Origin of the sequence: Nocardia sp. XZ_19_385, from assembly GCF_015355755.1 — a bacterium.
GTDB lineage: Bacteria > Actinomycetota > Actinomycetes > Mycobacteriales > Mycobacteriaceae > Nocardia.
Genome location: NZ_JACVEE010000006.1, coordinates 56,099 through 111,179 on the forward strand (window position 1 = coordinate 56,099; position 55,081 = coordinate 111,179).

The window sequence follows — 55,081 nt, forward strand, 5'->3', positions numbered from 1 at the left end:
TCGCGACGGTACCCGCCGCCGGTTCGGACTGGTGGTTCCCGCGCATTACGACGACCCGGTCTCGGCTGCCGCCTCGCTCTACGACATCCCTGTCGAGGCATACCGACAACTAGAGATCAGGCGGTGATCGAGTGACCCAGGCTGGATGATGCCCCAGCTCGCTCATGAGTTGTGTCGCGACTGCTGTCGCGTGGCCGGCGAAGGCATCGCGGTCGGTGCCGAGGCTGCCTTCCGTCCACTCCACGAACAGCGAAATCATCGCGCCGAAAAGTGCCGAAAAGTGCATGCGGACACTGGGATCGTCGGGTGAGCCGACAATGCGGTCTCCGAGTGCGGCCAGCGCGATAGCCGGAATGGTCTCTCGCACATAGCCACGTAGTCGCGCATCCGCCACCGGCTCTACCAACAGGATGCGGCAGATGCGCGGATCGGCCTCCATCAGGCGGGCGGCGGCCTCGAACACCGCGTGCAGGTCACCGGATGCCACCGCGGGCGCGACGGCTTTCTCCAAGCGGGACAGCGCCGCCCGGTACACCGCCTGCAGCAGCGCGTCCGTGTCGGCGAAACTCTCGTAGAAGAACTTCTGACTCAGCTCCGCCGCACGGCAGACCGAGCGCATACCCAGAGCTGAAACACCTTGCGTGCCAACCACTTCGAATCCGACAGCGATAAGACGCGCGCGCCGTTCCGCAGTGCGGTCCGCCGCGGTCTGTCCGCCGTAACTCCTTGACACGGCATCACTTTACAAGAACCATCATCTATCGGGAAGCATGTGCTTCCGGATAGAGGGTAATGATGTTCACCGACGAGCAGTTCCAAGCGTCACTGCGACAATCGCGCCTGGTGCAACCGATCCCGACAGTGCTGACCAACCGCGCCGAGCCGGTCGAAGTCCTCGATGAATCCGCGCTGACCGCGATGACGCAGAGGTGGTTCGACGACTACGAGCAGAAGATCGAGTTCTATGCCGCCCATGGCTTCGACATCGCCTGGACTCTCGACTGGGCGAAGAAGTATTGGTGGAGCTGGCAGACCCGGGACATGAGCCACAACCACGAGCTCTACACCCCCGATCTGCGCTACAAGGATGTGACGACACTCGGCGCGACCATGGTCGGCCTCGACGAATTCGTGGCCTACAACTTCGCGTTCTTCGACGCCATCCCCGACTGGCGCTACGACCCGATACCCGGGCAGTGCTACCTCGACCTGACATCGGACGGTGAGGTCAGGATGGTCGTGCGCTACTACGGAAGTGGTCACCTCGTCGGGCCGCTGAAGCTTCATCCCTACGGAACCGGTGCGCCCGCGATTCCGGGCAACGGCGCGTTCATCCAATGCACCGCCGTGGATCGGTATCACTTCAACGCCGAACACCTGATGTACGAAGGCGAAACGCTCTACGACCTACTCGACGGCGTTCAACTGGCCGGGCTCCTACCCGGCCCCTCCACCACGTCCTTCAGATGGCTGATGCGCGGCGCAGGGCTCGCAACCCGGACCATCGCCCGACTCCGCCCTCCACCTGCCGGGCATCGCTCGACAGCCATCCGATAGCGGCTTGGGTGGCCGGTACGAGCCGAGGCCATCGCCGTCTACCTGCGAAACTGACTGCCTCGTAAGCCATCTCGCTGCCTGCGCTCGCCGCGCATCGAATCCACTACCCTGCGGCAAGACTGGATACAACGTATCCTTCTACGAAACAGTAGATGGAGTCCCATGACCGAGGTGTTCCCGGAGCCTGCGGACGCTCCCGCCGCCCCAGCCGGCTCGATTGACATAGTCGTGTCCGACGGCCGCCCGCCTCGCGTCGTCGATCTGACGAAATCCGCGCCGCTGGGTTGGTGGCCCGCTATCGCTGTTGGCCTCGTCGCCTTCATCGATCGGCTCGAGATCAACTTGATCGCCGGCGCGCTACCCGCGATCCAGGACCACTTCGGGTTCGGCGACACCGCCGCGGGGGCGATACCGACCGCCGCAAGTATCGCGGGCGCCGTGCTCCTGCTGCCCGCCGGACGGCTCGCCGACCGCGCGCCACGCGTGGTCACCATCTCGATCGTCGTGCTCGTGTGGTCTCTGTGCTCGGTGTTGAGCGGGCTGGCAACCACATTCATGCTGTTTTTCCTCGTGCGCGTGCTGATCGGCGCCGCCGGACAGCTCTACAACCCGCCCGCCTCCAGCCTGCTCGCCGACTACTACCCGGCCCGCAGCCGCGGCAAGGCATACGGATTCGAGCGCGCCGGCTACTACCTGGGCTTGCCGGCGGGCGTTATTCTCGGCGGCGCGCTCGCCGAGGCGTTCGGTTGGCGCATGGTGTTCTTCGTCGCGGCGGTTCCCGGGCTGTTGGTCGCCGCGCTGGTACTCACCGTCCGGGAACCGTTGCGCGGCTTGGGCGATCGCCTCGACCGTCTCCGCACCGGCGAACCGGCGACAACCCTTACTCCCCCGCGTCCCACCTCACTGCTCCGCGAAGCGGGGGAACTGCTGAGAATCAGAACACTGGCCGGAGTCATCATCGGACAAGCCCTGCTCGCCCTCGGGATCGGGGGCGTGTTCTATTGGCTCCCGACACTGCTCGAACGCACCGAAAACCTCGGCTACGACACCGCTTCCGGTCTCGCGGGCGCGGTCGGCGGTACCGGCGTAGTCGTGGGCATCGTCGCGGGCAGCAGACTCGGCGACCGCGCCCACGCTATCCGGGGCGGCCGACGGATCACCGTCGCCACCGCCTTCCTGCTCACCGGCGCCCTCGCACTCTCGGGCGCTCTGCTCGTCCCGGGTGTTCCCGCGCGAGTCACCCTGATCGCTCTGGCCTGCGCCGGATTTGCCGGTGCCATACCGAATCTCACCGCGGTCTCGGCCGACGTGGTTCCCGCCGGCCGCCGTGGCATGGGATTCGCGCTGCTCACCTTCCTGGTGACCGTCGGTGGCGCGCTCGGACCATTCGTCGTCGGCCTCACCTCCGACCTGGTCGGTGCCACCAGCTACGGTGGCGAACCGCTGGTCCCGGCCATGTTCACCCTGGTGCCGGCGATCTTCGTGTCCGTCGTGGCCCTGCTCAGAATCAGCGATCGATACGAGATCGACGCCCGCGCCGCCGGTTGAGGCAGTTTCCTGGGGATGCTGCTCGAGAGGCACGGAGGCTAGGGGTGGTGAGAATGACCGTGCATCACCGCCGAGGTCATTCGATCGGCAGCTCGGATGAGGGTCGGCCTGCCCGCTTGGGGTGGACGGCCAGGTGCGCGTCGAGGGTCGCGATAGCGGTGTCGGCGGGCAGACCGGCCGGGTCGGTCAGCATGCGCACCGACAACCCCTCGACCAGCGCGGACAGCAGGCACGCCTCGAGTGCGGAATCAACCTCGGACGCGTATTCGCCGGATTCGATACCGGATTCGATGGCCGCGATCAGTTGCGCCTGGGTGCGCTGTTGATAGGCCGACTCGATCGCGGCGAGCTCGTCGGTAACGACGGCACGCGCGAGGAACGCGATCCATACCTTCACCAACCGCGCCCGCACCGCGTCGACCGGCAGCCAATCCACCATGACTTGCCGCAGTGCCGTTGCCACGCCGTGCTCGAAGCTCACCTGCGCCGCGCGGTCGTCGAGCAGCTGTTCGACGTGCCTGAATGCGGCGATCAGCAATTCGTCCTTGGTGCGGAAGTAGTACTGCACCTTCGCCGGGGACACCCCGACTTGTGCGGCGACCTCACGCACGCTCACCGCTTCCATTCCCCGGGTCGCGGCGAGTTCGAGAACGCCGTCCAACAGCTCGGCGCGCCGCAGCGCGTGCGCGTTGGCCATCATGCACTGACCTCCAGCTAGGGACTATCGCGGCGGCGGTGATCGGTGGTTCCGCCCGGGTGGCCTATCGCTGCACCGGTCCATACGACTGTACAGTACGATCGTAAGGACTATTTGGAGAGGTAGCAGATGAACTCAGGATTCAAGGCCGTGATCATGGGCGGCATTACCCTCGTTATCGGTTTCGTGCTGTGGCGATTCACCGGCGATGTCGAAACGCCGGTCGTCACGCTGACCAAGCTGGGCATCGTGCTGATGGTCCTGGGTGGACTGGAGGTCGTCTACGGACTCTTCAAATCGGTTGCCGGCAAATCCGTCACGTAGGTTCACCTGGCTTGCGGGCAGGGCCTGTCACCACGTACGGCACAACCGCGCCGGAGGCCCGGCCGTCCGGTTCGAGGATCCACCCCATTCGCTTCGTAGCTTGCCGGACGATCGATGTATCGAGAATTTCACCGGACGGCATATGGCCTTCCAGCCACTCCTGGAACGGCAGAATCTCGCTGATCGACTCGAGCCAGGTGGTGACAACGAAGTTCGCGCGTCCAGCCACGGACATACACGTGCGTACGCGCGGCTCCGACATCAGCTGATCGAGCAGGCGCGGGCGGTCCACAGCGGGAGCGCGGCACCAGAAGCTGACCGTAACCGGCCACCGGGTATACGACTGTGCGATCTCGCATCGGAACGACAGCGCCCGCGAACGCAGCAAGGCGCCCAACTGCCGGCGCACGGTGGAGTCCGGCCGGTCGATCTGTTCGGCGATCGTCTTCGCGCTGGCCCTGCCGTCCCGCACCAGCGCCTCGGCGATCGTGAGCAGGCTCGGTGTCAGAGCCCGCAGACCCGGGGTTCCGGCCTCGACCGAACCGGCCTCGAGGCGCCGTAGCCGCTGGATTTGTTTCGGTTCCAGTGCGTTCAGCCGCCAGCGGCTGGCCTCCAGGTGGGACCGGGTGATGACATGGTTGGTGACCCTGGTTCCGCTCATCGTGGCGAGGTCGCCGAGCAGTAGTTGGCTGAAGTCATCCAATGAGGTGGCGATGACGGTGAGCAGCAAGCCGCCACGCACCTGATGGCTGATGTGCACGGCTCTGCGTTCATCGGCCAGCAGTCGGCTCAGGTGATCGAGTGTTGTTGCGGGCGCGTCGATTTCGATCAGCCCCACCACGTGGTTCGGCATGGTCGCGGGGTGCGGGTAGGCAGTGATCCAGGCCAGACCCGCTTCGGTCAGCCTGGCCCATCTTTTCGCAAGCGTCGCCGGAGTGCTGCCCATGATCGCGGCCATATCCGACCAACTGCCGCGCGGGCAGATCTGCAGAGCGTGAATGAGCGCCAGATCGTCTTCATCGAGAGCTTCGTGCACGAATCTGTGCCCTGGAGGGGTTCCCATAATCGAATTCTAGAGATTCCACCGATTCTGCGGTTCCGGTCCGAGACTGTTCCAACTTCGCCTCGACGCACTCGGATGAATCGGATACCCCTATGAATTTGCTCGAAGACGCCCGAGACATGCGGGACACCCTGGTCGCTCTCCGGCATGACCTGCACCGTGAGCCGGAGACCGGTCTGCATGTCCCCCGGACCCAGGAGAAAGTTCTCGAGGGCCTGCAAGGGCTGCCCCTGGAGATCAGCACCGGGTCCTCGACCACCTCTGTCACCGCGGTTTTGCGCGGCGGCGCGAAAGCCGGACAGTCGCCGACGATCCTGCTGCGTGCCGACATGGATGCCTTGCCCGTCGCTGAACACACCGGGCTCGAATTCGCTTCGCGGAACGGGTCGATGCACGCGTGCGGACACGACATGCACACCGCGGCCCTCGTGGGTGCCGCGCGGCTGCTCGCACACCATCGCGACCACCTCGCCGGCGATGTGGTCTTCATGTTCCAGCCCGGCGAGGAGGGGTGGAACGGTGCTCGCGTGATGCTCGAGGAAGGCGTTCTCGAGGCCTCCGGCCGCCGCGCCGACTCCGCGTACGCGATGCACGTGATGTCCAACCGCGTCCCGTCGGGGTTGTTCGTCAGTCGCAAGGGAACGATCATGTCGGCGTCGCATCATCTCGATGTCACCGTGATCGGGCAGGGCGGTCATGGCTCCGCACCGGACACCGCACGGGATCCGATCGTGGCGACGGCGGAGATGATCATCTCGTTGCAGACGGCGGTGACCCGCGAATTCGACATCTTCGACCCGGTCGTGGTGACAGTTGGTGTGATTCGCGGTGGGGTCGCCCGCAACGTGATCCCCGATACAGCCGGATTCTCCGCCACCGTCCGGTGTTTCACCCCGGCAGCGGCAGCGCGACTGGAGGCGGTGATTCCCCGCGTGCTGAAAGGCGTCGCCCTCGCGCGCGGCGTCGAAGTCGATATCGACTTCCACAACGAGTACCCGCCGACGATCAACAACGCCGCCGAGGTCGAGTTCGGCAGCCAGGTCATTCGCGAATTGCTCGGCGAGGAGCGGTATTTCGAGCCGGATCGCCCCAGCAACGGTTCCGAGGACTTCTCACAGGTACTCGAGGAAGTACCCGGTGCGTTCTTCGGGTTGGGGGCGTGCCCCCCGGACCTCGACGCCGACGCGGTCCCGCAGAATCATTCGCCGCGCGCGATGTTCTCCGACCACGTGCTTCCCGAAGCCGCCGCCGTCTACGCCGCCCTGGCGATCGAACGCGCGCGGGTGACGCTGTGACGTCGGAAGCCGAATTGACCGGCAACCAACCCGAGACATCGGCTCCGGATGCACGCCCGGGCTCGCGAAAGTCACTCATCGCCGTCGGTGCGGGAAACGCGATCGAATGGTTCGACGTCAGCTGTTATGCGAGTTTCGCGGCGTTCTTCGCTCCCCTGTTCTTCGACGGCCAGGACAAAGTGTCCAGTCTGCTCAGTACATTCGGGGTGTTCGCCGTCGGCTTCATCGCACGGCCCATCGGGGGTGTGGTCCTGGGGCGGTTGGCCGACCGCAGGGGACGATCGTTCGCGATGTTACTGGCGATCGGTCTGTCCTCCTTCGGGAGTCTGGTGATCGGGCTCGCCCCGGTGCGCGAATCGATCGGTGTCTTGGCCGCAGTGCTGCTGGTCAGCGCCCGTTTGATGCAGGGATTCGCCCATGGCGGCGAAATGCCTGCGTCGCAGACCTATATCGCCGAGGTCGCGCCCGCGCACAGGCGCGGGATGTGGTCGAGCCTGACCTATATCTCGGGAACTTTCGGGGTCATCTCCGCAGCGCTGCTCGGAGCAGTACTCACCACGGTCCTCAGTGCGGATCAGATGTCGGCCTTCGGCTGGCGTATCCCCTTCCTGCTCGGTGCGCTCCTGGGTGGAGTCGCGTTCTATCTGCGCACCAATCTCGAAGAGCCCGAGGCTTTTACGAGCCGAGCGGGGACCGTTGAGCCCGGAACTCAGGTTTCGCTGGCCCGCAACCTCTACCAGCACCGCCGCACTCTCGCCGTCGTTGTCGCCCTGACCGCCGGCGCCACCGCCGCCTACTACTCGTGGGGCGTTTCCACTCCCGCCTACGCCATCAGCGCCTACGGGGTGCCCGCAGCCGGGGCGATGTGGGCAGGTGCGCTGGCCAAGGTGGTGTTCCTGGTCGCATTACCGCTGTGGGGCCTGTACTCCGACAACGTCGGACGTAAACCCGCACTCGTCAAAGCCACTGTGGCGCTGATACTGCTCCTGTTCCCGCTGGCATGGATCCTGCAAGGCGGCCAGTCGTGGCAGTTGTTCCTCACCATGGGTATCGCGCTCGTTTTCATCGCGGCCGCGAACTCGATCGGGCCCGCTCTGTTCGCCGAGATGCTCCCAACGGACGTCCGCGCAGTGGGGATCGGGCTTCCTATGTCGCTGGGGGTCGCGATCTTCGGTGGTACCGCACCGTTCCTGCAAACCCTCGCGACGTCCCATGGAGCGCCGGAACTGTTCACCGGATACACCGTGCTACTGCTCTGCGTTTCGTTGGCCACCTTGGTGTTCTTCGTCCGAGAAACCAAGGGCCGCGACCTATCCGTTTGAAAGCCCCGCTGCGATGATCGTGCGAACCGAAGGTATGGGGCATTGCGCAATATGGGCCCGGGCTCGAAATGTATTGGGGTTCTTTCGCATTCGGCCGGTAAACCGATGGGTGAGTTATTTCACTATCGAGGCCGGCTCTCGTTTAGAAGTTGATCTTTCGCGCAACATTCAAGGCACGGTGGTCAGTTCGTGATCTACCGAACGGGAAGGGGTTTCACCATGCCGCGACCATTCAGTCCGCACCATCCCACGTCCGGTAGCAAGTCAACCAGAAACGGAATGGAAGCGTAACTGTGAAAAGTCCCGTCCTGTATTCGGCAGCGCTTGGAGCGATTCTCGGTGCGGTGTTCAGCGGCGTCTTCTGGTGGCTGATCGTCGGTGGAGCCGGAACGACATCGCTCACCTGCGCAACGATTGACCCGCAAATGACCGAGACGGTCGACGTCGCGACGGCGTACGAGCCCTGGACAGTCTCCATCGGGCTTGTTGTTGTCGGGGCGGTCGTCGGGTCGGTTGTCGGACTGTTTGTGAGAGCAACGAGTCACCATCCAGCGAAGGCGTCGTAGCTACGCCTGACAATCGATGACGTATTTGCTCCACAAACCGAAGCCTTGCACCGTGTCATGTTCGTAAACAAAGCTTTAGACCGCGTTCGGATTGCCCGGCACCGCTGCCTCCATTCGACCGTTTGCAGCCTCATGAACGTCATACGCGGCCTCGACCGCGGCACGTGTGGAACCCTTACCGATGCCTTCTGCCGTCAGTTGTCCTGGTCGGGCGGAGATCAGAACTACTCCATGTTCCGAAGACACCGTGATTCCCCCTGCGGCCCCCGGCATACCGCGCCACGGGAAATGGTCGCACCGGTCCTGCCCGAGCCCGGTGCTGTAGGTCTCGACCATTCCGGTCGCTAATGCTTGATGTTCGGGCATTTCCAGCTGTATCTGTCGATAACCGAAGGGCCCGAACGGATCCGCTGGTACCGCGTGTGCCGCTGCGCCAGGTGCCAGCGCAATGGCTACCCCCGCAAGGACTTTTACGACGTTGCTCATATTGTGTTTCCTCCCTGCCCCAAGGGTAGGCGCGCTTCGAAGCGCACAAAGCGGGGGCATGAGGCGGGTTCAGTCGGTGAGGGCGCCGCAGGTCAGGTTGAGGACCGCGCCGGTCATGGCGCCCGCTCCGGCAGTGGCGGCATAAACTGCGGCCTCGGCGACTTCGGCCAGGCGAGGGAGTCGTCCGAGCTGGGTGTCGCGAATCAAGGGCTGGAGGTCGTCGTCGGACAAGCCAGGAACTGTCTCGGGGGCGAAGTTCGGGCGGATGCATACGACCCGAACGCCCGCCCTGCCTACCTCGCCGGCGAGGCTTCGGTTGAGGGCTTCGACTCCCGCACAGGCCAGGTTGAATCCGCCCATGCGGTGGCGGGATTCCAGCGCCGCAGAGCTCGAGAGCAGCACGATGACCCCGGAGCCCTGGGCGGTCATGCGGCGCGCAGCCGCGGTCGTGGTGATGAAGTGTGAACGCGCCGCGTCGACGATCGGGGTCATGAAGTCTTCGATCTTCATATCCACGAGCGGCACGTCTTGCACCGCGCTCATGCCCACCGCGTTGAAAGAGATGTCCAGCCGCCCCGCCTCGGTCACAATGCGATCGGCGTGTGCCTCGACCGCTGCTTGATCGAACACGTCGATCCGCGTCGCCGTCGCTCGTCCGCCCAGGTTGTTGATCTCCAGGGCCAACTTGTCGAGTGTCGCCTCGGTCCGCCCGGCCAGGTACACATGGGCACCCTCTCGAGCGAACGCCCGCGCTGTCACGCTGCCCATATTGCCGGCGGCGCCGTACACCACCGCACTCTTACCGTTCAATCGCATGCAGGATCAGACGATCCCCGCCCGCGAAAATCATCGCTGTCCCCAAGATCCGGCCCCAAAATCCGTGCCGCTCATCCGGACATGAGGTTCGAGCGCGCGGGCTGGGACCAGCCGAAGGTCAGTTCCACCGCGCGCTTCCACTTGACGTACTCGGCCCGCACCCGTTCGGGGTCCTGCTGGGGTGACCACTGGGCGGCGCGATGCCAATTGCGGCGCAGCACTTCCAGATCCGCCCAGTAACCCACGGCGAGGCCGGCGGCGTAGGCGGCGCCGAGCGAGACGGTCTCGATGATCATCGGACGCATCACCGGAACATCGAGCACGTCGGCGACGGTCTGCATGAGCAGGTGGTCGGTGGTCATGCCGCCGTCGACTTTCAATTCCGTTGCCTGCAAACCGGAGTCGGCGTTCATCGCGTCCACCACCTCGCGGGTCTGCCAGGCGGTGGCCTCCAGGACCGCGCGGGCCAGATGCCCTTTATTCACATAGGAGGTGAGGCCGACGATGATGCCGCGGGCTTCGCTGCGCCAATGCGGGGCGAACAGCCCGGAGAACGCGGGGACGATGTAGCAGCCGCCGTTGTCGTCGACGGTGCGCGCGAGGGTCTCGATTTCCGGTGCGCTGGAAATCAATCCGAGGCCGTCCCGGAACCATTGCACCAGCGAGCCGGTCACCGCGATGGACCCTTCCAGCGCGTACATCGCTGGCGCGGAACCGATTTGATAGGCGACGGTGGTGAGCAGTCCGTGCGTCGACCGGACCGGGGACGGGCCGGTATTGCGCAGCAGGAAACTGCCGGTGCCGTAGGTGCATTTGGTTTCGCCCGGGGAGAAACAGGTTTGCCCGAACAGCGCGGCCTGCTGATCGCCGAGGGCGGCGGCGATCGGGATGCCCGGGACCACTCGCCGTGTCGTGCCGTACACCTCACTGCTGGACCGGATCTGCGGGAGCATCGCCCGCGGAATGTCGAAGAACGACAACAGGTCCGCGTCCCAGGCCAGGGTTTCCAGGTTCATCAGCAGGGTCCGGCTGGCATTGGTGACGTCGGTGAGATGGATCCCGCCGTCGGCGCCGCCGGTCAGGTTCCAGATCAGCCAGGTCTCCATGGTCCCGAACAGGACGTCGCCGCGTTCGGCGCGAGCCCGCAGCCCGGGTACCGAGTCCAGCAGCCAGCGCAGCTTGGGTGCGGTGAAATAGGTGGTCAGCGGGAGTCCGCTGAGTTCGAGCACGCGGTGGGCGCCGGGTTGTGCGCCGAGTTCGAGCACCAGATCCTCGGTGCGCATGTCCTGCCAGCCGATCGCCTTGCCCACCGGGATGCCGGTGTGCCGGTCCCACACCACGCTGGTCTCGCGCTGATTGGTGATGCCCAGCGCCGCGATCTGGGCGCGGTCGACGCCGGCCTCGCGCAGGGCCCGCGGCATGATCCGGTCGACGTTGCGCCAGATCTCCATCGCGTCTTGTTCGGCCCAGCCGGGTTTCGGGAAGTAGTGCTGATGTTCGCGCTGCGCCACCGAGACCAGCCGGCCGCCGGAGTCGAACACGATGCAGCGGGTGGAGGTGGTGCCTTGATCGATGGCCATCACATAGCGCTGCATCGTGCGCCTCTCGGTAGGTGGAACGCACCGAGATCGGGTGATGCCCCCGGATTACTTGACCGCGACCAGGTCTCGTGACACCGCGCGGGCCGCGTCGAGCACGTACCCGAGCAGTGTCGGTTCCGGTCGCCGCACGCTCGGAAAGAGCCGTTCGGCGGCTCCGGCGATACCGATGGCGCCGACCACGAGGCCGCCGTGCGCGCGGATCGGGGCGGCGATACTCGCTTCGCCGGGTACCAGTTCGCCGTATTCGCCCGCCCAGCCGTGCTCGCGGACCTCCGCCAGCGAGGTGCTGAGCAATGCCGGATCGGTGCAGGTGCGGCGAGTGAAGGCCGGGAGTCCGGCGGCGCGCACCCGCGACGCGAGATCGCTGTCGTAGGCGAGCAGGACGCGGCCGAGCGCGGTGGCGTGCAGCGGCAGCAAAGCGCCGACATCGAGGGTTTGCGGAGTGTCGTCGGGCCGGAAGACGTGGTGGACGACCAGCAGCTGGCCTTCGGCGGGTGTGCCGATTCGCACGGCGGCGCCGCTGCGGGCGGCGAGAGCATCGGCCCAGTTGATCGCCCGTGAGCGTAGTTCATTGGCGTCGAGATAGCTCGAGCCCAAGTGCAGTAGCGCGGCGCCGAGCCGGTATTTGCCGCCGGCTTGCTCCTGCTCGACGAACCCGATGGCCTGCAGGGTGCGCAGGATTCCGTGCGCGGTGCCTTTCGCGAGATCGAGCGTGCTGGCGATTTCGGCGACCCCGAGGCGGCCGGAGCCGCGGGCGAGCAGGCGCAGGATCGCGCCGGCTCGTTCGATCGATTGCACTGGGCCTGGCATAGCGGACAACGTATTTCATCGGCGCGGTTCGACAATGTCGAACTCGATTTCGGTTCACCCTGCCCACCCGGCGTAACCCGCGTGACCTGCGTGTTCGCGAATGTGATCTGAGTCATAGTGTGCCGCAGCGTACCGACCGTCCAGTGCCCACGCCACGGTGGGCGTTCGGCAATGTCGAACGCACGTCGTTGCCGCCCTCGAAACCCGACCGTAACGTCCCGCGCACTTTCGACCCTCGAAAATGAATGGAGACAACGTGAGTCTCGCAACGGTATTCGTCAGCGAACTGGCAGGTACGGCGGTGCTGCTTCTGCTCGGCGGCGGCGTGGTGGCCAATGTGCTGCTGGTGAAATCCAAAGGCTTCGACGGGGGCTGGCTCCTGATCAATATCGGCTGGGGTTTCGGCGTCATGGCCGGTGTCTACATCGCCTTCCAGTCCGGTGGTCATCTCAATCCGGCGGTGACATTGGGCATCGCGTCCAGTGGAGCCAGCGAGTACGCGCCGGGGGTCGCGGTCGGCTTCGGAGCGACCCTGGTCTATCTGGCCGGGCAGTTCCTCGGCGCGTTCCTGGGCGCCTGCGCGACGTACCTGACCTACAAGAGCCATTTCGACGCCGAACCCGACGCGGGCAAGAAACTGGCCGTCTTTTCCACCGGCCCGGCGATCCGGGACTACCGCTGGAACCTGGCCACCGAGTTCATCGCCACGTTCGTCCTTGTCCTGGTGATCCTTTCGCTCGGTAAGACACCGTCGGGCCTGGGCCCGCTCGCCGCCGCCCTGCTGGTCGTCGGCATCGGCGCCTCGCTCGGCGGCCCGACCGGCTACGCCATCAACCCGGCACGTGACCTCGGCCCGCGCATCGCGCACGCTGTGCTTCCGATGCGGCGCACCGCCGTTGCCGCCACGGCCGCCCACTCGCCCAGCCTGGGCGCGGCCGCCGCGCCCACTGCCGAGGAAACCAAAGATTCCAGCGACTGGGCCTACGCCTGGGTGCCGGTCCTGGGCCCGATCCTCGGCGGCGTCGCGGCCGGACTGGTTTCGCAGCTCATCTTCTGAGCACCGAACATACTCAGCAGCAACAACTTTCCAGAATTTCGAAGGAGCACCACCGGATGTCACGATACGTCGCAGCGATCGACCAGGGCACCACCTCGACTCGCGCCATGATCTTCGATCACGCGGGCACGGTCGTCGCGGTCGACCAGCGCGAACACGCCCAGATCTTCCCGCGCGCCGGATGGGTGGAACACGACCCGGCCGAGATCTGGGAGAACACCCGCGCCGTCGTCGCAGGCGCCCTCGCCAAAGGCGACCTCACCGCCGCCGATATCGTCGCCGTCGGCATCACCAACCAGCGCGAAACCACCGTCGTCTGGGACCGCGCCACCGGCGAACCGGTCTACAACGCGATCGTCTGGCAGGACACCCGCACCGACCGGATCGCCGACGAGCTCGGCCGGCTCGGCGGCGGCCAGGAACGCTACCGGGACAAAACCGGATTGCCGCTGGCCACCTACTTTTCCGGGCCGAAGATCAAGTGGATCCTCGACAACGTCGAAGGCGCCCGCGCGCGGGCCGAAGCCGGGGAGCTGGCGTTCGGCAACATGGACTCCTGGATTCTGTGGAACATGACTGGCGGAGTCGACGGCGGCGTGCACGGGACCGACCCGACCAACGCCTCCCGCACACTGCTGATGGACCTCGACACCCTGCAATGGGACGCCGAGATCGCGGCCGAAATGGGTGTGCCGCTGTCGATGCTGCCCCGCATCTACTCCTCCTCCGAGGTGTACGGCCAGGTGCGGGCGCGCGGCGCACTCGCCGGTGTGCCCATCGCCGGCATCCTCGGTGACCAGCAGGCCGCCACCTTCGGCCAGGCCTGCCTGTCCCCGGGCGAAGCCAAGAACACTTACGGCACCGGCAATTTCGTGCTCCTCAACACCGGAACCGACAAGGTGCTGTCGCAGAACGGGCTCCTCACCACCGTGTGCTACCAGATCGGTGACGCCAAACCGGTTTACGCGCTCGAAGGCTCCATCGCGGTGACGGGCTCGCTGGTGCAGTGGCTGCGCGACAACCTCGGCATGATCGCCTCGGCCGCCGAGATCGAAGAGCACGCCCGCAGCGTCGAGGACAACGGCGGCGCCTACTTCGTGCCCGCGTTCTCCGGGCTGTTCGCACCGTACTGGCGGTCGGACGCGCGCGGCGGCATCGTCGGTCTCACCCGATTCGTGAACAAGGGTCACCTCGCCCGCGCGGTTCTGGAGGCCACCGCCTTCCAGACCCGCGAGGTGATCGACGCCATGAACGCAGACTCCGGGGTCGCGCTGACCGCGCTCAAGGTCGACGGCGGCATGGTGGTCAACGAATTGCTGATGCAGTTCCAGGCGGACATCCTCGGCGTGGAGGTCATCCGTCCGGTCGTCGCCGAAACCACCGCCCTCGGCGCCGCTTACGCCGCCGGACTCGCCGTCGGATTCTGGGAATCCGAGGACGCCATCCGGCAGAACTGGGCCGAGGACAAGCGGTGGACCCCGGCGATGGACGAAGACCGCCGCGCCCGCGAGTACCGCAACTGGAAGAAGGCCGTCACCAAGACCTTCGACTGGGTCGAGGACGAGGACTGAGCTACGGCGCGTGCCCGTTCCCGGCCGTGCGGCCGGGTCGGGCACCGCATCTCAGCCGAGGCCGGATCGGGCGATGATCTTGGTGATGCTGATCCGAACCGCCGTGAAGCCTTCCTGGACAAATGATTCCGCGATCGCTTGGGCAGGCTGATCGGGGTAGTAGCGGTCTGCGATGCCCCTGGCGATGTGTTCGATCTCGTCCGGTTCGGCGGAGATTCGTGCTTCTCCTTCGATGGTGACGAAGCCGTATGGCTGCCGCTCGTCGCTGACGCAGAGTGCGAGGCGCCGATCACGAGCGAGACTCTGGCCCTTCACACTTCCCGGCGACAGGGCGAAGGCGAATTCGTCACCGTCGAGGATGAAGCAGACGGGGGTGAGGTGCGGCCGTCCGTCGGGGCGAGTGAGACCTACGTGGGCAAGTTTTGTTCCCGCTGTGACGAAGGCTCGCCACTCGGTGTCGGTCATAGTGGTCATGAGCGTTCCGTTCTGTTCGTTGCGGCCTGGTCAGGAGTGCCGTAGGTGGGTGTGCAGCGCCGGTATGACCGTGTCCCACACGGCAGGCGGCGGAATCTCGTGACCCATGCCCGCCAGGCGCACGAGCCGGGCCTCCGGGATCATTCGCGCGAGCGCCTCGCCGTGCGGAAGCGGGAACATCGGGTCGTCGGCACTGTGCAGGACGAGAGTCGGCACGCGAATCTCGGCCGGGTCCACCGCAGTTCCGGGTGCGGCGAGGAAGTGGTTCGTCATCGACGACGCCATGTTGCGGCTGCGGCGCACTTCGAGGGTTGCCAGGGCCCGCACGCGGTCCTCGTCGAAACCGAGCGTGCCGATGTATGGCCGCTCGACCTCGACGCGATAGTCGATGACCGCGGACTCGTCGGCCCAGTCGATTTCAGGTTCGGGCTGCTCCCAACTTGCGGCGACCTGCCGGGTCGGCGGCGGTAGCGGACTGCCGTCGCCACCTGCGGGGCTGGTTTCGATGAGCGTCAACGTGAGCACTCGCTCGGGTGCGCGCACCGCGATGTTCTGGGCGATACCGCCGCCCATCGACATGCCCACCAGATGCGCCTTGTCGATGCCGAGGGCATCGAGGATGCGCAGCGGATCGGCGGCGAGGTCATCGCCGGTGTAGTCGGGGCGGCCCGGCTCGGAGGCGCTCGATTGACCGGTATCGCGGTGGTCGTACCGGATAACCTGCAGCTCGCCGGCGCCGAGCCGGTCGCAGAACTCCGGTGTCCACCAGTCCATCGACTGAGCGCCGCCGGCGATGAGCAGCAGTGCGGGTGCGCCGCGGGGACCGCAGCGCTCGATCGCCAACTCGAGGCCGTCGAGTTCGAGGATCTCCGTGTGCCGTTGTGTCGGGTAGGTCGTCATGTGAATGAGCCTAAATTCGCGTGCTTATTATGAAAAGCGATGATTAGCGATCGAATCAATCGCCAATGCTTATGATCGAGAGATGGTTGACCTCGAGTTACGCCACCTCAGAACCATGGCGGCCGTTGCCGAGGAAGGGACGTTCGGGCGGGCGGCGGGAAGGCTCGGCTACACCCAATCCTCGGTGAGCCAGCAGATCGCGGCGCTGGAGAAGGCCGTCGGGGGCGCCGTCTTCGACCGGCCCGGAGGTCCCCGGCCGGTCCGGATCACGCCCCTCGGCGAGGTGGTCCTGGCTCACGGACGCGGTCTGCTCACGCAGGCGAAAGCCCTGGCCGACGCCGTCGATCGCTTCCGGGCGGGCAACGGGCGGATCGACATCGGCACTTTCCCGGGCGTGACCAAACTGATCCTGCCGGGCGTGGTGCGGCGATTGCTCGATGAGTACCCCGGCTGCGACATCCGGCTCTCGGAGGTGGAGCCGGACCCGCAGATCGGAGATCTCGACCTGCTGTTCTACGACGGCCGAATCGCGGGCGACGTCGAACACCTCAAACTGCTCGACGAGCACTACCTTCTGGTGGCCAGAGCCGGCGCATTCCCCGATGGGCCGGTACCGGTCGAGCTGCTCGACGGCGCACCGATGGTCGCCTGGCCACCCACCTACCACCAAACATGGTTGGAACGGACCCTCGCCGATAGTGGCGCGCGGCCCCAGATCGTGTTTCGAACTACCGGCCACGACACCATCGTTGCGATGGTTCGAGCGGGCACCGGCTCAGCGGTGCTGCCCGCACTCGCCCTGCACGGATCCGACGCACAGTCCGACAGCCACCTCAGCATCCACCGACTGCAACCCTCCCCCACCCGCGAGATCTATCTGCACTGGCCGGCCGAACGCACCCAATCACCCCTCGTGGCCCGCGCCATCGACATCGCCGTCGAGGCCGCCACCGAGCTGGCACACCAGTTATGAGATCAGACGTGAGTTCTCCGAGCTTGTTTCGGGTTTTGTGTAGAGAACCTCGCGGCCCCGTGCCGCGGCCTGGAGGATGGTCTCGCTGATGAAGTCGCTGAAGCGGGCCATGTTCTCCAGGCGGGTCGCGGTCGGGGTGCCGCGGCCGAAGACGTCGACGCCCTGCCGGGTGATCTCGGCGACCTGGGCCATGCCGCGGGCGCTGTCGACCGTCGCCTGGTACCAGACGTTGTCGTCGACGATGTAGCGCACGCGCCGGCGCTCGTCGGATTCCCGGCGGACCAGTCCCTGGATTTCGAGAGCTTTGATTGCCTTGGAGACCGACGGCGGGCTGATTTGCAGGCGCTGGACAACTTCGGAGGCGGTGAGGCTGCCCGCGTCGGCGGTGAAAAGGCAGGTCAGCACCCGAGCCATCGATCTGGACATGCCCTGGTGCATGAGCAGGGTGGTGAAGGTTTCCTCGTAGTGGCGTACCGCCTCGGCGTCGCGCCCGTTGCCCGTCACTAGCGATTCCTGCCCTCGCGGCGCAGGCTGCGCGCGACGGTGGGCGCGGCGTTCGGTGGCGCGTTGGGCCTGGTCGGCGCGGTAGTCCGTGGGCCCGCCGTTGCGCATCACTTCCCGCGTGATCGTCGAGGTCGGACGGTCCAGGCGTCGGGCGATCGCCGCGTACGGGAGGTTGTCGGCCAGGCCCTGCGCGATCTGCCGGCGTTCGGACTGGGTGAGCCTGCCTCCCGACATAGCGATTCTCCTCGTGGTCATTCGCGGTGGTTCCCGACGTCCCGACTGTAGTGTCCATCTTCTGCTCATCGCAACGCTCCAACAGTCCGTCGTTGCGTTATCCCGACAGCCATCGCAACAATATACCTACTCCTAGCTGCATATATACGCCTCATCGCCACAGATATATGTTGCCTGGACTTGGAAAGCTACGTAGCGTTTCTGGTGTCAGGAAAGAACGCGAACAGCACGATGCGACCAGGAGAAACCGATGCGGAAAAACAGCATTTCCCCGACCGATTCGACATGGACCGGCATGGTGGCGGTCGATGACACGGCCCTGGCCGTCACCGACACCGGCGGCGCCGGCATCACGGTGCTCTATGTCAACGGCCACGTCGCCACCCAGAAATACTGGCGGCGGGTCATCACCGAACTCGGTCCGGAGTTCCGGCACATCACCTACGACATGCGGGCCCGCGGCAAATCGCAGACCTCGGCGGACTATTCGTTCGAGACCAACGTCGCCGATGTCGACGCCGTGCTCGCGGCCCGAGATGTGCAGCGGGCGTTGGTGATCGGCTGGTCCTACGGCGCGTTCGTCGCGGCACACTGGGCCAGCCGCAACCCCGATCGGACCGTGGGCGCCGTCCTGGTCGAGGGCGCCCAACCGCACGACTGGATCGACGAGGTCGATATCGAGGGCATGCGGAAACTGTGGCGGCGGCTGGGCTGGTTGATGCCGCTGATGCGCACGGTGGGCCTGGGCGCGCGGATGACTGCTGAACAGATGGCCGACAGCAACATCGAGGCCGGCGAGATCGCTCGCGAGCGTGTGCTGGGTCCGGTGATGGACAACATCACGGTCCCGACCCGATATGTGAACGCCTCGGGGTCCTCGCTCGGCAGCAAAGGTGATGAGCAGGAACGCATCCGCGCCAGCCTGCACAAAGTGGTCGAGCGAAACCCGAACATCGAAATCCACGCGAAAGTCCCCAGCAACCACGGCAACATCCTGCGCAAGGACTTCCCCACCATCGCCGAAGCAGTCCGCACGGTTGCCAAGGCCGACCGCAGGCAGCAACCCTGAAGACAAGGTGGTCGAACGGCCCGGCAGACAACGCGAATAGCCGGCCGGGCCGTTGCCTTCAGGAATCCCCGCTTGTTCTCATAGCTGGTGGTGCGGACTGTGATTCTCCGGACTGGACAAGCAAAACCGGCAGCGGTCATGGAAGATTCGTCAAGCTTTCTGTAACTGGCAAGGCCGCTATCGCGTTTGCAGCGTTGAGTCTGGCGGGCGGGTCGGTGATCGGTGCTGGTTCGGCCAATGCCGACGATCCGGCAGGTGACCTCGGACTGTTCGGCGCGATCGCCTTCAGCGAGCAAGAATGGTCCTACGGCACGAGTGTCGATGCGGTCAGTGTCGAAGCGGCGATCGACGAGGCACTCGACAACTGCGGGTGGGATGGTGCCTCCGACTGCACCAGGTCCTGACCGTTCGACCGCCCTCTTCGCCGCCCACGCCAGTCTGGGCCGCTACTACCCGCCCGCGCTGCTGGCCAACGTCGGTTCCGCGGACCGTTCGGGGACAGGTATCAGCGAAGTGGTCTGTACTACCAACGCCTGACCTCGAACAGTCGAGGCGCCAGGCGCGGGCGATGTTCCGCATCGATTACTGCTGGTGGACGGTGCAATACTCACGCATGCGGACTCGACACTTGATGATGGTGGGTGTATTGGCTGTCTCCACATTCAATTCCGCGTGCGGTGCAACCGCGAGCCAGGAGGAATGCACGGAGCCACCCACCGTTGAGGTGGTCCGCAACGCAACCGGCGGAACCACCGATCCGGTCATGATCGGCGCTCACCATACGTGCGACGGCGTAATCGCCGAGGGCCTGCGCCTGGCTCCACGCTACTGGCCACCGAACAGCCCACCACTTCGTGGTGATGGACCGCTCGAGGTAACCGTGTCTCCGGCCGTGGACCGTTTGGACGGCGGGTACTTCGCCAAATCCGGACCCAGCACTGGTGACCAGGCGGCTGCGCACATTGAGGCGCTCGGCGACGGGCGTTTCAGTGTCGAAGCACCCGCGACCCCGGGCTGCTGGCTTTTACGCATGGACGTAGGTGTCGGCTGGGCGGTGCTGGTCGCAGTCGGCGACTTCGAGGCGCCATGCCCGCCGCCGGACGTCGACTTCGCGTAAGCGGTTCAGTGCCGCCAGACGATTGGCCGGCGATCTTTCGGTGTGCCGCAGGACCGCTAGAACCGCCCGCTCAACGGTGAGGACAACGGCCCCACGCTCCTCCGGCCGCCGGTCTAGTGTCAGTTGACCGCGTCCGAGACAAAGAACAGCTTCCGCGCTGGTGGGGCTTTGCCTTCACGCACAGCACTGGTAGACGCTCGAAGTGATCGCGTACGGTTCGCCCGGCGCCGACGGTGTGGTCGTGGGCTGCGTGAACACATCCGGCGGGCACGGCACCTGGTCGCAGGAATCCAATACTTCCGGATGCTCGAACAACCATGTCAATCCCCATAACAGGGCCGCCAGCAACAGCACCGACGTGAACACAATCTTGAACCACACCCATTCATGGTAGAGGACAAGCCCCGCCGATCGGCGGGTGCTATTCCTTTCCGCACCGGTCATACGGTTCGCAAGCGAGCTGATCGGACGGCACCTTTCATCTACACAGAAGCCAAGGGCCGCAACAACATACAACTACGCCCCGCACCGCGCACGGCAAGACCATACCTGCGATCTGCCCACCTTCCTGCCGCATAGATCGAGCGAGCCATCGTCGACCACCACATACCCCGCAACCGCCCATCACGTTCCTGGCTGACGGTTCCACGCCCCGCTCGACGAGATCCAGCCGTGAGGAACAAACGAGCCTGCGAGAGACGCATCGCAGCCCGACGCCTCGGGCGACGCGGTTGCTGCGATTCGCTCGGGGCACAGCCAGAGAAACGAGAAAGGCGGCTCACCAATAGCGGGAGGCTGCTCGAGTTGGCAGTGAACAGGCGCAATCTGGCTACCGGCTCCGCTGGCACGGCCTGGGTCACCGCTGGTACTCCACTGCAGGTCACGGTCGGAGCCGGTCCTGTCGTGGCCACGGTAACCGGCGCCGAGATCGTCATTCCCGGTGCCGGGGTGCTAGCTGCGAACTGACCTGCGAGCCCCTGCTCAGCGCGCACAGTGGCATCAGAAGATGTTGGCCTACCGCGATTCTCGTGACTGACGCTCGGGCGGACGATACGGCGGTGTAGCAGGGGAAGCGTTGGCGCGGCGCCGGATCCATGCGTTGCCGACAATGAGCGCGGTGATGACGGCGCACTGGAAGGCGATGTCCGCGCGGTGTTCGGACAGGGCGACCAGGAGCAGGCCGAACAGTGCGCTTGCCATGGCGAGACCGAAGCAGAGAGCGAGCTGGTGGCGGGCGGTCCATGCTCGGCGGGTCCAACGCCGCACCAGCAGCGCTGTGCCGGCGCTGTACAGCAGGGCTCCGGCGGTCCACCAGATGAACGAGATCGGTCCGCCGATGAAGGCGACCAGGAACAGAACGAACCAGCCCGCTCCGGCTGCAAAACCGAACAGTCCCACGACATTACGGCGCGGCACACTCCCGGTAAGCGCGACGCTTCCGTGTTCCTTGCACTTAGTGGCGGCCCACACCAGGCCCGCCACTACAACCATCGTGGCGGCAGCTTGCACCCAGGACAGCCGGAAGTCGGACCGCAGATAGGAGATCAGCAGGAATACGGCTGTGCCGGAGGCGAATAGAAGAATCAGCACAGTGGCTGCGCGCCGGGATAACCACGGCACGCGGCTGCAGCGCGGAAAGACGAGATGGACTATCGCGATGGGTAGCAGGACGCTCCACACAATGTGGTACCCGGACACGACGACCGCCCAGAACCAATTGACTCCCAACGCCCTGCCGTGCACGGCCTCGCCGTCCATGCCGACAGGGTTGAAGATGGTCTGCAGTGCAAGGCCCTCCTCGATCAGAGCGAAGGCGCAGCCGAGCAAGACCAGCCCCCACCAGGTCAGCCGCAGCCGTTGCGCAACTTCGTGGATCAGCACCACCCCGGCACCGTAGAAGCACACGATGCCCACTACGCGCAGCGGCTGGGTGAAGTAGCTCAACCGCAACGAAGCGCCGGCCACCTCCCCCAGCACAGGAGCGAGGACGAAGAGTGTGAGCGCCGCCCATCGTTTATCCCTTGTGCCACAGGCGAATTCACTCGACCACGCGGATAGAGGCATACCCGGCACATTACCAGAGTGTCCACTCCAATAACTGCCCTTCTCTAAGATGACCTCCGTGCCCCGCCCCATCGACCCGCAGCGACACCGCGCGCGACGCCTCCAGATCATCGACGCCGGACTGACCGCCTTCGCCGAACACGGCTACGCCGGGGCCACCACCGCTCTCATCTGCCGCACCGCCGGAATTGGTTCGGGAACGTTCTTCCACTACTTCCCCACGAAAGACGCACTGCTGGTAGCGATCCTCGAACACAGCACCAGCGAGACCCGCGAATTCTTCGAGCAGCGGGCCGATCCGATAGATCCCCGCCGGGTGGTGTTCGACTATGTCGAACATGCCGCCGCCGGCCTGGTGGACCCACGCGCCGCTGGATTCATCTCTGTCGTCGGCGGGCTCACGCACCGTCCGGAGATCGCCGACGCACTGCGCGCCGACAACGAAATCGCGCACGCCGCACTGCGGGCCACCGTGCAGGCCGCCCAGCGGGATCAGCGCGTCCGCGACGACGTGGACGCCGGACGACTCGCCGAGTGGATCCTGCTGCTGCTCGACGGTTTTGCCGCCAGGGTCACCACCAGCGATAACTTCGTTGCCGCACAGGAAACGGACATGCTGAACAACCAGGTCGCTTTTCTTCTCGGCGATCAGCCGTAACCGTAGCCGGGGCGCCGTGGGGCGTGGAGAGGAAGGTCACCAACCTCGAAGTTGCCCCACCGCGCCTGCATTTGCCATGGTGGAGGTCGGTCCCTCGATGGGACTCCGGACGAGGGAGCCGTACCCGGCACGCGACAAGACGGCCCTGGAGGTCCGTCATGTCATGGTTCATTCTGGTGCTGTCCGGCGCGTTCGAGGCCGTATGGGCCACCGCACTCGGCAAGTCCGAGGGGTTCAGCAAAACGTTGCCGACGATCGTGTTCTTCCTCGCGTTGATCATCAGCATGGCGGGCTTGGCCGTCGCGATGCGCGGCTTGCCGGTGGGCACCGCCTACGCGGTCTGGGTCGGCATCGGCGCGGTGTTGACCATCGCGTTCGCCATGGTGACCGGGTCGGAGTCGGTTTCGGCGCTCAAGATCGCATTGCTGGTCGGCATCGTAGGCTGCGTGATCGGACTCAAAGTCCTGCATTAGCGGCTTCGTGCCGGGGAGTTCACGAGATCCCAGGTTGCGTGTCGTTTGCCGAAGTATCGGCCCGGGGCAGGAAGACTCGGGCCATGACGACCGAACCACAGGTGAGTCAGTCGCTGCCCGAGCGGGTGCTGGGCGTCCTTCGCGCCGCTGAGCACGCGATTCGGCCGAACTACACCGGGGTGGTGATCGGCGCGATCTTCTTCGCCTGGTCGGTCTCGCCGTCGCTGCTGCCGCGCACCTGGATCTTCCAGGGCCTGGTCAGCGGCATCAGTGCGATCATCGGCTACGGGGTGGGCTGCGTGTTGGAGTGGGCGTTCCGCAAGTGGGCGTGGCCTCGGCTCCCCGTGCGAATGCGGGCTCGGGCCCGGTTCTTCCTGCAATTCTCGGACCGCACTCGGCAGCTCACGAAAATGGTGATCGTGCTCGGCGCGGCAGTCGGCGTGGCGGCCATTCTGGCGCGGTCGGCGCGCTGGCAGCGGGATCTGGAAATGCTCATGGGGATGGAGCCGACCAATACCTCCAGCTATTTGCGCACGGAGTTGCTGGCCGCCGCGACCGTCGCTCTCGTCATCGGCGTGTTTCGCGTTGTGCGCTGGCTGATTCGGAGCATCGTCCGGGTGCTGAACATCGACTGGCGGATTCCGCGGGCCATCGCGCTGCCGGCCGGATTCCTGGTTGTGGTGGTGCTGAGCGTATTGCTGTTCCAGGGCGTGCTGGCGAAAGCCTTTTTCTCCGTGGCCAATTCGGCGTTCAGTGTGCGTAACAGCAACACCTCCCCGGCCGCGGTACAGCCTGTACAACCGGAGCGTTCGGGCAGCCCGCAGTCCTTGGCCCCCTGGAACACCCTTGGCTCGGAGGGTCGCTGGTTCGTCTCGTTCGTCCCGTCCGCCGAACGCATCGCCCAGGTGACCGGAGCTCCCGCGCGTGAGCCGATTCGCGTCTACGCCGGGCTCGAATCGGCCGAAAACCCCGAGGCCGTCGCCGATCTCGTGGTCCAGGAACTCGACCGCACCCGCGCCTTCGAACGCAAGGTCCTGGTGCTGGTCACCACCACCGGCACCGGTTGGGTGGACTCCACCACCGCCGAATCCATCGAATACATGTACGGCGGCGATTCGGCTATCGCCGCCACCCAGTACTCGTATCTGCCCAGCGTGCTGTCCTTCCTCTCGGACAAGTCCAAAGCCGCCGACGCCGGCCGCCTGCTGGTGCACGCGGTCCACGAACGGTGGGCGCAATTGCCGCCGGAGACGCGCCCCAAACTACTGATCTACGGCGAGAGCTTGGGCTCGCAGGGCTCCGAGGCCGCCTTCACCGGACTCGATGACATACGCACCCTCGTCGACGGGGTGCTGTGGGTGGGTCCGCCCAATTCCAATCGCCTCTGGGGTCAGCTCACCACTCGCCGCGATCCGGGCACCCCCGAGATTCTGCCGATCTACGCCGACGGACTCATCGTCCGGTTCGCCGCCGATGCCGCGAACCTGCACCGCCCGAACGGAGCGTGGGTCGAACCCCGTATCGCCTACCTGCAACACGCCTCGGACCCCATCGTCTGGTGGTCACCGGATCTGCTGTTCGAAGAACCGGATTGGCTGCGGGAACCACGCGGCGCGGATGTCTCCAAATCCATTCGCTGGTGGCCGGTGGTCACCTTCTGGCAGGTCAGCGCAGACCTAGCGCACGCGCAGAAGGTGCCCTCCGGACACGGTCACCGCTACGGCACCCTGGTGCTCGACGGCTGGACCGCGGTTACCCAGCCCGACAATTGGAATCCCGATCTCGAGGCCCGGATTCGCCAGGCTCTCAACGAGGACTCCGACTGGGAGATCGCGCACAAATAGCGAAAAACGACTCGATCAGTCGCGGAACGCGTCCTTGACCTTTTCGCCCGCGTCCTTGAGGTTGGATTTGACCTGATCGCCCTTGCCCTCGTTCTTCAGGTCCTGGTCGTCAGTGGCCTCGCCGAACTTCTCCTTCGCCTTACCGGCGAGGTCATCAGCCTTGTTCTGGGCCTTGTCAGCTGTGCTCATTGTCTAACCTCTTCCATCGGGTTCGACCGACGATGGCTTTTCGAGCCGGTCGTGTGGCGGATAACCCGCCTGCGGCGAGGCAAACAAGCCCACGGCGACGCGCCACGCCAGTGTGGGGTAGAAGGTGCTGATCTGGTGCTGATGGACTGGATAATTGCGGCGTGGCAGGTACAGGCGATCCCGACCAGAATTCGGATGTGCAGAAAGGCGCCGAGCCGCACACCGTCTTCGGCGCAGGCGGGCCGGGGTTCGGGACGTTCCGGTTCTGGTTCGATTCCCAGCGGTGGGAATGGTCGCCCGAGGTGTACGCCATGCACGGCTATCGCCCCGGCGAGGTCGAGCCCACTACCGAACTGCTGCTGGCACACAAACATCCCGAGGACCGCAGTCAGGTCGCCGAATCCATTGCGCGGTCGATCCGTGAAGGTCAGCCTTTCTCGAGCCAGCACCGCTTCCTGGACACGGCCGGTGATGAGCACCATGTGATGATCGTTTCCGAGGGCATCCTCGACGCCGCGGGAACCGCGATCGGCACGAGGGGCTATTACATCGATCTGAACGAAGCCCTCGAGACCGCCGAACGTGCGACCCTCGATGCGGTGGTTCCCGATGTCGTCGAGGCGCACGCGGTGATCGAACAGGCCAAAGGCGTACTGCTACTGATGTATTCGATAACCGCCGACCAAGCCTTCAATGTGCTCAGCTGGCGGGCGCAGGAGACCAACTCCGAGCTGCGCGACATCGCTGAAGCGCTGATCGCCGCCGTGCAGGCGAATCCGCCGCCACCACCGAGTTCGGTAGCGGCGTTCGACCACCTCCTACTGGCCATCCCCCGCAGCGCCCCGACGTCAGATAACTGACCGTCCCTTTCGGCGGGTCGCTCGTCGCCGTGCCATGTCGTGCGCCTCGCGCAGGAGGTCCACTGCCAGCGCGGTCGTTCGCACATCCGGGTTGACGATCGAAATCCAGCCCTGCCTGCGATACACCGGATGCGGGAGAACCACGTCGACCGCGCTGAAGTCGATCAGTGCCGCCGGATCCTCGCGCGGGTCGGTGCCGAGCAGTTCGGTGAAGAGGCGCCTGCCGACGTGGATGTTCAGTCGCCAGCGGCCGGGCGGATCGAGGTCACAGGACCTGTCATCGGGATAGTTCTTCGTCACGAGGGTGGCGTACGGCTGCTCTCGCTCGGGCAGTTCGCCGTCGGGTGCGTAGTAGAAGAAGTGGTCACCCCAGGCGATCTCCGGGAATGGGCCGCCTGGCGCCGGAGCGAGCTCGAGTACCCCGTCCGCGCCGCGGATCGCTGTCAGAATCTGGTCCATACTCATGGTTCAAGCATGAGCTTGAAGTGCTTATGGAGGGTTCGGTCATGGGTCGAACAGAGACGGCAGTGCTGACGGTCACGGCGGTCGCCAGGGCGACCGGCTACTCGCTCCAGCAAGTCCGTGACCTGGAGCGGTTGGGGGTCGTCCCGGCCGCGGCCCGGGCGAGCAACGGATATCGGCAGTTCGCGCCCGACCATGTCCGCGACCTGCGCGCCTACCGCGATCTCGCCTACGCGGTGGGCCCGGTCGAGGCGCGACGCACGATGAGCGCGATCCGCTCGCTACCGCTGGCCGACGCCGCGGCCCTGGTGTGTGCCCTGCCCGTACGGCTCAACCAGGAACGCGAACAGGCACTCGCCGCCCGGGCGGCGTTGCAAGCGATCGGCACCGAAGCGGCCACCGACGCCGAACCCGTTGCGGCGGACGCGATGACTATCACCGAGCTGTCCCGGGCGCTCGGGCTGCGCGCGTCGACACTGCGCTTCTGGGAGCAGGCCGGGCTCATCACACCCGATCGGGTTCGGACCCGATCGGGCACGCACCGCCGCTACCCACTCGCGGCGATCCGTGACGCGCGCATCACAACGGCCCTGCGAGCCGCGGGCTACGGCATACCCGAAGTCCAGCGGGCCATCACGGCGATTCGTGACCTGCGCGATGTGAGCCATTCGCTCGCGGCACTCGATGATCGCCTGCACACGATCGCCCAGCGTGAACTGGCATTCCTGCGCGCGGCGGCTATCCTCGCCGAGATCGCCTCTGCGCCACTGTGAATCCACAATCGGGACTCGCGCTGCGCAACCTCAAATCGCGGGCGGGTTGCGGCGGCTGAGCCCCAGCCGGATGGCCTTCTCGACCGGCGAGTAGCGGCCGTCTGCGCGGTCGAGTTCCAGCGGCACGCTCGGTTCCACGGTGGGCGTGGCCATGAATCGCGGCGTCGTCCCACTGTGTGCTCTGGCGGCATGGATCAGGAACGGGTGGCAGAGGTAGATGTCGCCGGCGTGGCCGGTGGCTTCGACGACCGGCAAATCGGCGGTCGCTTCCAGGATCCCGGTTTCGTCTACCCGACTGGCGTCGACGCCTTCCGCGCCGTAGGCGAGCAGACGGCCGGGCACGGCCAGATGGGAACCGACGCGCAGGCGAGTGGGCGCGTCGACAGCGGTGACGTCGGTGAAGAGGACAAGCAGAAACAATGCGCGAGCCCGGGAACGGTAATTCGTAAAGGTATGACCGGTCCAGCCTTCGGGCAAATAGCTGCCCTCGAAGTGCCAGTAATCGTCGTCCGGTGGACCAGCGTGGGGAAAGCGAACAGGGACGGGCCTAACCCGGACCTGCGCACCCAGCGGCCGGGCCCGACGAGTTGGTCGAAAGCCTGCTCCAAGGCGGGCATCTGGGCGGCGGCGCGGAACGGTTCGATGTCGTATCCAGGTAGCCGCACCATCGGCTTGGTCCAGCCGGCCGGATCGCAGGGGTGACACCCGGTATCCGGCCACATGATCTCCACGCACTGCCGCGCGACCGAACCGGAGAAGACCGCTTCCACCCGAACGAATCCGGCCTCGACGAACGCATTGATTTCTTCTCGCTGGAGAGTCACCACGTCCGCCTTCGCTTGCTGCGAGCAGTTCTCGTCTCCCGCGCCGCTGCCCGGCCGAATCTTCCCTGCCATCGATATTGCCGCAGCCCGACGCCATTTCGCTGGTGCAGGCAACATCCTTGCTGCTCAGGGACATTCGCCGTCGTTTCGGAGTGAGCCCGCGCGGCCACCGGCAAGCGAGTGTGGCGGCACTGACCTCTTCGATGTGAGCGGTCCTGAGACGTTCACGTATGGACTTGGGCGAATGAACCATGTTCTGCGTCGACTCGCGCGGATGTAATTGGTCCAGGACGCGGATCGCCCGCATGACGAAAGGTCAGGCAGATGTCTGAACGCGATTTGGCCATGATGTACGCAGCGCATGACGCGTTCCGGCGTGATCTCCGGGAGCTCGCCGCCGCCCCGGATCGGGAACGCTGGACGCAGTTTCGCACCCAATTGTCGGTCCACCACACCGCGGAGGACGTCGTGCTCTGGCCGAGTCTGCGCCGCCGCGGCGTGGACGCGCGGCTGGTCGAGGCGATGGCCGCCGAACACGACCGGATCGATCCGCTACTGGCACAGGTGGATCGGGCCTTCGATACCGCGGGGCCGGACGCCGCGCAACCGGCGCTGGCGGCATTGTCGGAGCTGCTGCACAACCACCTGCAGCACGAAGAGAAAGAAACGCTGCCATTGATCAACGATCGAGAATGGTCGCTGCTCGACCGAGAGATGCGGCGGCGCATCGGACTGCGCGGTCTCCGGGCCTATTACTCATGGCTGCTGCGGGATCTGGAGGGTGAACGCCGCCGCCGGGCCCTGGCCACGATTCCCGGCCCCCTCCGCCTGATGATCTCGTAGTCGAAGAGTTCCGGGTCTCGGTTTCAGGGGGCACCGATGTTGTCGAGTTCGACGAGTGCGTCCGCGGGCAGTTCCAGGGATACCGCTGCGATGTTGTCGCGCAGGTGCTCGATCGAGGAGGTGCCCGGGATCAGCGCGATCGTGGGTGAGCGATGCAGCAACCAGGCCAGCGCGACCTGTTGTGCCGAGGCGCCGAGGGTGCTGGCGACGGTGGTCAGGGTCTGTGATTGCAGCGGTAAGAATCCGCCGAGCGGGAAGAACGGGACGAAGACAATGTTTTCGGCGGCGCAGCGGTCGACGAGCTGGTCGTCGGCGCGGTGGGCGAGGTTGTAGTTGTTCGGCACGCACATCACCGGTGCGATCGATCGGAGAATTGTTCGGAAAACACTGCGTCGCTAACGGTTTCGTTGTCTTTCGACGCGCGAAGGTTGACCAGATCCAGGACATCGAGTCCGAGATGTTCGAGGTTCTCATGCACCTGCCGGACGAGGTCGGCGGGATCATGCGACGGTGTCCAGTCGCCGGCGCTGTCGGACCGGTAACCGACCTTGGTGGCGATGCGCAGGCCGTCCGGGTAGGGGTGCAGGGCGGTGTGAATGAGCTCGTTCACACCGCCGGCGCCGTAGAAGTCGCTGGTATCGATGTGGCGGATGCCCAGCTCGACCACCTGCCGCAGCACCGCGATCGCCGCACTCGGATCCGCGGGTGGTCCGACCACCCCGGGCAAACCGAATTGCATTGCACCGTAACCCATCCGGGTGATGGTCAGGTCTTCGCCGAGGGTGAGGGCGCCGCCGAGCGTAGCTGCCGTCATAGTGACGCTCCATTTCAGATGCGTGCCGGTCAGCTCCGGAGCTCCCAGGAAACGCCGGAGCGCGTCGAGTTCCACAAGTCGCAGGCGCTCGGCAATAGCCTTACCACGATCGAGGACATCGGCTCACCGGACAGACCATTCTCGCCGACGGCGGACGCACCAGCCGCCGCGGCGCAACAGACGAAGGGAAATCGCTGTGTCCCAACAACTTCCGCACGCCGTGCAACAGCTGATCGACGCGACCAACGCCGGAAAAATCGACGCGTTTCTCGATGGTTTCACCGCTGACGGGGTCGTCGACGACTGGGGGCGGGAATTCCGTGGACCGGAGGCGATTCGCGGCTGGAGCGACGGAGAGTTCCTCGGCAAGCAGGTCACCCTCGAGGTCACCGACGTCGCGACCGCCGAGCCGGAAACAACAGTGCAAGCCCAGGTCGGCGGCAACGGATTCAATGGACCCAGCACGTTCATCTTCACCACGGACGATGACAAGATCTCCCGGATGACCATCCGCGCCTGACCCGATCCACGAACTGACCACTGACCGGCCGCCACCGGATCGCGGCCGGTCAGTCGCTCAGCAGGTCCTTCTCCATGAGCGTGAACGACTTGGGTACTCCGCCCGGCTGCGGCTTGCCGGCCTTGTGGCCGACGACCCGATAGCCGACGTTCAAGTAGTAGGCGTTCAGGCGCTCGTTGCCGGCCAGGCAGTCCAGGCGCACAAAAGTCCGCCCTTTCGCGGCAATGCGCCGCTCGGCGGCATCCAACAGGAGGCGGCCTGTTCCCGGCCGAGTGCTACTGCGGTCCACCATCAGTCGATGCACATAGCCGGCCACCGGTGGCTGCGGTCCCCAGGCATCCTCGTCTTCCCACCACAGCTCCCAGGCACCTGCCACGCGGCCATCCGCCTCCGCGATCCAAACCTCACCACCCGCCATGGCCTTACGGAAATGGTCCTCGCCCAACTGGCCAGGCTGCCACTGGCCGGTGATGCCCTGAGCGAGCATCCAGTGGGCGGCATCGTCGCGCAACGAACGAGAGTGTCGAGATCGGTGTCCGCCGCGAGACGGAAGCGTAGGTCGTTCACATCGCGATCCTCGCACGGGCGCTCGACGTCACCCCTGGTCGCAGCTCGATTGCGGCACGCGCGGATGTCGGCAGCTTTCCGATTGGATGCACTTCTGTGCGATAGCGTCTGAGTCGTCTTGGTGCGATGCGCCTTTCGCGCTCGGACGACTCGGGAACTAGCTGCGGTAGCGGGAGGCCGGTCGATGGCATGCTGACAGTCCGCGGTATCTCCTATCTGATCGGCGATACGCCCGAGGCCGAGATGCGGCGCGATCTCGAGACCATCGCCCGAGACCTGCACTGCACCACCGTGATGCTCATCGACAGCGACAGGACACGGCTGATCGAGGCTGCTCGCGCCGCCCTCGACACCGGACTCGGCGTCTACCTGCGGCCGCACGTTCCCGACCGCCCGCAGCCGGAACTGCTGCGACATCTCGACGACCTCGCGCAAGCAGCCGAGGAACTGCGGCAAGCACACCCGGATCGCGTGACCCTCATGGTCGGCAGCGAGTTCACGCACACCGCGCCCGGCATCGTTCCCGGGCCGAAGTCGTTTATCCGCCTGAAAATCATCCTGCGCTGGCGCCGCCTGCTGCGCCGCAGACTGGACCGCCGGCTGCACACCCTGCTCACCGCCGCGGCGGCTACCGCGCGCCGCCACTTCCACGGCCCCCTCACCTACGGCGCGGCCGGATGGGAGCATGTCGACTGGTCGCTGTTCGACCTGGTCGGCGTCAGCCTCTACCGTGGCGCCGGCAACCACGCCGGCTACACCGACCGGCTACGCGGGCTCGTCCGTGATCACGACAAGCCCGTCGTCATCACGGAGTTCGGCTGCGGCGCCTTCACCGGAGCCGACCTGCGCGGCGCCGGCTCCTTCCAGATCGTCAACTGGTTCGCCGCCGCCCCGTACATCCGCGGCGACCACCCCCGTGACGAAACGGTCCAGGCCCGATACCTGTGCGAACTCATCGATCAGTACACCGCGCAAGGCGTATACGGCTGTTTCGTGTTCACTTTCGTCATGCCCGACTTCCCCTTCCGGGACGATCCCCGACTGGACCTCGACAAGGCAGGCTTCGGGATCGTGGCGGTCAGCGAATCCACTCCACGCCGCCCCAAGGCGGCATTCCACGCGGTCGCAGAACGCTACAGCGACTCGAAAACGAGTGCACAGCAACAAGACTGACCCTCCCCATCATTAAATGATCATTGTGTGCTCAGCCGGGAATCATCGGCGCCCGCTTCGAAATACAACCCGTTCTAGGCTGATCGGGACTGCCGCCGACCGCGCTGCCATTGCCTCACTTGATGTGGATTTTCCTTGGGACACAGGATATCTCGTGCGTCGACGGCTGTCTGGCAACCCTACGACGGATTAGGACATCGAATGGAATACCGCTGCACCACCGCGGCTGCCGTACTGGTTGCCGGGGCACTGACCGCCGGCCTGGGGACCGCGCACGCCGAGCCCGCCGCCCCGGCCGATCCGGGGATCAAGTACTCGCTCCAGGTCGTCGACAAGATCGTTGTCGCCAAGCTGCGGGGCGCGAAGTTCGTGCTGAGCGAGCAGGACGGCACGCTGCCCGACGCTCCGAAGACCCTGGTGGCCGATATCAAGGACGACAGCGGTGCCACGATGCTGTCGATGCCGCTCGACTATCGGATCGGGGACGTCCGGGTTCCGGTCCAAGCGGTGACAAAACAGGATGACACCGTTCTCGAGATCACACCGACGAAACCGGAGGGCGTGCAGATCCCCACCCAGCCGCTCGCGCTCGAATCGATCGCGTCTCCGGCGGAGGACCAGCGGGCGTTGAACGAGTTCAGCGGCAGGCTGTCGGTTGCCAGCCAGGTGGGCGCATTGGTCGGCGGGATAATCGGTTTCGTCGTCGGTTGTGTCCTCAGCATCCCGATCGGCTGCATCCCCGGCGGTATTGCCGGAGTTACGGGGGGCGGAATCATCGGTGGTCTGGTGGCGGGCGGGCCGACGTTGATCGCCGCGGGCATCGACCTGCTGAATACCTGGCAGGCCGCGCCGGGCACCTCCAAGTGGGCCGATCCACAGCCGCAGCCCGCGCCGCAGAACTGATCCATCGGCAAATGCGTTATCCGAGAAGCCCTCCGGTGCACGGAGGGCTTCTCTGCTCACACCCTCTCGTCGAGACGTTCACGCAGCAGCAGGATGACCGGTGCTTCCACATCGCTGTACAGGCGTTCGCGGGTGCACTGCGGATCATCCATCGAACCGAAAATATCTGCCGCACTCCGCAATGTCTGCTGCGCCTCATCGTCGCGGTCCAGCACGCGCAGCACAATCCCTTGCAGGACAAGCACGGTGGCACGGTGCGCCGCCCCAGCGACGCGAGCCAGCACCCGAACCGCCTCCGCCGCAATAGGTTCCGCTATTTCCGGTCGCCCGGCCAGCAGGTTCGTGTGCGCCAAGCGGGCCAGCGCCAAGCCTTCCCGCATGACCAGGCCGCTGCTGCGGGCCAGCCGGACCGCCTCCTGGCTCGAGTCCAGCGCCGCCTGATATCGGCCCAGGTAGGCCATGGTCACGCCGAGCTCCTGAGTAGCCATCGCGGTCAAACCGCGATTCCCGATCTCCAGTGCCAGGGCGCGCGCCGCACGGGCCCGCGCCTCCGCTTCCTCGAATCGCCCTGCGTCAGAAAGGGTTTTGACGATATGCACCAGGGCCGTGCACTCCAATGCTCGGTCGCCGAGCTGGCGCGCCCAGCCGATGGCTCGTTCGCCGTGCGCGAGCGGTGCGGCGGTATCGGCGCCCGCCCGGGTGGACGCGGCCAGCAGTTGGGCCGCGAAAGCCGTCAGCCGAGCCTCGGGCCCGGATTCCCGGCCGAGCGACAGCGCGATCCGCTGATGCTCCCGGCCCTGGGTGCTGCTGCCGAGCGCATGGGCGAGAATCGCGCCGAGCGCCACCCGGATCCGGCATTCCACCGCGCGGTCGCGCACCCGCAGTGCCGCGTCGAGCAACTGCTCCAGGGCGCGCGCCACCTCCTGGGAATTCGGGCCGCCGTCGATCAACTCCGCTGTAGCCCAGGCGATCTCGGCGGCAGTCACCAGTGCCGGTCCGCCCAGGCGCGCCGCCTGCTGGTACAGCGGGACCAGGTTCGGTCGTTCCGATTCGAGCCACGCCTGCGCGGTGTGCGTATCGGTGAACGACAGCCCGGACGAGGTGGTCGGGCGCAGATAAGTGGGGAGCCTGGTGCCCGGATTACACACCGCCACCGCGTTTTTCACGGCGGCCAGATAGAAGTCGAGCAGCCGCAGCACCGGACCGTTGGCCGATTCCCCCGGCTCGGTGGGCGGCACGCCCCGGCCATACAGCCGCAGCAGATCGTGATAGCTGTAGCGGCCCGGTCCGGTCGCCTCGATCAGGCTCAGATCGACCAGGGATTCCAGCAGATCCTCGGCAGTGCCGCGGTCCGCGCCGAGCACCGCGGCGGCGCAGTCCAGGGAAATCTCGCCGACGTCCGGGATCGAGAGCACGCTGAACGCTCGGGCCTGCTCCGCATCCAGCTGATCGAAACTCAACTGGAACGCCGCGGCGACAGCCAGATCGCCGGCGCGCAACACACTCAAGCGCCGCTGGTGGTCGGCCAGCCGCTCGGCCAGACTGGCCACCGTCCAACGTGGCCGGGCGAGCAGCCGCGATCCCAGGATCCGCACGGCCAGTGGCAAGCCACTGCAGGCGCTGATCAGGTCGTCCACCGCTGTCGGCTCGGCCATGACGCGCGGTCCACCGACTATGGCGTGCAACAGCTCTCGGGTTTCGTCCGGGTCCAGCACCGCCAACCGGACGCTCAGCATCCCGGGCAGTTCGACGATCACCGACCGGCTGGTGACCAGGACCGCCGATCCGCTGGTCCCGGGGATCAGGGGTGCCACTTGGTCGGCGTCGCGCGCATTGTCGAGCACCACCAGCACCCGCTTATTATCCAGGCAACTGCGGAATTGGGCCGAACGCTCAGCGAGAGTCCCGGCAATCTCGCCCTCCGGCACACCCAGGGCGCGCAGGAAATCACCGAGCAGATCGATGGGGGGCACCGGTTCGGCGAAACCGCTCATGTCGACGTGCAATTGACCGTCCGGAAAGCGATCGCGGACGGCGTGCGCGACATGCACGGCCAGCGCACTCTTGCCGATACCGGCCATTCCGCCGATCGCGCACACCGGTACGGCTTTCGCATCGGCGCGCGTCAGCCAGGCGCCGATTTGTCGCACTGTTTCCGCGCGGCCGGTGAAATCGGGTATGTCGCTGGGCAATTGGGCGGGCGTGCGCGAGATTCGGGGCCCCCGGACCATCGGCGCCTTGGTCGCGGCGCTGACCGGGGCGGGAAGGTCGCCGCTGAGCATTCGGTGATGCAGCGCGGCCAGCTGCGGGCCCGGTTCGATGCCGATCTGTTCGACCAGCACCCGGCGGGTTTCGGCATAGACCGCGAGCGCCTCGGCCTGTCTGCCCGTGTGATAGAGCGCCGTCATCAGCAGCGCGCGAGTTTGTTCGCGCAAGGGATACTCGACGCTGATCGGACCGAGTTCGGAGATCGCCTCCTGGTAGCGGCCGAGCCGCAGATCGAGTTCGATGCGCTGTTCCAGCAAGGCGATTCGGCGTTCCACCAGCTGGGCGCGGGCCCGTTCGGCGAAGGGGCCGGGCAGTCCGGCCAGCGGGGTGCCCGACCACAGGCCCAGGATGGCGTCGAGTCGCTCCCGGGCCGCCTCGATGGCTTCGACGCCGGTGAGCTCGACCCGTTCCCGGGCCAGATAGGCCTCGACGTGATCGACATCGGCAACCCCGTGCTCCAGCCGCAAGGCGTATCCGCCACCGAAGCTGACCAGGACCTGCGGCGCGTCCCCCGCGTCGCGCTGCGGTTCCAATGCGCGGCGCAGGTGCAGAACGTGGTTGCGTACCGCGCCGATCGCGCTCGACGTCGGGGTCGGGCCCCAGATGCCTTCCACGAGTTCGGTGATCGTCGCGGTCCGGCCGCGCCGCAGTAGCAACGCGGCGATCAGCGCCCGGCGTTGTCTGGGTCCGAGATCGATCTCGGCGCCCGCATACCAGGCGCGCACCTCGCCGAGCACGGCGAACCGCAGTCGGCTCGAGCCTCCGAGAGTGTCGGTCTGCCCGGCAAGATTTGTTGTCACAGTGCCTGATCTCTCGACGGTGGTGTCCATGGAATGGTGACTCAACCAGGTCGACTATGAGAATTCGGTGATGATCAAACGATGATTGCCGAATGATCGCTGGTCGTTAATCTGCAACTGCGCCAACAAAATCGGCGCTTGGCATTCCAGAAGGAGCGACGATCACGTGCATGAGCAGCTGACCAGACGCAATGTGCTGAAAGCCGCCGGCGTTGCCGCCGTGGCATTTTCGGCGGGCAGCCTGGCCGCCTGTGCGACAGGCGCCGGAGCCGTGGGTAATGGCGATCTGGCCGCCCACCTGCGCCGCACGTTGCCGGCGGATCGCGTGCTGGTCGCCGGTGACGGCGCGTACGACACCGAGCGCGCCGCGTTCCACCGCACGATCGACCACCGCCCGGCCGCGATCGTGTCACCGCGGGACGAGCAGGAGGCGGCCCGCGCCGTGCTGGTCGCGGCGGAGCGGCAGACGCCGATCGCCGTGCAGGCGACCGGCCATGGCATCGGCCGTTCGGCGCGCGACGGCCTGCTGCTCAACACTCGGCATCTCGAATCCATCCGGATCGACCCGAATGCGCGCACCGCGGTCGTCGGTGGCGGCGTGCTCTTCTCCGCGTTGATCGCGGCGGCCGCCGAGCACGGTCTCGCCCCGCTGAACGGGTCGGCCCCCGGCGTGGGGGTCGTCGGCTACACCACCGGAGGCGGTCTCCCCGTCATCGGACGGTCGATGGGTTACGCGGCCGACCATGTCCGCCGCATCACCCTCGTCGACGCGAACGGCGATATCCGCAGGCTGACGCCGTCGAGCGAGACCGACCTGTTCTGGGCGGTCCGGGGCGGGAAATCCAACTTCGGCATCGTCACCGAAATCGAGACGGCGTTGTTTCCGGTCAGCCGAATCTACGGCGGCAGCATGACTTTCGTCGATCGTGTGCCCGAGGTACTGGCCGCCTATCAGGCGTTCACCCGGGATCTCACCGACCAGATGACGACCTCGCTGATCATCGTGAACATCCCGGCCGGAGCCAGCAGCTTCCCCCCTCAGCTCCACGGCAAGACGATCGTCAAGATCCGCGTGGCCTTCCTCGGCTCCGCTACCGCGGGTGAACAACTGCTGCGGCCGCTGCGCGCGCTGACGCCGATGCAGGACAGCGTGGCCGACATGCCCTACGCCGAGGTCGGGAAGATCTACGCGGACCCCGCCGGACCGATGCGTGCCCGAGAGCGTGCCGGTGAGCTGCGGAATCTGGACGACACCACGGTCGATCGCATTCTGGAGGCCGCGGGGCCCGGGGCCGCGAAACCGCCGTTCGCGCTGGAAATCCGGCATCTCGGCGGCGCGCTGGCCCGCACCCCCGAACATCCCAACGCGGTCGGGCACCGAGACGCGGACTGCACGCTGTTCCTCGCTGCGCCGGCGCCCGATCCGGCCGCCGACAGCACCATCGAGGCGATCCAGGAACACACCTTCAACCTCCTGCGGCCTTCGCTCACCGGGCACGTCCTGCCGAACTATCTAACCGGCCACGACGTGACCCCCGAGCAGGTCCGCCGCGCATATACCGACGCCGACTACAGCCGCCTGGCGTCCTTGAAGCGCCCCGTCGACCCGCACAATCTCTTCCGCGTCAACCACAACATCGCCCCTGCGGCCTGAGTGCGGGTCGCGGGTGATCCCCGTGTCCCGCCGGTGGTCTAGGTTCTTTCCCACCAGCACCGAAGGAGCAGCCACACATGTCGGAACGAGAAGAACTCACCTGGGAGCTGTTCGGCTCCGCAAGCCGCACACTCGCCGAGCAGATCGCCGACGACGGGTTCGAGCCGGACCTCATCCTGTCCATCGCCCGCGGCGGGCTGTTCGTCGCGGGCGCGCTCGGCTACGCCCTCGACGTCAAGAACCTGCACGTCATGAACGTCGAGTTCTACACCGGCGTCGACCAGCGCCTGGACCTGCCCGTCATGCTGCCGCCCGTCCCGCAGGCAGTCGACCTGGCCGGAGCGCGCGTGCTGGTAGCCGACGACGTCGCCGACACCGGCGCGACACTGAAACTGGTGCGCGACTTCTGCGCCGACAAGGTCGCCGAAGTGCGCTGCGCGGTGATCTACCAGAAGCCGCACTCGGAGGTCGACTGCGAATACGTGTGGAAGCGCACCGACCGCTGGATCAACTTCCCCTGGTCGGTCCAGCCGCCCGTCGTCACCCGCGCCGCGCAGGTCCTCGACGCCTAGTCAGGATCAGCTGCGGAGCAGGTCGTCGAGTGTTCGGAGTTCGATGAGGACGGCGTCCAAAGCGGTGTTGTAGCGGTCGGTGTATCCGTCGGCGATGTCGTCGTGGGCGCTGATCCAGGTCGCGATGCCGGCGCCGATGATCGCGCCCGCGACGGCGAGGATCCGAGGGTCTTCGGCGGAGAGCTGGTAGTTGCCAGACAGAGCGCGGGTGAGCAACGGAGCCACGGCGGCGATTTGGCCCGGGACTCTGGCTCGGAGTTCGGGGACGGTGCGCAGCAGCAATTCTCGCTGTTGGTAGGTGCGGGCTTCCTCGTCTGAGGCCGAGCCTGCCAACCCGCGGATCGCGGCGCGGATCGCCGCGATCGGACCGGTGTGCTCGTCGCACTGTGCGGCACAACGCAGCAGCGGGTTGTCCACGACGTCGTACAGCACCAGGTCGGCCTTGGTGGGGAAGTACCGGAAAAACGTGGCCCGGGAAACGTCGAGGCTCGCCACGATCTGCTCGACCGTGGTGTTCTCGTAACCGTTTTCGGTGAACAGGCGCAGCGCTTCGGTCTGGATCGCGGCCTTTGTGCGCGCTTTCTTCCTGTCTCGCAGGGAGATCGGTTCGACCGGGTTCACGAGTTCGCCTCGTCGGTGACGCGGTCGCCCAGTTCTCGAAGTAGGTCCATCCGTCCACCTTCGCCCATCGACATGCTCCAGAGCTGGTGCGCGGTGTGGAAACCGAGATCGTTGACCAGTGCCTGCTTCCAAGGTCGGATGGCGATGGCGTGCGTGAGGCGGCGGGTGACACGGGGTCGGCGCATGATCATTTCGGCGATCTCCCAAGCCCTGGGCAACAATTCCGCGCGTGGCAGCACCTCGTTGACCAAACCCAATTGCAGCGCGGTCCGGCCGTCGATCGGCTTACCGGTGTACATGTAGTACGACGCGCGTTTGGCGCCGATCGTCTGCTGCAGCGTCAGGCCCATTCCGTCACCGGGCACCGCACCCGCCAAGAAGTGTGGATCGAAGAAGTCGGCATCCTCGACGCACAGCGTGATGTCGCACAGGGTGGCGAATTCGCAATGGGTGCCGGGGCCGTTGACCGCCGCGATGGTCGGGATATCGATCGCGAAGGCCAAATTCTCCAGTAGTTTCACCATGTCGCTGTGCATCTTGAGCTGGCTGTCCGGACTCCATCGGGGAAATGGGGTGCGCCAGAGTTCGCCGGGATCGCCACTGTGCCAGCGGTTTCCGGTGCCGGTCAGGATCAGCACCTCGTTGTCCGGATCGTTGCCCACCTCCAGCCACGCCTGATTCCAGGCGTTGTGCCCGATCCAGCTGTGCCGCAGCGGCCCGCCATCGGTGTGCATCCGCATTTCCAGGATCCCGCCGCGCCGGGTCATGACGAAGAAGTCGCGGTACCGATGGGCGTACTCCTCGAACCGGGATGAACCGGCGCGCCCATCCCAGTCCGACAGTGTCTCGGGCATCGCACGCTCCTCGCAGCTCGGCAAAATATGAGACTAGTATCAAATGATACACATCTCATCTTGGAGTGGCGTGCTCGAACTCGTTGAACAACTCATCACCTCGCCGTGGATCTATCTGCTGATCGCGGCGATGACCTTGGTGGACGGATTCATCCCGGTCCCCAGCGAAGCCGTCCTACTGACGGCCGGCGCCTATGCCGCCACCGGCGCACCCGAACCGGTGCTGGTGATCGCCGCGGCAGCCTCGGGTGCCTTCGCGGGCGACCACATCTCCTATCAGATCGGCCGCGTGGCCGGCGGTCGCATCTATCGTGCGTCCGGTCCGGATACCCGCCGCCGCAAGGCAATGGACGCCGCCGCAAGGGAACTCGACCGGCGCGGCGGTGTGCTGCTGATAGCGGGGCGCTCCCTGCCTGCCATGCGCAATATCTGCACTCTCACCGCAGGCGCTGTCGGCTACTCGCGCCGCTCTTTCGCCGGTTACGACGCAATCGCCGCCCTCTACTCGGCCACCGCCGGCACCCTGCTCGGCGTCCTCGGCGGTCAGGCGTTTCGCGACGAGCCATGGAAAGGCGCGCTACTCGGCATCGCGCTCGCGGTGATCCTGGCGGGGCTCATGGAATCGTTCAGCGCCCTGCGGAAACGCAGGAAATCGTGATTTCCGCTCAGCCGGTGAAGCGATGGTGCTGGGCGAGAGCTTCGAAGAGTTCCTGCGCCGCGGCGGGCATGGAGACGCCGTTTCCGGCGGAGCCTGTGGTGCGGGAGCGCCCGACCTGCTCGTGCAGATGCTCCATTCGCATGTCGAGGCGGTTCGCGGCGTCGGCCGCCTCGGTCAGTTCCGTCAGCAGGTCGTGCGGAACATCGCCGCCGTACCGGTAGAAGATCTTGTGCTCGAGGCTGGCCCAGAAATCCATGGCGATCGTGCGGATCTGGAGCTCCACCGGCACGTGTTCGACGCGGTCGCTCATGAAGACCGGCAATTCGAGCAGCAGGTGCAAGCTCTTGTAGCCGTTGGGTTTCGGGTTGGCGATGTAATCGCGCACCTCGGTCACGGTGACGTCGGATTGGCTGGTGAGCATATCCGCGATCCGGTAGGTGTCCTGGATGAAGCTGCAGGTGATGCGCACACCGGCGATGTCGACGATGTTCTTCCGAATGTCGTGCAAGGTGGCGGGGATGTCCTTGCGCTGGAGTTTGCGCAGGATGCTGTCCGGGGACTTCAGCCGTGATCGGACGTGTTCGATCGGGCTGTAGTTGTGGATGTAGGTGAATTCGTCGGCCAGAATGTTGATCTTGGTCATCAACTCGGAGGTGACGAAGCGGTAGGACATCATGAAGCGCGTGAACTCGCCCTGGAAGGGTGCGAGGTCGGTGTCAGGGGTGCTCATCGATGTACTCGTCGCCTCCATATTCCGCGGATTTAAAACCTGCCGGTCACCAGCCATTCTGTCACCGTGGTCTGAGATCAGGCTGAGCCGCGCACGGTTGCGCCGCGAGCCCGGCCGCCTGATAGCGCACGGCCGGACTCCCGGGGACAAGACCTCAGCGGATGTACTTCGCCGGCTTGGTGGCGGCGTTGAGCAGGTATTCCAGGGGCCCGCGGCGGAAGAAACGGGACCAGATCATGGCGAACACGGTGGCCCCGAGGATGAACAGCAGCAACTGCGTCCAGGAGGAGTAGGCGCCGGCCTTACCGGGCTCGGGCATGGACAGCACGGAGTTCGCTGACAGGACGGACTGTGCGAGGAAGTGGCCGACGTAGGCGGTCAGCGACATGGTGCCCACGGCGATCAGCGGCGTCGCCAGGCGACGTAGCCACCGCAACCGCTCCAGCGCGGCGGTCGCGCCCACGATCACCAGCATCGCGACGCCCACGCTGCCGATGATGTCGAAAGTCGTGCCGCTGTGCGGTCCAGCCAGCAACAGAGCCGAGGCCGACCCCTGCAGGTCCAGCGGCTTGTTGCCTGCGGACGGCGGCCCGGATTCGGCCATGCTCCTCAGCGCGTCGGGACCGGCGAGCAGCCGGGACAGGCCGTATCCGAGCACGGTGAGAGCGGCGCCGAGTGCCGCCACGCGTCGCTGCACCGCGCCGCAGGCCAGGTCGAGCCGGGCCAGCGCCATGCCGGCGACCACGAACGTAATCCAGGGGATCGTCGGGTAGAAGCCGGTGCACAGCAGATCGAGCACGCCCACGTTGCTGAGCTTTTCGAGCGGGTCGTAGGCGTTGATACTCTGCTGGATCGGCTCGGTCAGAAGCGATTTCAGGACGAACGCCAGCTGCGGTGTGACCAGGGCAAGCACGGCCGCGATGATCGCGAGTGTCTTTGCGCTCAGCCGGACCAGCGGCAAAGCCAGCAGGAAGTAGATGCCGTAGAAGGCAAGGATCACCACATCCCCGTAGACCATCGTCATCGCCGTACCCAGCGCGATGAGGATGACGGCGCGGATCGCGATCCGGGCCTTCGCCTGCCGCCCCGCCTGACCGGTCTTGGGCTGGCGGCGGCCGGCGATCAGCATCAGGGAGAACCCGGCGAGGGTGGCGAACAGAATCGAGGCGCGCCCCTCGGCCAGGTACCGAATCCAGCTGCCGACACCGTTCGTGGCCGACAACGGCGGGCCGATGTGCACGGCGTACATGCCGAACACGGCCAGCGCCCGGGCCAGATCCAACCCGACCAGCCGCTTAGTCGAGGGGCCGGATGCGGCGCCTTCGGGCCGGGTCCCGGGCTCAGGAGGCGTTGTCTCCTTGGGCAGCTGTATCGAGGTCATACCCACAATGACACCGGCACGGCGAGCGGCGAACCATCCGGCAGATTTCGGTAACGGCCCCGCCGATCGGCGGGCGATCTGCCGCCGACCGGCGGAGTCTCACACCGGCGGCGCCGGAGGCTACCGATTGATCATGTTCATGAGGAACACCACCAGCCCGAGCGTCGTGTTGCCCAGTCCGATCGCGACGATGGTGCTCCATTTCGAGTAGCCGCTGGCACGGGCCGCCAGGATTCCCCAGCCGAACAGCAGCACCATGTTGAGCACCTGGGTCGCGGTGGTGAAGCCCGCCGTCACCGAGCCGTCAGGGTGCACGATGTCGTCGCGCCAGTGCAGGAAGTGCGCGAGTACCAGCACGAAAACCGTAGGGAGACTGGCGATCAGGAGCGGAATCCCGGTGAGCAGAGTGCGGCCCAGATCTAGCCAGAATCCCGCTTCGGAATCGACATGGTGGGTCGACACGTGCTGGCCGTAGCTGCGAGTGAGCGCAGCGACGGCGACACCGGTGACTACCCACAGCGCGGAGCGGAGCGGGCTGACATCCAGCGGCATCGCGGCAACGATGACACTGGCCAGCACCGTACCGACCACACCACCGTAGATGTCATTCGTTTGTAGCTGCATAGTTGCCGAGTGTAGAGACGCGGCCTGCAGCACCCCTGGGACGAGAGGGTCAGGCGGTAACCGGTGCGGCCCGATGATCGGCCAGCACCTGCACGGTGCCGTCGGGCAGCTTGCAGGTGACGTTCACCGCGTGCGGTCCGCGGCGCACCTTGGTCAGCACGAGGGTCACTGTGCCGTCCGGGCCGACCGGTTTGGACACCTGCTTCGTGGTCGAGATGTTGTGCAGTGTGCAGACCGATGTCGGCGCCATCTGCGTCACTTGCGCGGTGATCGTGTTGTCTTTCGCGCCCTTGACAGTCACACCCGCGGCGGCGGGACCGGCGGCTGCCACCACGGCGATGGCGGCAGCGGCTGATCCGGTCGCCAGTACCCGAAGTTTCGTGCGCATCTGTTCATCCTCAAAGTTGCTGTCTACGTGGGCAAATAGCCTTGAGACCAGCCTATGAGCGCACGCTGCGGGCAACCATCCGCCGACCGGCGGGGACTGCCCCGCCGACTGGCCGTCGCTACGATCGGGCTCGGCCGCCGAGTGCGCGCTGCAACACGATGAACACCAGCAGCAGGGCGCCGATGACGATCTTGGTCCACCAGGAGCTCAAGGTGCCTTGGAAGCTGATGATCGTCTGGATGACGCCGAGGGTGAGTACGCCGAGCACGGTGCCCAGGACGAAGCCGGAACCGCCGGAGAGCAGGGTGCCGCCGATCACCACCGCGGCGATGGCGTCGAGTTCCATGCCGACCGCATGCAGGCTCCAGCCCGACAAGGTGTAGAAGGTGAACAGGATGCCGCCGAGCGCCGAGCAACCGCCGCTGATCGCGTAAGCGGCGATCTTGGTGCGCGCCACCGGAAGTCCCATCATCAACGCGGATTGTTCGTTGCCGCCGAGGGCGTAGACGGTGCGGCCGAGGCGGGTGTAATGCAGCACCACGAAGGCGGCCGCGATCACCGCGAGCGCCACCAGCATGCTCGCCGAGACGAAGACCTCCGAGCCGAGATGGATGCGCTGCTGAGCCAGCCGGGTATAGGTCGGGTCGGTGATGGTGATCGAGTCCGTGCTGATCACATAGGACAGCCCGCGGGCCAGGAACATCCCGGCGAGGGTGACGATGAACGGCTGGATCTCGAAATAGTGGATCACCGCCCCCATCGCGGCGCCGAAACCGGTGCCGCCCAGCAGGATCAGCGCCATCGCCGCCAGCGGGGGCCACTGGTGCACCGTGACCAGCCAGGCCGAGATCACGGTGCTCACGGCGAGCACCGCGCCCACCGACAGGTCGATCCCGCCGGTGAGGATGACGAAGGTCATGCCCACCGCCAGCACCAGCAGGAAGGCGTTGTCTATCAACAGGTTCACGAAAACCTGCGGATGGCCGAAGGCCGGATAGCGGGTCATCCCGATGCCGTACATGATCACGAACAGAACCGCGGTGGCGAGCACGGGAACATAGCGATTGCCCTGTCGCGCAATATTTTTCACTACCGACATCGGACCGGCGACGAGGGTACTCATCGGGACACCGACTTTCGGGTAGCTTCGGCGAGGACCTCGCCGCCGGTATCGGCGAGTGGCTTTCGCTGGTCCGGTGGACGCTTGCGGAACACCTTGGCGCGGAAGGCCGGTGACTGCACGAGACAGACCGCGATCACCACCAGTGCCTTGAACAGCAGGGTGGTCTCCGGCGCCACGCCGATGGTGTAAATGGTGGTGGTGAGCGTCTGAATCACCAACGCGCCCAGCACCGTCCCACCGAGATGGAATCGGCCCCCGGTCAGCGCGGTCCCGCCGATGACGACCGCGAGAATCGCATCGAGTTCGATCCACAGGCCCGCGTTGTTGCTGTCGGCCGCGGACACATTGGAACTGGACATCAGCCCGGCGATCGCGGCGCAGCACGCGCACACCACATATGCCGCGACGATCAGTCCACCCGCTCGCACCCCGGCCAGCCGCGACGCCTCGGCGTTACCGCCGACCGATTCCAGCAGCAGACCCAGCGCCGTGCGGCGCAACAGCAGCACCATCAGGACGGTGATCGCCGCCGCGATCAGCACGGGCACCGGCAGGCCCAGCAGGAACCCACCGCCGATCACCCGGTAGGGGTCGCTGTCGACGGTGATGATCTGCCCCTCGGTCAGCAACTGCGCCAGCCCGCGCCCGGCCACCATCAGGATCAGCGTCGCCACGATCGGCTGAATCCGGAACCGCGACACCAGAATTCCGTTCCACAGACCCAGCGCCGCCGCCACCGCGAAGGCCAGCACGACCGCGACAAGGACTCCGGTCACGGCGTTCTGGTCGGTCAGCCCTTCGATATGCAGGCAAGCCAGCGCACCGGAGATGGCGACCACCGCACCCACCGACAGGTCGATGCCGCGGGCGGCGATCACCAAGGTCATGCCCACCGACACCAGCACCAGCGGCGCACCGTAGCGCAGGATGTCGATCAGGCTGCCGTAGAGGTGGCCGTCCTGCACGCGCACGGCCAGGAAGCCGGGCGTGTGCACGGCATCCACGGCCAGCAGCACAACCAGCGCCATCGCCGGCCAGAACAGCCGATGCCGCAGTAGGGCGGTGACACCGGAACTCATGAGATCCTCCCGCTCGCAATGGTTTCCATCAGCCGATCCACGGTCAGCTCCGCGTCATTGGCCAGTTCGGCGACCAGCCTGCGGTCCCGCAGCACCGCCACCTTGTGCGACAGGCGAAGCACCTCCTCCAGCTCGGCGGAGATGAACAGCACCGCCATGCCCTGCTCGGACAGCGACACCACCAGGCGCTGGATCTCGGCCTTGGCGCCGATGTCGATACCGCGCGTGGGCTCGTCCAGGATCAGTAGCCGCGGCTCGGTGGCCAGCCAGCGCGCCAGCAGCACCTTCTGCTGGTTCCCGCCGGAGAGCGCCTTGACCGGCAGGGTCGGATCGTCCGGCGTGATACGCAGGGCGGCAATATATTTCGATACCAGCTCGGCGCGCCGCCGGGCCGGTATCGGGCGCGCCCAGCCGCGGGCGGCCTGCACGGCGAGCAGAATGTTCTCCGCCACCGACAGTTCGAGCACCAGGCCCTGGGTCTTGCGGTCCTCGGGGCAGAAGGCCAGCCCGTGCGCGACCGCGGCGCGCGGCGAGCGCAGCGGACCGGCTACGCCCGGCACCCGGACGCTGCCGGTGGCCGGGCGGTCCGCGCCGAACAGCAGCCGGGCCACCTCGGTGCGGCCGGAACCGAGCAGCCCGGCCAGCCCGACGACCTCACCGGCGTGCACGTCCAGGTCGAAGGGCGCGACCGAATTGCGCTGCCCACCAACGCCGGTGGCGGTGAGGACCGGCTCCGCGGCACCGGTCCGGGCGCGCGGACCGTCGTGCTGCGGGTTGTGGTGCTCGATCTCTTCGAGGGTCTCGACCGTGCTGCCCAGCATGCGCGCCACCAGAGTGCGGTGGGTCAGCTCGGCCACCGGGTACTCCCCCACCAGGGTTCCGTTGCGCAACACGGTCGCCCGGTCGCACAACGCGAAGATCTGGTCCAGGAAGTGGGTGACGAACAGGATCGCCACCCCGTCCGCGGCGAGACGGCGCATGAGGGTGAACAGCTGCTGGGCTTCACCGGCGTCCAGCGATGAGGTGGGCTCGTCCAGCACCAGCACCCGCGCGTCCAGGTCGACAGCACGCACGAGCGCGATGAGCTGTTGCACCGCAAGGGAATACGATCCGAGCGGCGCGGTGACGTCCACGTCCAGATGCATACGCTGCACCAGCGCGGCCGCCGCCCGGCGCATGGTGCGCCAGCGCACCAATCCGGCTCGGCGCGGTTCCCGGCCGATGTAGATGTTCTCCGCGACCGAGAGATTCGGGCACAGGTTGATCTCCTGGTAAACGGTGCTCACCCCGGCGTGCTGGGCCTGCTGCGGGCCGGTGAACCGCACCGGTTGCCCGCCCAACCGGATCGTCCCGGCGTCGGCGGCGTGAATTCCGGTGAGCACCTTGATGAGAGTGGATTTGCCTGCGCCGTTTTCTCCGACCAGGGCGTGAATCTCACCGGGGAACAGTCTCAGGTCGACTTCGCGCAGCGCGGCCACCGCGCCGAATCGCTTGCCGATGCCGGTCATCGACAGGATCGGCGCGGTGGTCGATTCCGACATCAGTACTGCCGCCCGGGCAGTGCGGCAACGGCCTGCTCGGGGGTGAAGGTGGTCTCCTCGGTGACGATGCGGTGCGGCACCGGCTGACCCGCCTTGACCTTGCCGACCAGGTCCATCAGTTGCGGCCCGAGCAGCGGATTGCATTCCACGACAAAGTTCTTCTTGCCGTCGACCAGGGCCTTGAGCGCGTCCCGCACGCCGTCGATGGACACGATCTTGATGTCCTTGCCCGGCGCGAGCCCGGCCTCCTCGATGGCCTGGATCGCGCCCAGCGCCATATCGTCGTTGTGCGCGAACAACACATCGATCTTCTGGCGCGAAGCCAGGAATGCCTGCATCACCTCTTTGCCCTTGGCCCGGGTGAAATCGCCGGTCTGCGAGGCGACAATCTTGAACTTCGGGTCGGCGGAGATGAGGCCGAGGAAGCCTTCCTTGCGGTCGATGGCCGGTGCGGACCCGGTCGTCCCCTGCAGTTCGGCGATGTTAACGGTCTCATTTGAGCTGCGGTAGGTGTCGATCACGTACTGCGCCGCCTTCTTGCCCTCTTCGACGAAGTCCGAGCCCAGGAAGGTGGCGTAGAGCGTGGTGTCCTTCGAGTCGACGGCGCGGTCGGTGAGGATCACCGGGATCTTGGCGTCCTTGGCCTCCTTCAGCACCGTGTCCCAACCGGATTCGACCACCGGCGAGAACGCGATGACGTCCACCCGCTGCTGGATGAAGGACCGGATGGCCTTGATCTGATTTTCCTGCTTCTGTTGTGCGTCAGCGAATTTCAGGTTGATTCCGGCCGCCTTGGCGGAGTCCTGGATGGATTGGGTATTGGCGGTGCGCCATCCGCTTTCGGCACCGACCTGAGAGAATCCGAGAGTGGTCCCACCACTGTCGGCGGCGCCGCCGCAGCCGGTGGCGGCCGCGGCGGTAAGAGTGAGGGCGGTGGCGACGATGACAAGCCTCTTGAACACGAGGACTCCCTAGCGACGAGCGAGTGATTGGTAAAGGGATCCTGCTAGTGTTAACGCTCACATCGACTCCGTCAAGAGTCGGATCGAAGGCCGTATCCTGATTCGGGGCGGGCCGCTATCGCACGGAAGGGTGGGACGTGAAGGACAGGGACAGTGCCGTTCACGGTGTCGCACCGGAGCATCCTCGACCGGTCGTCATGATCGATGTGGCCAAGCGAGCGGGTGTTTCGCACCAGACGGTCTCGCGTGTGCTCAACGACAGCCCGCAGGTGCGGCCCGAAACGCGCCAGCGCGTGCTGGCCGCGGTCGAGGAATTGGGGTATCGGCCCAACGCCATGGCGCGCGGGCTGGTGAGCAGGCGTTCGAAAGTCCTGGGGGTCGTCACCTTCGACACGGTCCTGTACGGCCCGGCCTCGATGCTGCTCGGCATCGAACGCGCCGCGCGGGCGGCCCGCTACGGCGTCAGTATCGCGACGCTGCAACGCGCCGATCGGGCCGAGGTGCTCGATGCTGTCCACACCCTGGCCGATCAGGGCGTGGACGGGGTAATCATCATCGCGCCCTTGATGATCGCCGCCGCGGCGCTGCACAACCTGCCCGCGACACTGCCCGCCGTTGCCGTGGAGGCCGGCCAGGATGCCGGGTTGCCGTCGGCCTCGGTAGACCAGGGCGAGGGTGCGCGCCTGGCGGTGCAGCACCTGCTGGATCTCGGCCACGACACGGTCTGGCACGTCTCCGGCCCCAATGGCTGGCTGGAGGCGCGCGACCGCGTGGAGGGCTGGCGGCACACCCTGGAGACCGCGGGCGCCACCATTCCGCCTGTGATCGCCGGTGATTGGAGCGCCCGCTCCGGCTACGAAGCGGGACCGGTACTGGCCGCCCAGCCCGGCGTGACGGCGGTGTTCGCCGCCAACGACCAGATGGCGCTGGGGCTGTTGCGCGCCTTCGCCGAACGCGGTATCCGGGTGCCCGAGGACATCTCGGTGGTCGGCTTCGACGACATTCCGGAGGCCGCGTACCTGTCTCCGCCGCTGACCACCGTGCGCCAGGACTTCGACGAGGTCGGCCGCCGGAGCATGCGATTGCTGCTTCGCCTGATCGAATCCGACAGTGCGGCAGCCGAACCCACGCAGGTGATTCCAGAGTTCGTAGTGCGCGACAGCACCGCGCCGCCACGGCAACCCTGATCAGGCGGCGGCGCGCTTCTTGTTGTAGACGTCGAAGGCGACCGCGGCGAGCAGGACCAGGCCTTTGATCACCAACTGCCAGTCGCTGCCCACGCCGAGCATGGACATGCCGTTGTTCATCACGCCCATGACCAGCGCGCCCACAATCGCACCGACGACCGTGCCGATGCCGCCGCTGGCCGAGGCGCCGCCGACGAAAGCCGCTGCGATGGCGTCCAATTCGAAGTTCTGACCAGCCTTCGGGGTGGCCGCGCCCAGGCGGGCCGCGAAGATAATGCCCGCCAGCGCCGCCAGCATCCCCATGTTCACGAACACGAAGAAGGTGTTGCGCCTGGTGTTCACACCCGACAACGCCGCGGCCTTCTCGTTGCCGCCGACGGCATAGATGCGGCGGCCCAGGACACTGCGGTTCATCAGGAACGAGTACGCGACGATGAGCACCACCAGGATCAGCCCGATGATCGGCAGGCCGTTGTAGGAGGCGAGGATGAATCCGAAAGCCCCGATCACCCCGCCCAGCGCCGCCAGCTTCGCCACGAACAGCGCGCGCGGCCCGGCGGGTAGTCCATAGGAGCGGCGGCGGCGCCGCACCCGCAGCTGCGCCCACACCAGCGCGGCGATGGCGGTGGCCGCCAGCAACAGCGTAAGCCCGTGCAGCTCACCGGTTTTCAGGCGAACCACGAAGCCGTTCTGGAAGCCGTCGAAGACCAGCGCCTGGATCGGCAGCCAATTGGGCAGGTAGCCGCCCGCGATCTTCACGAACCCCGGCGGGAAGGGGCCGATCGACTGCCCCTGCAGCAGCAGCTGCGCCAAACCGCGGAACAGCAGCATGCCGCCGAGGGTGACGATGAACGCCGGGATCTTCACATAGGCGATCCAATAGCCCTGCCAGGCGCCGATGAGCGCGCCCAGCGCCAGACCCAGCAGCACCACCAGCGGCCACGGCAGGTGCCACTGCACGATGGCGATGCCGGTCAGCGCGCCGACGAAGGCGCACACCGAGCCGACCGACAAGTCGATGTGCCCGTTGATGATCACCAGCATCATCCCGATGGCGAGCACCAGGATGTAGCCGTTCTGCAGGATCATATTGGTGACGTTGAGCGGGGTCAGCAGGCTGGCGCCCTCGCTGAGCTGCGCCGTGGTGAGACCCTGGAACAGCAGCACGATGGCCACCAGCGCGACGATCATGCCGTACTGGCGGACGTTGCCGCGCAAGGTGTTCCGCAGCGTGGCGAGCACGCCGAGCGGTTCGGCGCGGGTCGCCTTCGCGACGATCTCGTCGGCGCTCTCGCCGTCCTCCAGTTTGTCCAGCAATGTCACGACGCCACCTCCGGGGAGTTCGCGCCGCGGGTCATCAATCGCATGATCGCCTCCTGGGTGGCTTCGGCAGCCGGCAGTGCACCGGTGATGCGGCCCTGACTCATCGCGTAGACGCGGTCACACAGACCGAGCAGTTCCGGCAGTTCGGACGAAATCACCAGCACGCCTTTACCTTCCGCCGCGAGCTGCTGGATGATCAGGTAGATCTCGTATTTGGCGCCCACGTCGATGCCGCGGGTGGGCTCATCGAGAATCAGCAGGTCGGGTTCGGTGAAGATCCATTTGCCCAGCACCACCTTCTGCTGGTTGCCGCCCGACAGATTGCCGACCTTCTGGAACACGGTGGGCGTCTTGACCGTCAGCCGGGTCCGCAGTTCCTCGGCGACGGCCACCTCGGCGTGGGTGTCGATCACCGAATGTTTCGACACGGCACCGAGATTGGCGAGGGTGAAGTTGCGCCGGATGTCCTCGTCGAGGATCAGCCCGTACTGCTTGCGGTCCTCCGAGACATAGGCGATGCCCGCCGCGATGGCTTCGGACACCGTCGAGACCCGCACGGGCACACCGTCTTTGCGTACCGTGCCGCGGATGTTGCGTCCGTAGGAGCGGCCGAAGACACTCATCGCCAGCTCGGTGCGGCCCGCGCCCATCAGCCCGGCCAGGCCCACGATCTCGCCGCGCCGCACCTGGATCGAGGCGCCCCGCACCACCTGCCGTCCGGCGATGGTGGGGTGATCAACGGTCCAGTCTTCGATATCGAAGAGCACCTTCCCGATCGCGGAATCGGGCCGCGGCGGGAAACGGTGGTCCAGGTCGCGGCCCACCATGCCCTTGATGATGCGGTCCTCGGTGACGGTGCCGTCCACCTCGAAGGTCTCGATGGTGTGCCCGTCGCGCAGCACGGTGATGGTGTCGGCGACCGCCAGCACCTCGTTCAGCTTGTGCGAGATGAGAATCGAGGTGATGCCCTGACCGCGCAGCTCCCCCAGCAAGGCCAGCAGGCCGTCGCTGTCGGCCTGGTTGAGTGCGGCGGTGGGCTCGTCGAGGATGAGCAGCCGCACCTGTTTGGCCAGCGCCTTGGCGATCTCCACCAGCTGCTGTTTGCCGACTCCCAGTGCGGCGACCAGGGTTTCGGGATCCTCGATGAGACCGACCCGCTGCATCAGCAGCATGGCTTGCCGGTTGGTCTCCTGCCAGTCCAGCACGCCACCGCGGGCGCGTTCGTTGCCCAGAAAGATGTTCTCGGCGACCGACAGCTGCGGCACCAGCGCGAGTTCCTGATGGATGATCGCGATACCTGTGGCCTCGCTGTGCCGGATGTCCTTGAACGCCATCTCCTGACCGTCCAGCAGAATCCGGCCGCGGTAGGCGCCGTGCGGGTACACCCCGGACAGCACCTTCATCAAGGTCGACTTGCCCGCGCCGTTCTCACCGACCAGCGCGTGGATCTCGCCGCGGGCAACCTCGAAATCGACCTCGTCGAGCGCCTTCACACCGGGGAATTCCATGGTGATCGAACGCATTTCGAGAATGTGATCGGTCATGGCCTACTGCAGATCCTTGTCGGTGTAGTAGCCGGTGTCGATCAGGGCCTGCCGGTAGTTGGCCTTGTCCACCGAAACCGGTTGCAGCAGATAGGAAGGCACCTTCTTGACGCCGTTGTCGTAGGTGCTGGTGTCGTTGGTTTCCGGGGTACCGCCGGTGAGGATCGCGTTGGTCATCTGCACCGCTCGCTTGGCCAGTTCCCTGGTGTCCTTGAACACGGTCTGGGTCTGCTCCCCTGCGATGATCGACTTCACCGACGCCTTCTCTGCGTCCTGGCCGGTGACGATGGGCATCTTCTTGGCGCCCCCGTAACCGACGGCCTTGAGCGCGGACAGGATGCCGATGGAGATCCCGTCGTAGGGCGAGAGCACCGCGTCCACGTTCGCGGCGGCGTAATGCGCGGACAGCAGGTTCTCCATACGGGACTGGGCGGTCGCGCCGTCCCAGCGCAGGGTGGTCGCCTGATCCATCCGGGTCTGACCCGAGCGCACCGCCAGCTTGCCGGTGTCGATCAGCGGCTGCAGCACCGACATCGCACCGTTGAAGAAGAACAAGGTGTTGTTGTCGTCCGGCGACCCGGCGAACAGTTCGATGTTCAACGGCGCCGTCGCGTTCTGCGCACCCAGCCGCTCGACCAGGTAAGTCGCTTGCAGCACACCGACTTTGAAATTGTCGAAGGTGGCGTAGTAGTCGACGTTGGCGGTGTCGCGGATGAGCCGGTCGTAGGCGATGACCGCGACCTTGTTCTGTTTGGCCTGGTTCAGCACCCCGGTCAGCGACTTGTTGTCGATAGCCGCGATGACGAGTGCGTTGGCGCCCTGGGTCAGCATGTTCTCCAGCTGCGCCACCTGGTTCTCGATGACGTCCTCGGCGTACTGCAGATCGGGGGTGTAGCCGAGCGCCTTGAACTGGTCGACGATGTTGTTCCCGTCGGCCACCCAGCGCTCGGAGGACTTGGTGGGCATGGAGATTCCGATCCGCTTGCCTCCGGACGAGCTGCCCGAGCCGCTGTCGACGGAACAGGCCGCGGCCAGTAGGGCCACGGAGCCGCCCGCTATCCCGAGGAAGCGGCGGCGATCGATGCCGGTCATGTGGGTTCTCCTTGCTCAGACCTGGACGAATTCGATTCCGGACAACCGGCAGAAGACCTGCCAGTCGGCGGCGTGGCGCCCGAGGTTGAGCACCTGGTGGTGCGGCCCGCCGGCAGCCAGCCAGCCGTCCATGCAGGCGCGCACGCCGGTGTCGGGGCGGAACTGGCCGTAGGGCATCTCCAGCTGCGGCAGCGGCGGCGCGTCGAGCACCTCGCCCTCGGCGACCACCAGCCGGAAACGTTCGCCACCGAGAGACACCAGGCAGGCCAGCGTGGCCGGGCCCGGCCGGTAGCGGAACAGGAAGGTCGGCGGGGCCTCGAGCTTGCCGATGCCGAGTTCCCGGTGGATCAACCGCACCGGCTCGTCGGTGCGCGCCACCCGCCAATTCCCTTCGCCCATATGGCTCATCAACAGCGAATCGGACGGGAAGTCCATGGCGTACATCTCGGTGAAATGCGCGTCGCCGAGGAGCTGATGCCCGGCGTAGACCATCGACGCCGCGAGCGCGTCGCCCTCCGCGCCGTAGCCGTAGCCCTTGGCCATCAGGCTCGAAGCCGCCGCCAGCGGCAGCCGCCGGAACCGGCCGTCTTCGCCGATAGCGTCGAAATGCGTGGAGTAGGCGCGGTATCCGCGGTCGGTGAGGATGCGCTCGATGGCGATCTGCATGCGTACGTGGTCCTCGCGCTCGGCGGCGGTGAGGGCCTTGTCAATCTCGAAATGCTCGTTCTCCCAGTCGATCAGCTCGGCGACCTCGGCGTCGGTGACGGCCAGTGCGCCGCGGTACAGGTCGCCCGGCGCGAGGAAGCTGATCTCCGGCCCGAGCGTGCGCAGCAACGCGTTTTCGTCGACCCGGATGTCGCCCATATCGTTCATGGCGTAGCCGAACACCCCGACCTTCAACGACTTCCACGCCGTGATCGCCCGGGCGGCGCGGGCCCAGCGGTCGACGCGCTCGCGGAATTCCGGCGAGCGCCAGTCGTCGGTGATCACCTCGAACGGCCGATCGGCGCGCACCAGTGCGTTGGCGGTGTCCTGCGCGCCGTGGATGCCCTGGTTGTAGGTCATATCCGCCATGTCCCACGCGGCGGTGACCGCTGGTTCGGGCTGAATGTTGGCCAGCAGCAACGGCATCCGGTTCTCGTTGAACAGCCGCGCTACCCGCATCGCCGGGCCGTAGGTCAGCATGACCACCAGGACGCCGTCGAGATCGGCGTTGCCGAATTCGCGCATCACCTCCTCGGCGTCGGCGCGGTCCTTGACCGGGCGGCCGATGGTCCAGTCGGCGACCTCGCCGAGCTGCTCGGCGATCGCCTCGGCGTATCCGGCCTGGCGTTCGGTGATGCCCGGGATCATGTGGTCGTAGAGGGCCTGCATGATGCCGAGCAGACCGATGCGGGGCTTGCGGGTGGTGGCGGGTGCCAGGGAGGCGGTCACAGAGGGGCTCCTTCTATCAGCGCTGGCCGTAGACGTTCTGGTAGCGGTCGTGCAGGCGGTCCACCGCGTCAGGCGGGATGGGGATCGGCCGGCCCAGCTCGTGCGCCATATGCGCGGTGCGCGCCACGTCCTCGCACATCACGGCGGCCTTCACCGCCGCCCGGGCATCGGGTCCGATGGCGAACACGCCGTGGTTCTTCATCAGCACCGCCGGAGAGCGGTGCCCGGCAAGGGTTTTCACCACGCCGCGGCCGATCTCGTCGCCGCCGATCAAGGCGAACGGCCCGACCGGGAT

60 protein-coding genes, 1 pseudogene and 1 riboswitch (2 of these 62 cut by a window edge) are annotated in these 55,081 nt (G+C 66.1%); of the genes and pseudogenes, 27 read left to right on the forward strand and 34 right to left on the reverse strand.

All coding sequences use genetic code 11. From position 1 onward, the window contains the following. A protein-coding gene (locus tag IBX22_RS33775; protein WP_194819886.1) for a DUF6745 domain-containing protein crosses the window boundary here: on the forward strand, positions 1–127 show its 3' end. Its footprint begins 1,013 nt before the window's first position; the window shows 127 of its 1,140 coding nt (coding positions 1,014–1,140); its start codon lies off the left edge, out of view; it ends in the stop codon at positions 125–127. On the opposite strand, the gene IBX22_RS33780 is transcribed toward IBX22_RS33775, so the two are convergent. Then, positions 110–733 (reverse strand): TetR family transcriptional regulator, encoded by a 624-nt coding sequence (locus IBX22_RS33780; protein ID WP_309234897.1) that lies wholly within the window; start codon positions 731–733, stop codon positions 110–112. The genes IBX22_RS33775 and IBX22_RS33780 overlap by 18 nt on opposite strands. A gap of 59 nt (positions 734–792) precedes the next feature. Here IBX22_RS33780 and IBX22_RS33785 point away from each other — a divergent pair, with 59 nt between their 5' ends. Next, positions 793–1,557 (forward strand): nuclear transport factor 2 family protein, encoded by a 765-nt coding sequence (locus IBX22_RS33785; RefSeq protein WP_194819888.1) that lies wholly within the window; start codon positions 793–795, stop codon positions 1,555–1,557. Positions 1,558–1,719: 162 nt separating this feature from the next. Then, complete coding sequence (locus IBX22_RS33790; protein WP_194819889.1) at positions 1,720–3,105, forward strand: MFS transporter; 1,386 nt, start codon at positions 1,720–1,722, stop codon at positions 3,103–3,105. Between the two features lie 76 nt (positions 3,106–3,181). Here IBX22_RS33790 and IBX22_RS33795 read toward each other — a convergent pair whose 3' ends face one another. Continuing rightward, on the reverse strand, positions 3,182–3,805 hold the full coding sequence (locus IBX22_RS33795) for a TetR/AcrR family transcriptional regulator (RefSeq protein ID WP_194819890.1): 624 nt from the start codon (positions 3,803–3,805) through the stop codon (positions 3,182–3,184). Between the two features lie 126 nt (positions 3,806–3,931). Here IBX22_RS33795 and IBX22_RS33800 point away from each other — a divergent pair, with 126 nt between their 5' ends. After that, positions 3,932–4,126: a DUF5708 family protein gene (locus IBX22_RS33800; protein WP_194819891.1), complete on the forward strand. Its 195-nt coding sequence runs from the start codon at positions 3,932–3,934 to the stop codon at positions 4,124–4,126. On the opposite strand, the gene IBX22_RS33805 is transcribed toward IBX22_RS33800, so the two are convergent. Continuing rightward, on the reverse strand, positions 4,119–5,189 hold the full coding sequence (locus IBX22_RS33805) for an Lrp/AsnC family transcriptional regulator (RefSeq protein WP_194819892.1): 1,071 nt from the start codon (positions 5,187–5,189) through the stop codon (positions 4,119–4,121). The two genes, IBX22_RS33800 and IBX22_RS33805, sit on opposite strands and share 8 nt — an antisense overlap. 92 nt (positions 5,190–5,281) lie before the next feature. Between IBX22_RS33805 and IBX22_RS33810 the strand changes: the two genes are divergently transcribed. From IBX22_RS33810 to IBX22_RS33820, 3 genes are all read left to right on the forward strand, one after another. Further along, positions 5,282–6,484: a M20 family metallopeptidase gene (locus IBX22_RS33810; RefSeq protein ID WP_194819893.1), complete on the forward strand. Its 1,203-nt coding sequence runs from the start codon at positions 5,282–5,284 to the stop codon at positions 6,482–6,484. Continuing rightward, positions 6,481–7,806 (forward strand): MFS transporter, encoded by a 1,326-nt coding sequence (locus IBX22_RS33815; protein ID WP_309234898.1) that lies wholly within the window; start codon positions 6,481–6,483, stop codon positions 7,804–7,806. Before IBX22_RS33810 ends, IBX22_RS33815 begins: the two co-directional genes overlap by 4 nt. Positions 7,807–8,099: 293 nt before the next feature. Beyond that, positions 8,100–8,372 (forward strand): hypothetical protein, encoded by a 273-nt coding sequence (locus IBX22_RS33820; protein ID WP_194819894.1) that lies wholly within the window; start codon positions 8,100–8,102, stop codon positions 8,370–8,372. Between the two features lie 75 nt (positions 8,373–8,447). Here IBX22_RS33820 and IBX22_RS33825 read toward each other — a convergent pair whose 3' ends face one another. The 4 genes from IBX22_RS33825 to IBX22_RS33840 all read right to left on the reverse strand — a co-directional run bounded on the left by IBX22_RS33825 (position 8,448) and on the right by IBX22_RS33840 (position 12,085). Beyond that, positions 8,448–8,858, reverse strand: coding sequence for a hypothetical protein (locus tag IBX22_RS33825; protein WP_194819895.1), 411 nt, complete (start codon positions 8,856–8,858; stop codon positions 8,448–8,450). Between the two features lie 69 nt (positions 8,859–8,927). Next, complete coding sequence (locus tag IBX22_RS33830) at positions 8,928–9,674, reverse strand: SDR family oxidoreductase (protein WP_194819896.1); 747 nt, start codon at positions 9,672–9,674, stop codon at positions 8,928–8,930. A 71-nt stretch (positions 9,675–9,745) separates the two neighbouring features. Then, the gene (glpK, locus tag IBX22_RS33835) at positions 9,746–11,269 is read right to left on the reverse strand and encodes a glycerol kinase GlpK (RefSeq protein WP_194819897.1); all 1,524 of its coding nucleotides are present in this window, start codon (positions 11,267–11,269) and stop codon (positions 9,746–9,748) included. Positions 11,270–11,320: 51 nt separating this feature from the next. Then, positions 11,321–12,085: an IclR family transcriptional regulator gene (locus IBX22_RS33840; protein ID WP_194819898.1), complete on the reverse strand. Its 765-nt coding sequence runs from the start codon at positions 12,083–12,085 to the stop codon at positions 11,321–11,323. 241 nt (positions 12,086–12,326) lie between these two features. Here IBX22_RS33840 and IBX22_RS33845 point away from each other — a divergent pair, with 241 nt between their 5' ends. Then, a complete protein-coding gene (locus IBX22_RS33845; protein ID WP_194819899.1) occupies positions 12,327–13,142 on the forward strand; it encodes an MIP/aquaporin family protein in 816 nt (271 codons plus the stop codon). A 56-nt stretch (positions 13,143–13,198) separates the two neighbouring features. Next, on the forward strand, positions 13,199–14,713 hold the full coding sequence (gene glpK, locus IBX22_RS33850; RefSeq protein ID WP_194819900.1) for a glycerol kinase GlpK: 1,515 nt from the start codon (positions 13,199–13,201) through the stop codon (positions 14,711–14,713). 51 nt (positions 14,714–14,764) lie between these two features. Here the strand turns inward: glpK (IBX22_RS33850) and IBX22_RS33855 are convergent, their stop codons facing one another. Then, complete coding sequence (locus IBX22_RS33855; protein WP_228540054.1) at positions 14,765–15,187, reverse strand: PPOX class F420-dependent oxidoreductase; 423 nt, start codon at positions 15,185–15,187, stop codon at positions 14,765–14,767. Positions 15,188–15,217: 30 nt separating this feature from the next. Beyond that, a complete protein-coding gene (locus IBX22_RS33860) occupies positions 15,218–16,087 on the reverse strand; it encodes an alpha/beta fold hydrolase (RefSeq protein ID WP_194819901.1) in 870 nt (289 codons plus the stop codon). Positions 16,088–16,169: 82 nt separating this feature from the next. Here IBX22_RS33860 and IBX22_RS33865 point away from each other — a divergent pair, with 82 nt between their 5' ends. Further along, a complete protein-coding gene (locus tag IBX22_RS33865; protein WP_194819902.1) occupies positions 16,170–17,060 on the forward strand; it encodes a LysR family transcriptional regulator in 891 nt (296 codons plus the stop codon). Here IBX22_RS33865 and IBX22_RS38620 read toward each other — a convergent pair. Continuing rightward, positions 17,055–17,798, reverse strand: a complete 744-nt coding sequence (locus IBX22_RS38620; RefSeq protein ID WP_194819903.1) for a helix-turn-helix domain-containing protein — start codon at positions 17,796–17,798, stop codon at positions 17,055–17,057. The genes IBX22_RS33865 and IBX22_RS38620 overlap by 6 nt on opposite strands. 250 nt (positions 17,799–18,048) lie before the next feature. On the opposite strand from IBX22_RS38620, the gene IBX22_RS33875 reads away from it, so the two are divergent. The 3 genes from IBX22_RS33875 (at position 18,049) to IBX22_RS33885 (ending at position 19,984) form a co-directional block, all read left to right on the forward strand. Continuing rightward, positions 18,049–18,867 carry an alpha/beta fold hydrolase gene (locus tag IBX22_RS33875; protein ID WP_194819904.1) on the forward strand — a complete coding sequence of 273 codons (819 nt, stop codon included), beginning with the start codon at positions 18,049–18,051 and terminating at the stop codon, positions 18,865–18,867. A gap of 194 nt (positions 18,868–19,061) precedes the next feature. Beyond that, positions 19,062–19,271, forward strand: a complete 210-nt coding sequence (locus tag IBX22_RS33880) for a DUF4189 domain-containing protein (RefSeq protein ID WP_194819905.1) — start codon at positions 19,062–19,064, stop codon at positions 19,269–19,271. A gap of 164 nt (positions 19,272–19,435) precedes the next feature. Continuing rightward, complete coding sequence (locus IBX22_RS33885) at positions 19,436–19,984, forward strand: hypothetical protein (protein ID WP_194819906.1); 549 nt, start codon at positions 19,436–19,438, stop codon at positions 19,982–19,984. A gap of 174 nt (positions 19,985–20,158) precedes the next feature. Here IBX22_RS33885 and IBX22_RS33890 read toward each other — a convergent pair whose 3' ends face one another. Together IBX22_RS33890 and IBX22_RS33895 are read right to left on the reverse strand one after the other, a co-directional pair. Next, entirely contained in the window at positions 20,159–20,365 is a 207-nt protein-coding gene (locus tag IBX22_RS33890; protein WP_194819907.1) for a hypothetical protein, read from the reverse strand. Between the two features lie 633 nt (positions 20,366–20,998). Continuing rightward, a complete protein-coding gene (locus IBX22_RS33895) occupies positions 20,999–21,868 on the reverse strand; it encodes a hypothetical protein (RefSeq protein ID WP_194819908.1) in 870 nt (289 codons plus the stop codon). 238 nt (positions 21,869–22,106) lie between these two features. Here IBX22_RS33895 and IBX22_RS33900 point away from each other — a divergent pair, with 238 nt between their 5' ends. From IBX22_RS33900 to IBX22_RS33910, 3 genes are all read left to right on the forward strand, one after another. Next, positions 22,107–22,706, forward strand: a complete 600-nt coding sequence (locus tag IBX22_RS33900) for a TetR/AcrR family transcriptional regulator (RefSeq protein WP_194819909.1) — start codon at positions 22,107–22,109, stop codon at positions 22,704–22,706. An 84-nt stretch (positions 22,707–22,790) separates the two neighbouring features. Continuing rightward, a riboswitch (guanidine-III (ykkC-III) riboswitch) is annotated at positions 22,791–22,855 on the forward strand. A 9-nt stretch (positions 22,856–22,864) separates the two neighbouring features. Then, positions 22,865–23,179 (forward strand): multidrug efflux SMR transporter, encoded by a 315-nt coding sequence (locus IBX22_RS33905; protein ID WP_194819910.1) that lies wholly within the window; start codon positions 22,865–22,867, stop codon positions 23,177–23,179. Between the two features lie 83 nt (positions 23,180–23,262). Further along, the gene (locus IBX22_RS33910; protein ID WP_194819911.1) at positions 23,263–25,023 is read left to right on the forward strand and encodes an alpha/beta-hydrolase family protein; all 1,761 of its coding nucleotides are present in this window, start codon (positions 23,263–23,265) and stop codon (positions 25,021–25,023) included. Positions 25,024–25,038: 15 nt separating this feature from the next. On the opposite strand, the gene IBX22_RS33915 is transcribed toward IBX22_RS33910, so the two are convergent. Next, positions 25,039–25,212 (reverse strand): CsbD family protein, encoded by a 174-nt coding sequence (locus IBX22_RS33915; RefSeq protein ID WP_194819912.1) that lies wholly within the window; start codon positions 25,210–25,212, stop codon positions 25,039–25,041. 161 nt (positions 25,213–25,373) lie between these two features. On the opposite strand from IBX22_RS33915, the gene IBX22_RS33920 reads away from it, so the two are divergent. Beyond that, positions 25,374–26,072 carry a PAS and ANTAR domain-containing protein gene (locus IBX22_RS33920; protein ID WP_309234899.1) on the forward strand — a complete coding sequence of 233 codons (699 nt, stop codon included), beginning with the start codon at positions 25,374–25,376 and terminating at the stop codon, positions 26,070–26,072. On the opposite strand, the gene IBX22_RS33925 is transcribed toward IBX22_RS33920, so the two are convergent. Further along, positions 26,061–26,537, reverse strand: coding sequence for a DUF6194 family protein (locus IBX22_RS33925; RefSeq protein ID WP_228540056.1), 477 nt, complete (start codon positions 26,535–26,537; stop codon positions 26,061–26,063). The genes IBX22_RS33920 and IBX22_RS33925 overlap by 12 nt on opposite strands. Before the next feature lie 41 nt (positions 26,538–26,578). Between IBX22_RS33925 and IBX22_RS33930 the strand changes: the two genes are divergently transcribed. Then, on the forward strand, positions 26,579–27,307 hold the full coding sequence (locus tag IBX22_RS33930; protein WP_228540057.1) for a MerR family transcriptional regulator: 729 nt from the start codon (positions 26,579–26,581) through the stop codon (positions 27,305–27,307). A 30-nt stretch (positions 27,308–27,337) separates the two neighbouring features. Here the strand turns inward: IBX22_RS33930 and IBX22_RS33935 are convergent, their stop codons facing one another. Then, positions 27,338–28,438, reverse strand: coding sequence for a phytanoyl-CoA dioxygenase family protein (locus IBX22_RS33935; RefSeq protein WP_309234900.1), 1,101 nt, complete (start codon positions 28,436–28,438; stop codon positions 27,338–27,340). A gap of 17 nt (positions 28,439–28,455) precedes the next feature. Between IBX22_RS33935 and IBX22_RS33940 the strand changes: the two genes are divergently transcribed. Then, complete coding sequence (locus tag IBX22_RS33940) at positions 28,456–28,974, forward strand: hemerythrin domain-containing protein (RefSeq protein WP_194819913.1); 519 nt, start codon at positions 28,456–28,458, stop codon at positions 28,972–28,974. Positions 28,975–28,997: 23 nt separating this feature from the next. Here the strand turns inward: IBX22_RS33940 and IBX22_RS38080 are convergent, their stop codons facing one another. Then, entirely contained in the window at positions 28,998–29,318 is a 321-nt protein-coding gene (locus tag IBX22_RS38080; RefSeq protein ID WP_309234901.1) for an aldo/keto reductase, read from the reverse strand. 5 nt (positions 29,319–29,323) lie between these two features. After that, on the reverse strand, positions 29,324–29,788 hold the full coding sequence (locus tag IBX22_RS38085; protein ID WP_255526529.1) for an aldo/keto reductase: 465 nt from the start codon (positions 29,786–29,788) through the stop codon (positions 29,324–29,326). Positions 29,789–29,833: 45 nt separating this feature from the next. On the opposite strand from IBX22_RS38085, the pseudogene IBX22_RS37755 reads away from it, so the two are divergent. Further along, a pseudogene (locus IBX22_RS37755) lies at positions 29,834–29,955 on the forward strand (short-chain dehydrogenase); the annotation flags it as partial. A 29-nt stretch (positions 29,956–29,984) separates the two neighbouring features. Next, positions 29,985–30,308: a nuclear transport factor 2 family protein gene (locus IBX22_RS33950; RefSeq protein WP_194819914.1), complete on the forward strand. Its 324-nt coding sequence runs from the start codon at positions 29,985–29,987 to the stop codon at positions 30,306–30,308. 49 nt (positions 30,309–30,357) lie between these two features. On the opposite strand, the gene IBX22_RS33955 is transcribed toward IBX22_RS33950, so the two are convergent. Then, on the reverse strand, positions 30,358–30,819 hold the full coding sequence (locus IBX22_RS33955; protein ID WP_228540058.1) for a GNAT family N-acetyltransferase: 462 nt from the start codon (positions 30,817–30,819) through the stop codon (positions 30,358–30,360). Between the two features lie 245 nt (positions 30,820–31,064). Between IBX22_RS33955 and IBX22_RS33960 the strand changes: the two genes are divergently transcribed. Together IBX22_RS33960 and IBX22_RS33965 are read left to right on the forward strand one after the other, a co-directional pair. After that, positions 31,065–32,048 carry a hypothetical protein gene (locus IBX22_RS33960; RefSeq protein ID WP_194819915.1) on the forward strand — a complete coding sequence of 328 codons (984 nt, stop codon included), beginning with the start codon at positions 31,065–31,067 and terminating at the stop codon, positions 32,046–32,048. Between the two features lie 201 nt (positions 32,049–32,249). Further along, positions 32,250–32,951 carry a hypothetical protein gene (locus tag IBX22_RS33965; protein ID WP_194819916.1) on the forward strand — a complete coding sequence of 234 codons (702 nt, stop codon included), beginning with the start codon at positions 32,250–32,252 and terminating at the stop codon, positions 32,949–32,951. A gap of 56 nt (positions 32,952–33,007) precedes the next feature. On the opposite strand, the gene IBX22_RS33970 is transcribed toward IBX22_RS33965, so the two are convergent. Continuing rightward, a complete protein-coding gene (locus IBX22_RS33970; RefSeq protein WP_309234902.1) occupies positions 33,008–36,019 on the reverse strand; it encodes a BTAD domain-containing putative transcriptional regulator in 3,012 nt (1,003 codons plus the stop codon). A 166-nt stretch (positions 36,020–36,185) separates the two neighbouring features. On the opposite strand from IBX22_RS33970, the gene IBX22_RS33975 reads away from it, so the two are divergent. Both IBX22_RS33975 and IBX22_RS33980 read left to right on the forward strand, forming a co-directional pair. Then, entirely contained in the window at positions 36,186–37,673 is a 1,488-nt protein-coding gene (locus tag IBX22_RS33975; protein WP_194819917.1) for an FAD-binding oxidoreductase, read from the forward strand. Positions 37,674–37,750: 77 nt separating this feature from the next. Continuing rightward, a complete protein-coding gene (locus IBX22_RS33980) occupies positions 37,751–38,245 on the forward strand; it encodes a phosphoribosyltransferase (protein ID WP_194819918.1) in 495 nt (164 codons plus the stop codon). 6 nt (positions 38,246–38,251) lie between these two features. Here IBX22_RS33980 and IBX22_RS33985 read toward each other — a convergent pair whose 3' ends face one another. After that, positions 38,252–38,866: a TetR family transcriptional regulator gene (locus IBX22_RS33985; RefSeq protein ID WP_194819919.1), complete on the reverse strand. Its 615-nt coding sequence runs from the start codon at positions 38,864–38,866 to the stop codon at positions 38,252–38,254. Next, positions 38,863–39,720 (reverse strand): enoyl-CoA hydratase/isomerase family protein, encoded by an 858-nt coding sequence (locus IBX22_RS33990; protein WP_194819920.1) that lies wholly within the window; start codon positions 39,718–39,720, stop codon positions 38,863–38,865. The genes IBX22_RS33985 and IBX22_RS33990 overlap by 4 nt, the downstream gene beginning before the upstream one ends. A gap of 70 nt (positions 39,721–39,790) precedes the next feature. On the opposite strand from IBX22_RS33990, the gene IBX22_RS33995 reads away from it, so the two are divergent. Beyond that, positions 39,791–40,378 carry a VTT domain-containing protein gene (locus IBX22_RS33995; protein ID WP_194819921.1) on the forward strand — a complete coding sequence of 196 codons (588 nt, stop codon included), beginning with the start codon at positions 39,791–39,793 and terminating at the stop codon, positions 40,376–40,378. A gap of 7 nt (positions 40,379–40,385) precedes the next feature. Here IBX22_RS33995 and IBX22_RS34000 read toward each other — a convergent pair whose 3' ends face one another. From IBX22_RS34000 to IBX22_RS34035, 8 genes are all read right to left on the reverse strand, one after another. Beyond that, positions 40,386–41,108, reverse strand: a complete 723-nt coding sequence (locus IBX22_RS34000; RefSeq protein WP_228540059.1) for a GTP pyrophosphokinase family protein — start codon at positions 41,106–41,108, stop codon at positions 40,386–40,388. Between the two features lie 154 nt (positions 41,109–41,262). Next, entirely contained in the window at positions 41,263–42,489 is a 1,227-nt protein-coding gene (locus tag IBX22_RS34005) for a DUF418 domain-containing protein (protein WP_194819923.1), read from the reverse strand. Between the two features lie 120 nt (positions 42,490–42,609). Continuing rightward, positions 42,610–43,113 (reverse strand): hypothetical protein, encoded by a 504-nt coding sequence (locus IBX22_RS34010; protein WP_194819924.1) that lies wholly within the window; start codon positions 43,111–43,113, stop codon positions 42,610–42,612. 49 nt (positions 43,114–43,162) lie between these two features. Next, positions 43,163–43,501 carry a hypothetical protein gene (locus IBX22_RS34015; protein WP_194819925.1) on the reverse strand — a complete coding sequence of 113 codons (339 nt, stop codon included), beginning with the start codon at positions 43,499–43,501 and terminating at the stop codon, positions 43,163–43,165. A gap of 118 nt (positions 43,502–43,619) precedes the next feature. Beyond that, on the reverse strand, positions 43,620–44,624 hold the full coding sequence (gene yjfF / locus IBX22_RS34020; protein ID WP_194819926.1) for a galactofuranose ABC transporter, permease protein YjfF: 1,005 nt from the start codon (positions 44,622–44,624) through the stop codon (positions 43,620–43,622). Then, on the reverse strand, positions 44,621–45,703 hold the full coding sequence (locus tag IBX22_RS34025) for an ABC transporter permease (protein WP_194819927.1): 1,083 nt from the start codon (positions 45,701–45,703) through the stop codon (positions 44,621–44,623). The genes yjfF and IBX22_RS34025 overlap by 4 nt, the downstream gene beginning before the upstream one ends. Then, positions 45,700–47,244, reverse strand: coding sequence for a sugar ABC transporter ATP-binding protein (locus tag IBX22_RS34030; protein WP_194819928.1), 1,545 nt, complete (start codon positions 47,242–47,244; stop codon positions 45,700–45,702). Before IBX22_RS34030 ends, IBX22_RS34025 begins: the two co-directional genes overlap by 4 nt. Continuing rightward, on the reverse strand, positions 47,244–48,206 hold the full coding sequence (locus IBX22_RS34035) for an ABC transporter substrate-binding protein (RefSeq protein ID WP_194819929.1): 963 nt from the start codon (positions 48,204–48,206) through the stop codon (positions 47,244–47,246). Before IBX22_RS34035 ends, IBX22_RS34030 begins: the two co-directional genes overlap by 1 nt. Positions 48,207–48,343: 137 nt before the next feature. Here IBX22_RS34035 and IBX22_RS34040 point away from each other — a divergent pair, with 137 nt between their 5' ends. After that, positions 48,344–49,393, forward strand: coding sequence for a LacI family DNA-binding transcriptional regulator (locus IBX22_RS34040; RefSeq protein ID WP_309234903.1), 1,050 nt, complete (start codon positions 48,344–48,346; stop codon positions 49,391–49,393). On the opposite strand, the gene mmsB is transcribed toward IBX22_RS34040, so the two are convergent. The 5 genes in view from mmsB to IBX22_RS34065 are tightly spaced (at most 16 nt apart) and all read right to left on the reverse strand, a layout consistent with a single transcriptional unit that may run on beyond the window. Beyond that, complete coding sequence (gene mmsB, locus IBX22_RS34045; RefSeq protein ID WP_309234904.1) at positions 49,394–50,716, reverse strand: multiple monosaccharide ABC transporter permease; 1,323 nt, start codon at positions 50,714–50,716, stop codon at positions 49,394–49,396. After that, positions 50,713–52,260: a multiple monosaccharide ABC transporter ATP-binding protein gene (gene mmsA / locus IBX22_RS34050; protein ID WP_194819930.1), complete on the reverse strand. Its 1,548-nt coding sequence runs from the start codon at positions 52,258–52,260 to the stop codon at positions 50,713–50,715. The genes mmsB and mmsA overlap by 4 nt, the downstream gene beginning before the upstream one ends. Before the next feature lie 3 nt (positions 52,261–52,263). Continuing rightward, complete coding sequence (chvE, locus tag IBX22_RS34055) at positions 52,264–53,352, reverse strand: multiple monosaccharide ABC transporter substrate-binding protein (protein ID WP_194819931.1); 1,089 nt, start codon at positions 53,350–53,352, stop codon at positions 52,264–52,266. 15 nt (positions 53,353–53,367) lie between these two features. Then, positions 53,368–54,786 carry an L-fucose/L-arabinose isomerase family protein gene (locus IBX22_RS34060; RefSeq protein ID WP_309234905.1) on the reverse strand — a complete coding sequence of 473 codons (1,419 nt, stop codon included), beginning with the start codon at positions 54,784–54,786 and terminating at the stop codon, positions 53,368–53,370. 16 nt (positions 54,787–54,802) lie between these two features. Next, positions 54,803–55,081, reverse strand: partial view of an L-ribulose-5-phosphate 4-epimerase gene (locus IBX22_RS34065; protein WP_194819932.1) — the 3' portion only. It continues 390 nt past the right edge of the window; the window shows 279 of its 669 coding nt (coding positions 391–669); the start codon falls outside the window, past its right edge — the gene reads right to left on this strand; the stop codon is at positions 54,803–54,805.

What these genes read in the sequence shown, in the direction of transcription:
- IBX22_RS33785 (WP_194819888.1), top strand. Translation starts at nt 793, where the DNA reads ATGATGTTCACCGACGAGCAGTTCCAAGCGTCACTGCGACAATCGCGC.
- IBX22_RS33790 (WP_194819889.1), top strand. Translation starts at nt 1,720, where the DNA reads ATGACCGAGGTGTTCCCGGAGCCTGCGGACGCTCCCGCCGCCCCAGCC.
- IBX22_RS33795 (WP_194819890.1), bottom strand. Translation starts at nt 3,805, where the DNA reads ATGATGGCCAACGCGCACGCGCTGCGGCGCGCCGAGCTGTTGGACGGC.
- IBX22_RS33800 (WP_194819891.1), top strand. Translation starts at nt 3,932, where the DNA reads ATGAACTCAGGATTCAAGGCCGTGATCATGGGCGGCATTACCCTCGTT.
- IBX22_RS33805 (WP_194819892.1), bottom strand. Translation starts at nt 5,189, where the DNA reads ATGGGAACCCCTCCAGGGCACAGATTCGTGCACGAAGCTCTCGATGAA.
- IBX22_RS33810 (WP_194819893.1), top strand. Translation starts at nt 5,282, where the DNA reads ATGAATTTGCTCGAAGACGCCCGAGACATGCGGGACACCCTGGTCGCT.
- IBX22_RS33825 (WP_194819895.1), bottom strand. Translation starts at nt 8,858, where the DNA reads ATGAGCAACGTCGTAAAAGTCCTTGCGGGGGTAGCCATTGCGCTGGCA.
- IBX22_RS33830 (WP_194819896.1), bottom strand. Translation starts at nt 9,674, where the DNA reads ATGCGATTGAACGGTAAGAGTGCGGTGGTGTACGGCGCCGCCGGCAAT.
- glpK (WP_194819897.1), bottom strand. Translation starts at nt 11,269, where the DNA reads ATGCAGCGCTATGTGATGGCCATCGATCAAGGCACCACCTCCACCCGC.
- IBX22_RS33840 (WP_194819898.1), bottom strand. Translation starts at nt 12,085, where the DNA reads ATGCCAGGCCCAGTGCAATCGATCGAACGAGCCGGCGCGATCCTGCGC.
- IBX22_RS33845 (WP_194819899.1), top strand. Translation starts at nt 12,327, where the DNA reads ATGAATGGAGACAACGTGAGTCTCGCAACGGTATTCGTCAGCGAACTG.
- glpK (WP_194819900.1), top strand. Translation starts at nt 13,199, where the DNA reads ATGTCACGATACGTCGCAGCGATCGACCAGGGCACCACCTCGACTCGC.
- IBX22_RS33855 (WP_228540054.1), bottom strand. Translation starts at nt 15,187, where the DNA reads ATGACCACTATGACCGACACCGAGTGGCGAGCCTTCGTCACAGCGGGA.
- IBX22_RS33860 (WP_194819901.1), bottom strand. Translation starts at nt 16,087, where the DNA reads ATGACGACCTACCCGACACAACGGCACACGGAGATCCTCGAACTCGAC.
- IBX22_RS33865 (WP_194819902.1), top strand. Translation starts at nt 16,170, where the DNA reads ATGGTTGACCTCGAGTTACGCCACCTCAGAACCATGGCGGCCGTTGCC.
- IBX22_RS38620 (WP_194819903.1), bottom strand. Translation starts at nt 17,798, where the DNA reads ATGTCGGGAGGCAGGCTCACCCAGTCCGAACGCCGGCAGATCGCGCAG.
- IBX22_RS33875 (WP_194819904.1), top strand. Translation starts at nt 18,049, where the DNA reads ATGCGGAAAAACAGCATTTCCCCGACCGATTCGACATGGACCGGCATG.
- IBX22_RS33885 (WP_194819906.1), top strand. Translation starts at nt 19,436, where the DNA reads ATGTTCCGCATCGATTACTGCTGGTGGACGGTGCAATACTCACGCATG.
- IBX22_RS33905 (WP_194819910.1), top strand. Translation starts at nt 22,865, where the DNA reads ATGTCATGGTTCATTCTGGTGCTGTCCGGCGCGTTCGAGGCCGTATGG.
- IBX22_RS33910 (WP_194819911.1), top strand. Translation starts at nt 23,263, where the DNA reads ATGACGACCGAACCACAGGTGAGTCAGTCGCTGCCCGAGCGGGTGCTG.
- IBX22_RS33915 (WP_194819912.1), bottom strand. Translation starts at nt 25,212, where the DNA reads ATGAGCACAGCTGACAAGGCCCAGAACAAGGCTGATGACCTCGCCGGT.
- IBX22_RS33925 (WP_228540056.1), bottom strand. Translation starts at nt 26,537, where the DNA reads ATGAGTATGGACCAGATTCTGACAGCGATCCGCGGCGCGGACGGGGTA.
- IBX22_RS33930 (WP_228540057.1), top strand. Translation starts at nt 26,579, where the DNA reads ATGGGTCGAACAGAGACGGCAGTGCTGACGGTCACGGCGGTCGCCAGG.
- IBX22_RS33935 (WP_309234900.1), bottom strand. Translation starts at nt 28,438, where the DNA reads ATGCGGGCGATCCGCGTCCTGGACCAATTACATCCGCGCGAGTCGACG.
- IBX22_RS33940 (WP_194819913.1), top strand. Translation starts at nt 28,456, where the DNA reads ATGTCTGAACGCGATTTGGCCATGATGTACGCAGCGCATGACGCGTTC.
- IBX22_RS38085 (WP_255526529.1), bottom strand. Translation starts at nt 29,788, where the DNA reads ATGACGGCAGCTACGCTCGGCGGCGCCCTCACCCTCGGCGAAGACCTG.
- IBX22_RS33960 (WP_194819915.1), top strand. Translation starts at nt 31,065, where the DNA reads ATGCTGACAGTCCGCGGTATCTCCTATCTGATCGGCGATACGCCCGAG.
- IBX22_RS33965 (WP_194819916.1), top strand. Translation starts at nt 32,250, where the DNA reads ATGGAATACCGCTGCACCACCGCGGCTGCCGTACTGGTTGCCGGGGCA.
- IBX22_RS33980 (WP_194819918.1), top strand. Translation starts at nt 37,751, where the DNA reads ATGTCGGAACGAGAAGAACTCACCTGGGAGCTGTTCGGCTCCGCAAGC.
- IBX22_RS33990 (WP_194819920.1), bottom strand. Translation starts at nt 39,720, where the DNA reads ATGCCCGAGACACTGTCGGACTGGGATGGGCGCGCCGGTTCATCCCGG.
- IBX22_RS34000 (WP_228540059.1), bottom strand. Translation starts at nt 41,108, where the DNA reads ATGAGCACCCCTGACACCGACCTCGCACCCTTCCAGGGCGAGTTCACG.
- IBX22_RS34005 (WP_194819923.1), bottom strand. Translation starts at nt 42,489, where the DNA reads ATGACCTCGATACAGCTGCCCAAGGAGACAACGCCTCCTGAGCCCGGG.
- IBX22_RS34010 (WP_194819924.1), bottom strand. Translation starts at nt 43,113, where the DNA reads ATGCAGCTACAAACGAATGACATCTACGGTGGTGTGGTCGGTACGGTG.
- IBX22_RS34015 (WP_194819925.1), bottom strand. Translation starts at nt 43,501, where the DNA reads ATGCGCACGAAACTTCGGGTACTGGCGACCGGATCAGCCGCTGCCGCC.
- yjfF (WP_194819926.1), bottom strand. Translation starts at nt 44,624, where the DNA reads ATGAGTACCCTCGTCGCCGGTCCGATGTCGGTAGTGAAAAATATTGCG.
- IBX22_RS34025 (WP_194819927.1), bottom strand. Translation starts at nt 45,703, where the DNA reads ATGAGTTCCGGTGTCACCGCCCTACTGCGGCATCGGCTGTTCTGGCCG.
- IBX22_RS34030 (WP_194819928.1), bottom strand. Translation starts at nt 47,244, where the DNA reads ATGTCGGAATCGACCACCGCGCCGATCCTGTCGATGACCGGCATCGGC.
- mmsA (WP_194819930.1), bottom strand. Translation starts at nt 52,260, where the DNA reads ATGACCGATCACATTCTCGAAATGCGTTCGATCACCATGGAATTCCCC.
- chvE (WP_194819931.1), bottom strand. Translation starts at nt 53,352, where the DNA reads ATGACCGGCATCGATCGCCGCCGCTTCCTCGGGATAGCGGGCGGCTCC.